At 42.3% G+C, this 57,671-nt stretch carries 49 protein-coding genes and 2 pseudogenes (1 of these 51 running past the window's edge); 24 read left to right on the top strand and 27 right to left on the bottom strand.

The features are described 5' to 3' along the window. The 5 genes from V7K45_RS06135 to V7K45_RS06115 all read right to left on the bottom strand — a co-directional run. On the bottom strand, positions 1–62 hold the beginning of the coding sequence (locus V7K45_RS06135; RefSeq protein ID WP_335001402.1) for a PP2C family protein-serine/threonine phosphatase. 1,075 nt of this gene lie to the left of the window's left edge; the window shows 62 of its 1,137 coding nt (coding positions 1–62); its start codon is at positions 60–62; its stop codon lies off the left edge, out of view. 359 nt (positions 63–421) lie between these two features. Then, positions 422–1,189, bottom strand: a complete 768-nt coding sequence (locus V7K45_RS06130; RefSeq protein ID WP_335001400.1) for a DUF1350 family protein — start codon at positions 1,187–1,189, stop codon at positions 422–424. 237 nt (positions 1,190–1,426) lie between these two features. Next, positions 1,427–2,146 (bottom strand): hypothetical protein, encoded by a 720-nt coding sequence (locus V7K45_RS06125; protein ID WP_335001398.1) that lies wholly within the window; start codon positions 2,144–2,146, stop codon positions 1,427–1,429. 397 nt (positions 2,147–2,543) lie between these two features. Further along, positions 2,544–3,896: a pentapeptide repeat-containing protein gene (locus tag V7K45_RS06120; RefSeq protein WP_335001396.1), complete on the bottom strand. Its 1,353-nt coding sequence runs from the start codon at positions 3,894–3,896 to the stop codon at positions 2,544–2,546. A 415-nt stretch (positions 3,897–4,311) separates the two neighbouring features. Beyond that, the gene (locus V7K45_RS06115; protein ID WP_335001394.1) at positions 4,312–5,673 is read right to left on the bottom strand and encodes a DUF3370 domain-containing protein; all 1,362 of its coding nucleotides are present in this window, start codon (positions 5,671–5,673) and stop codon (positions 4,312–4,314) included. A gap of 167 nt (positions 5,674–5,840) precedes the next feature. Here V7K45_RS06115 and V7K45_RS06110 point away from each other — a divergent pair, with 167 nt between their 5' ends. Beyond that, entirely contained in the window at positions 5,841–7,853 is a 2,013-nt protein-coding gene (locus V7K45_RS06110) for a S9 family peptidase (protein WP_335001391.1), read from the top strand. A gap of 331 nt (positions 7,854–8,184) precedes the next feature. On the opposite strand, the gene chlP is transcribed toward V7K45_RS06110, so the two are convergent. Next, positions 8,185–9,405: a geranylgeranyl reductase gene (gene chlP / locus V7K45_RS06105; protein ID WP_335001389.1), complete on the bottom strand. Its 1,221-nt coding sequence runs from the start codon at positions 9,403–9,405 to the stop codon at positions 8,185–8,187. Positions 9,406–9,752: 347 nt separating this feature from the next. Between chlP and yidD the strand changes: the two genes are divergently transcribed. Then, positions 9,753–10,256, top strand: coding sequence for a membrane protein insertion efficiency factor YidD (yidD, locus tag V7K45_RS06100; RefSeq protein WP_335001387.1), 504 nt, complete (start codon positions 9,753–9,755; stop codon positions 10,254–10,256). A 95-nt stretch (positions 10,257–10,351) separates the two neighbouring features. Continuing rightward, positions 10,352–11,368, top strand: a complete 1,017-nt coding sequence (locus V7K45_RS06095; RefSeq protein WP_335001385.1) for a sulfate/molybdate ABC transporter ATP-binding protein — start codon at positions 10,352–10,354, stop codon at positions 11,366–11,368. A gap of 193 nt (positions 11,369–11,561) precedes the next feature. On the opposite strand, the gene V7K45_RS06090 is transcribed toward V7K45_RS06095, so the two are convergent. Continuing rightward, the gene (locus V7K45_RS06090) at positions 11,562–14,393 is read right to left on the bottom strand and encodes a pitrilysin family protein (protein WP_335001383.1); all 2,832 of its coding nucleotides are present in this window, start codon (positions 14,391–14,393) and stop codon (positions 11,562–11,564) included. A 401-nt stretch (positions 14,394–14,794) separates the two neighbouring features. Between V7K45_RS06090 and V7K45_RS06085 the strand changes: the two genes are divergently transcribed. After that, positions 14,795–15,262, top strand: a complete 468-nt coding sequence (locus tag V7K45_RS06085) for a hypothetical protein (protein ID WP_334927108.1) — start codon at positions 14,795–14,797, stop codon at positions 15,260–15,262. A gap of 391 nt (positions 15,263–15,653) precedes the next feature. Here the strand turns inward: V7K45_RS06085 and V7K45_RS06080 are convergent, their stop codons facing one another. Next, positions 15,654–16,130 (bottom strand): Uma2 family endonuclease, encoded by a 477-nt coding sequence (locus tag V7K45_RS06080; protein WP_335001381.1) that lies wholly within the window; start codon positions 16,128–16,130, stop codon positions 15,654–15,656. Between the two features lie 26 nt (positions 16,131–16,156). Here V7K45_RS06080 and V7K45_RS06075 point away from each other — a divergent pair, with 26 nt between their 5' ends. After that, complete coding sequence (locus tag V7K45_RS06075; protein WP_335001379.1) at positions 16,157–18,739, top strand: YlcI/YnfO family protein; 2,583 nt, start codon at positions 16,157–16,159, stop codon at positions 18,737–18,739. 28 nt (positions 18,740–18,767) lie between these two features. Here the strand turns inward: V7K45_RS06075 and V7K45_RS06070 are convergent, their stop codons facing one another. The 3 genes and pseudogenes from V7K45_RS06070 to V7K45_RS06060 all read right to left on the bottom strand — a co-directional run bounded on the left by V7K45_RS06070 (position 18,768) and on the right by V7K45_RS06060 (position 22,422). After that, positions 18,768–20,834, bottom strand: a complete 2,067-nt coding sequence (locus V7K45_RS06070; RefSeq protein ID WP_335001378.1) for a prolyl oligopeptidase family serine peptidase — start codon at positions 20,832–20,834, stop codon at positions 18,768–18,770. 248 nt (positions 20,835–21,082) lie between these two features. Then, positions 21,083–21,565: pseudogene (locus tag V7K45_RS06065) on the bottom strand (IS630 transposase-related protein); the annotation flags it as partial. Positions 21,566–21,753: 188 nt separating this feature from the next. Next, a complete protein-coding gene (locus tag V7K45_RS06060) occupies positions 21,754–22,422 on the bottom strand; it encodes a class I SAM-dependent methyltransferase (RefSeq protein WP_335001376.1) in 669 nt (222 codons plus the stop codon). A gap of 128 nt (positions 22,423–22,550) precedes the next feature. Here V7K45_RS06060 and V7K45_RS06055 point away from each other — a divergent pair, with 128 nt between their 5' ends. Further along, positions 22,551–24,209: an ArnT family glycosyltransferase gene (locus tag V7K45_RS06055; RefSeq protein ID WP_335001374.1), complete on the top strand. Its 1,659-nt coding sequence runs from the start codon at positions 22,551–22,553 to the stop codon at positions 24,207–24,209. Positions 24,210–24,393: 184 nt separating this feature from the next. Here V7K45_RS06055 and V7K45_RS06050 read toward each other — a convergent pair whose 3' ends face one another. After that, entirely contained in the window at positions 24,394–26,052 is a 1,659-nt protein-coding gene (locus V7K45_RS06050; RefSeq protein WP_335001372.1) for a hypothetical protein, read from the bottom strand. A 649-nt stretch (positions 26,053–26,701) separates the two neighbouring features. On the opposite strand from V7K45_RS06050, the gene V7K45_RS06045 reads away from it, so the two are divergent. The 6 genes and pseudogenes from V7K45_RS06045 to V7K45_RS06020 all read left to right on the top strand — a co-directional run bounded on the left by V7K45_RS06045 (position 26,702) and on the right by V7K45_RS06020 (position 33,764). Beyond that, positions 26,702–27,169, top strand: coding sequence for a MarR family winged helix-turn-helix transcriptional regulator (locus tag V7K45_RS06045; protein ID WP_094348154.1), 468 nt, complete (start codon positions 26,702–26,704; stop codon positions 27,167–27,169). A gap of 162 nt (positions 27,170–27,331) precedes the next feature. Continuing rightward, positions 27,332–28,798 (top strand): HlyD family secretion protein, encoded by a 1,467-nt coding sequence (locus tag V7K45_RS06040; protein WP_335001370.1) that lies wholly within the window; start codon positions 27,332–27,334, stop codon positions 28,796–28,798. A 130-nt stretch (positions 28,799–28,928) separates the two neighbouring features. Then, a complete protein-coding gene (locus V7K45_RS06035; protein WP_335001368.1) occupies positions 28,929–30,188 on the top strand; it encodes an MFS transporter in 1,260 nt (419 codons plus the stop codon). Between the two features lie 170 nt (positions 30,189–30,358). Beyond that, complete coding sequence (locus V7K45_RS06030) at positions 30,359–31,954, top strand: DHA2 family efflux MFS transporter permease subunit (RefSeq protein ID WP_335001365.1); 1,596 nt, start codon at positions 30,359–30,361, stop codon at positions 31,952–31,954. A gap of 50 nt (positions 31,955–32,004) precedes the next feature. Then, positions 32,005–32,322: pseudogene (locus V7K45_RS06025) on the top strand (Uma2 family endonuclease); the annotation flags it as partial. Positions 32,323–32,729: 407 nt separating this feature from the next. After that, positions 32,730–33,764, top strand: a complete 1,035-nt coding sequence (locus tag V7K45_RS06020; RefSeq protein WP_335001363.1) for a transposase — start codon at positions 32,730–32,732, stop codon at positions 33,762–33,764. Here V7K45_RS06020 and V7K45_RS06015 read toward each other — a convergent pair. The 3 genes from V7K45_RS06015 to acs all read right to left on the bottom strand — a co-directional run bounded on the left by V7K45_RS06015 (position 33,735) and on the right by acs (position 37,004). Further along, the gene (locus tag V7K45_RS06015; RefSeq protein ID WP_335001361.1) at positions 33,735–34,034 is read right to left on the bottom strand and encodes a hypothetical protein; all 300 of its coding nucleotides are present in this window, start codon (positions 34,032–34,034) and stop codon (positions 33,735–33,737) included. The genes V7K45_RS06020 and V7K45_RS06015 overlap by 30 nt on opposite strands. Positions 34,035–34,220: 186 nt before the next feature. Next, positions 34,221–34,901 carry a tetratricopeptide repeat protein gene (locus V7K45_RS06010; protein WP_335001359.1) on the bottom strand — a complete coding sequence of 227 codons (681 nt, stop codon included), beginning with the start codon at positions 34,899–34,901 and terminating at the stop codon, positions 34,221–34,223. 129 nt (positions 34,902–35,030) lie between these two features. Next, positions 35,031–37,004 carry an acetate--CoA ligase gene (acs, locus tag V7K45_RS06005; RefSeq protein ID WP_335001357.1) on the bottom strand — a complete coding sequence of 658 codons (1,974 nt, stop codon included), beginning with the start codon at positions 37,002–37,004 and terminating at the stop codon, positions 35,031–35,033. Positions 37,005–37,236: 232 nt separating this feature from the next. On the opposite strand from acs, the gene V7K45_RS06000 reads away from it, so the two are divergent. The 6 genes from V7K45_RS06000 to V7K45_RS05975 all read left to right on the top strand — a co-directional run bounded on the left by V7K45_RS06000 (position 37,237) and on the right by V7K45_RS05975 (position 41,624). After that, the gene (locus V7K45_RS06000) at positions 37,237–37,881 is read left to right on the top strand and encodes a restriction endonuclease subunit R (protein ID WP_335001355.1); all 645 of its coding nucleotides are present in this window, start codon (positions 37,237–37,239) and stop codon (positions 37,879–37,881) included. Between the two features lie 30 nt (positions 37,882–37,911). Next, the gene (locus V7K45_RS05995) at positions 37,912–38,640 is read left to right on the top strand and encodes a Uma2 family endonuclease (RefSeq protein WP_335001353.1); all 729 of its coding nucleotides are present in this window, start codon (positions 37,912–37,914) and stop codon (positions 38,638–38,640) included. A 92-nt stretch (positions 38,641–38,732) separates the two neighbouring features. Then, positions 38,733–39,422 (top strand): hypothetical protein, encoded by a 690-nt coding sequence (locus V7K45_RS05990; RefSeq protein WP_335001351.1) that lies wholly within the window; start codon positions 38,733–38,735, stop codon positions 39,420–39,422. Positions 39,423–39,489: 67 nt separating this feature from the next. Further along, on the top strand, positions 39,490–39,930 hold the full coding sequence (locus tag V7K45_RS05985; RefSeq protein ID WP_335001349.1) for a hypothetical protein: 441 nt from the start codon (positions 39,490–39,492) through the stop codon (positions 39,928–39,930). A 391-nt stretch (positions 39,931–40,321) separates the two neighbouring features. Beyond that, entirely contained in the window at positions 40,322–40,453 is a 132-nt protein-coding gene (locus V7K45_RS05980) for a hypothetical protein (RefSeq protein ID WP_335001347.1), read from the top strand. Positions 40,454–40,901: 448 nt separating this feature from the next. Further along, positions 40,902–41,624: a TerC family protein gene (locus V7K45_RS05975; protein ID WP_335001344.1), complete on the top strand. Its 723-nt coding sequence runs from the start codon at positions 40,902–40,904 to the stop codon at positions 41,622–41,624. 116 nt (positions 41,625–41,740) lie between these two features. Here V7K45_RS05975 and ndk read toward each other — a convergent pair whose 3' ends face one another. Beyond that, positions 41,741–42,190, bottom strand: a complete 450-nt coding sequence (gene ndk / locus V7K45_RS05970) for a nucleoside-diphosphate kinase (protein ID WP_335001342.1) — start codon at positions 42,188–42,190, stop codon at positions 41,741–41,743. Positions 42,191–42,438: 248 nt separating this feature from the next. Here ndk and speA point away from each other — a divergent pair, with 248 nt between their 5' ends. After that, the gene (gene speA / locus V7K45_RS05965) at positions 42,439–44,457 is read left to right on the top strand and encodes a biosynthetic arginine decarboxylase (RefSeq protein ID WP_335001340.1); all 2,019 of its coding nucleotides are present in this window, start codon (positions 42,439–42,441) and stop codon (positions 44,455–44,457) included. A 120-nt stretch (positions 44,458–44,577) separates the two neighbouring features. Here speA and V7K45_RS05960 read toward each other — a convergent pair whose 3' ends face one another. The 3 genes from V7K45_RS05960 to V7K45_RS05950 form a co-directional block, all read right to left on the bottom strand. Then, positions 44,578–45,747 carry an NDP-sugar synthase gene (locus V7K45_RS05960; protein WP_322677670.1) on the bottom strand — a complete coding sequence of 390 codons (1,170 nt, stop codon included), beginning with the start codon at positions 45,745–45,747 and terminating at the stop codon, positions 44,578–44,580. Between the two features lie 447 nt (positions 45,748–46,194). Then, positions 46,195–47,025, bottom strand: a complete 831-nt coding sequence (locus V7K45_RS05955) for a ScpA family protein (protein WP_335001336.1) — start codon at positions 47,023–47,025, stop codon at positions 46,195–46,197. 365 nt (positions 47,026–47,390) lie between these two features. Then, positions 47,391–48,476 (bottom strand): AI-2E family transporter, encoded by a 1,086-nt coding sequence (locus tag V7K45_RS05950; protein WP_335001334.1) that lies wholly within the window; start codon positions 48,474–48,476, stop codon positions 47,391–47,393. A 127-nt stretch (positions 48,477–48,603) separates the two neighbouring features. Between V7K45_RS05950 and pdxH the strand changes: the two genes are divergently transcribed. Continuing rightward, entirely contained in the window at positions 48,604–49,248 is a 645-nt protein-coding gene (gene pdxH / locus V7K45_RS05945) for a pyridoxamine 5'-phosphate oxidase (RefSeq protein ID WP_335001332.1), read from the top strand. Between the two features lie 145 nt (positions 49,249–49,393). Here pdxH and V7K45_RS05940 read toward each other — a convergent pair whose 3' ends face one another. Both V7K45_RS05940 and V7K45_RS05935 read right to left on the bottom strand, forming a co-directional pair. Beyond that, positions 49,394–50,011: an FMN-dependent NADH-azoreductase gene (locus tag V7K45_RS05940; RefSeq protein WP_335001330.1), complete on the bottom strand. Its 618-nt coding sequence runs from the start codon at positions 50,009–50,011 to the stop codon at positions 49,394–49,396. A gap of 75 nt (positions 50,012–50,086) precedes the next feature. After that, a complete protein-coding gene (locus V7K45_RS05935) occupies positions 50,087–50,239 on the bottom strand; it encodes a hypothetical protein (RefSeq protein WP_335001327.1) in 153 nt (50 codons plus the stop codon). On the opposite strand from V7K45_RS05935, the gene V7K45_RS05930 reads away from it, so the two are divergent. Continuing rightward, entirely contained in the window at positions 50,232–50,513 is a 282-nt protein-coding gene (locus V7K45_RS05930) for a winged helix-turn-helix transcriptional regulator (RefSeq protein WP_335001326.1), read from the top strand. The genes V7K45_RS05935 and V7K45_RS05930 overlap by 8 nt on opposite strands. Before the next feature lie 220 nt (positions 50,514–50,733). On the opposite strand, the gene V7K45_RS05925 is transcribed toward V7K45_RS05930, so the two are convergent. Together V7K45_RS05925 and V7K45_RS05920 are read right to left on the bottom strand one after the other, a co-directional pair. Next, entirely contained in the window at positions 50,734–50,862 is a 129-nt protein-coding gene (locus V7K45_RS05925) for a hypothetical protein (RefSeq protein ID WP_335001324.1), read from the bottom strand. A 21-nt stretch (positions 50,863–50,883) separates the two neighbouring features. Further along, positions 50,884–52,311 (bottom strand): hypothetical protein, encoded by a 1,428-nt coding sequence (locus V7K45_RS05920; protein WP_335001322.1) that lies wholly within the window; start codon positions 52,309–52,311, stop codon positions 50,884–50,886. A gap of 19 nt (positions 52,312–52,330) precedes the next feature. Here V7K45_RS05920 and V7K45_RS05915 point away from each other — a divergent pair, with 19 nt between their 5' ends. After that, the gene (locus tag V7K45_RS05915) at positions 52,331–52,474 is read left to right on the top strand and encodes a hypothetical protein (RefSeq protein WP_335001320.1); all 144 of its coding nucleotides are present in this window, start codon (positions 52,331–52,333) and stop codon (positions 52,472–52,474) included. A gap of 227 nt (positions 52,475–52,701) precedes the next feature. On the opposite strand, the gene V7K45_RS05910 is transcribed toward V7K45_RS05915, so the two are convergent. Together V7K45_RS05910 and V7K45_RS05905 are read right to left on the bottom strand one after the other, a co-directional pair. Continuing rightward, complete coding sequence (locus V7K45_RS05910) at positions 52,702–53,604, bottom strand: DUF3153 domain-containing protein (RefSeq protein WP_335001318.1); 903 nt, start codon at positions 53,602–53,604, stop codon at positions 52,702–52,704. Between the two features lie 231 nt (positions 53,605–53,835). Continuing rightward, complete coding sequence (locus V7K45_RS05905) at positions 53,836–54,378, bottom strand: tetratricopeptide repeat protein (protein WP_335001316.1); 543 nt, start codon at positions 54,376–54,378, stop codon at positions 53,836–53,838. Between the two features lie 170 nt (positions 54,379–54,548). On the opposite strand from V7K45_RS05905, the gene V7K45_RS05900 reads away from it, so the two are divergent. Beyond that, on the top strand, positions 54,549–55,001 hold the full coding sequence (locus V7K45_RS05900; protein WP_335001314.1) for a hypothetical protein: 453 nt from the start codon (positions 54,549–54,551) through the stop codon (positions 54,999–55,001). Between the two features lie 127 nt (positions 55,002–55,128). Here V7K45_RS05900 and argB read toward each other — a convergent pair whose 3' ends face one another. Beyond that, positions 55,129–56,025 carry an acetylglutamate kinase gene (gene argB, locus V7K45_RS05895; protein ID WP_335001312.1) on the bottom strand — a complete coding sequence of 299 codons (897 nt, stop codon included), beginning with the start codon at positions 56,023–56,025 and terminating at the stop codon, positions 55,129–55,131. Positions 56,026–56,266: 241 nt separating this feature from the next. Here argB and V7K45_RS05890 point away from each other — a divergent pair, with 241 nt between their 5' ends. Continuing rightward, positions 56,267–57,091, top strand: a complete 825-nt coding sequence (locus V7K45_RS05890; protein WP_335001310.1) for a pentapeptide repeat-containing protein — start codon at positions 56,267–56,269, stop codon at positions 57,089–57,091. Between the two features lie 8 nt (positions 57,092–57,099). Here the strand turns inward: V7K45_RS05890 and V7K45_RS05885 are convergent, their stop codons facing one another. Next, positions 57,100–57,597 (bottom strand): ISAzo13-like element transposase-related protein, encoded by a 498-nt coding sequence (locus tag V7K45_RS05885; protein ID WP_335001471.1) that lies wholly within the window; start codon positions 57,595–57,597, stop codon positions 57,100–57,102. Positions 57,598–57,671 lie beyond the last annotated feature (74 nt).

Here is a 57,671-nt window from a genome sequence, read left to right as displayed (position 1 = left end):
AACATCCTTTTCAGGAGTATTTTGATTGAATGGTCATCATCAATTATTAATATTTGAAACATATAAATTTCTTGAAAACACTCATTAATAATTTTTTTTCAAAATAAAATATGATGTAAGCTAATAAGCTAGTAGTATCAATATAGAGATGCTGCTATAACGCTGATCGTACCTTGCGGATACTGTTTCTCTCAAGGGGGAGACGCTAGTGCGAACGGAGAACTCTTAAAGTAGTCGCTACATGTCTATGTATGCAATATACTTTGATTCCTCTCTCTTAAAAAGAAAGAGAGAGTACCCTTCGTTGTAGCAACAGGCTTAAGGATTTGAGGATTTGGTCTTGATTAAACTCAAATTAAAAGCACTATAACTCATTTCTATTTACTCATCGAATTTACGACTATTTAACAGTCATAAAATATTATGGCGTTCCCAAAGGATTTAGCCATAAAAGAATGTTGCTTTTTAACTGGTTTAAGTCGCGGTATGCTTCTTGTTTAAACCATTGCCCTAAAGCGTCAAAGGGGGTAAAAGATGTTCCCGTTTGCCATTTTATATCTTGACCTAAAGGTGTTGTATGATTTCCTGGTAACGTTTGTGCTGTCACCATATCATCAAAACGTTCTTGTAAGATTTTGGTTAAAGCTGCCGATTGATCGATGGTATCATTACTAAATTTTATTAATAAATTGCGCCGGATATTGTAATTTTCTTGGACAAGTTTGTTAGTTTCCAACGGTGAGGGGGTAAATTCGATCGCAAAAGTAGAATTGAACTGCTCTACTAGAGGGATAGCTTCTTTAGCGGCGTAGTTGTTGAAGGATATTAAAATATTCCCTGCACGTTCTACTTTAAACAAGCTACCAATCAGCAAGTGGAGTTTACAGCCCATACTGTGTCCAACACCGTAGATAGGGAAGTAAAGCTTGCGTAATGCCCCAGAATCATGCAATCGTTCGAGGGTGCGGTCAAAGTTTAACAGCACGGATTTTGCGATCGCAGTATGATCCAATGTATTGACGAAAGGTGTAGCAATTATAACGTAGCCTTTACTTGCCAGTTGTTCGAGTAACCAGCGATAAGTGATGTGCGGTGCAGTGGCGACAAATGCACCTCCTAAAAAATGAACGATACCTATGGGATTTCGGGGAATGATTACCCAGTTCCCTCTAATTTCTTTCCAGTCCATACGGATAAGCGATCGCTTGACGATTATTCTTTATGTTAGACCGGGGATTGCAACCGTGGGAAAGATTATGGAAAAAAGCCATTGAGAATATTTTACTAGCAGATTGGAAGCCAACTCACCCAACAACCTCTATGGATTTATCAGTAGCATCTACGCTTTCTCTAACTCTGACTCAGTACCGAGTGAATTTACGAGTACTTTCTAAATTCCTATTACAAAACTTAATTACAAATTATCTTAACGTTGAGTCTGTAATCTTTTCATTTCGTATTGCACATCTAATGCAATTTGTAAGGCTTCATTGAGTAACCTTCCATGTTCAGTAGCTTCTTCTGTTACTTGCATAGCTGTTAAAGTTGCCAAATTGTTGACAAATAGTTCTGTATTACTGAGGATAAAATTCTTATTTTCTCTCAAAATCCTTTCTGTTTTCAAAGCGCGAACTAAATCAGCTTTGGTGAGTTGAAGTGCTTCGATTACATCCTCCCTTCCCTTTATAATCACTTCTGGATTACCAGCTTCTTCTATTTGGTCATTGATATCTATAACTCTAATAACAGTATTATATCTATTCACCTCGTTTAACAGGATTTGCAGAGATTTTGTCATATTAGCTTTAACAAGCTTACTTTTACTTTTCCAGATAAAATATAAGATACTTTGCGTCAGACCACCAACCCAAAGTCCTAAGAACATTAATAATATCCATGAGGGAATTGTTATCCACGTTACAAAAATTTTAATAAATATATCGAATAAAATATAGATAAAAATAAATGTAGAAAATCCAATGAAAACCACAGTCGCTCCTTCAGAGCTTTGAAGTTTTTGTATATATACATTTACTAATCTCTTGAGAGGATTTGTAATGATTAGAAGTTTCTCATTGACAGGTAAATTAGTCAGCTTTTGCAGATCGTTCTGACTAATTTCCAATCCCTGTAAATCATCCCGCACAGCTTTTAAACCCTTGCCAGAATAGTTATTTAATCTAATATAGCAATCTAATTTCTAGAATGCTGACATTTTGTCTAAACTTTTTCAAGCAAATTAATACTTGTAGGCAATGTAAATAATGTTTGTACAATATGATACTCTTTAGTCAGGATAACTATCTACTCCTAAATTCAGAATTTAAGAATAAAACATGCTTTATACGTGGGTAACAGACTTAGCTTGTGTACCTCATAAAGCACCCAACATTGAATCATCGAATTTACTACAAAAAGAGGTAAGGGAGAGGTTGCATTGGTAGCCTCACTCATCATGATTATCATTAATATTGTTTGTATATTTTATTTTCTGGAAGTCCCTAATAGGTAGTTTTACTCCTGAATTCTAAATTCTGCTGTGACTATCTTCCCAACTTATTAGTAATACCTTCACAACCACCAGGAATAGTACCTCTAGTTTTTTCGCCACCCCAAGTGCAACAGTAGTTACGTGTAGACTCAGACATCCGTTGTACGTTGCTGAAATCGGCATTTTCTACCACAGCGCCGGTTTGTTCGCCGGTTTCATAATTTGGTGGTTCAGTGCGACTGCGGGGTGAGGCGTTATCTACGACACCATAGAATAGGCGAATCCCGTTGATGTCAGCATCATTGAGATTCGCACCATATAAAATTGTACGGGAGAGGTTGGCTTTTACTAAATCGCAACCGCTCAGATTGGCGCGGACAAGATTAGCTTCGCTGAGGTCAGTCCAACGTAAATCAGTACCAGAAAGGTCGGCCGCAGCTAGCATTACGCCTAAATCGATGACGCGCACACCTTCGAGGCGGTCTTCTGCATATCCGCCAGTACCGTCGAGAATGGCTCGACCTAATAAGCGATCGCGTTTTAGGGGTGACAGTAACTTGGAACGTGACAAAAAACGGAGAATTTTCGCTTTCCCACTACCATCGACACTACTTAAAATTGCCGCAGTGCGTCCTTCAGCGATCGCTCTTTCTTGGGGCCAATCTTCTAATAATCCTTCTTCATCTAATACCAAGTCTGAAACGCCTTGGAAGTATGAATCAATTGTCTGTTGCTGGGTGATGATATTTTGCTGAACTGTTAGCAGGTTTTGCTGAATTGTCAAGTCTTTGGAAATAACATATTGTCGCCATGCTACGTAAACGGCGATGATAGCGATGAGAATTTGCCCCAAAGCGCCAAACCAATCAGCGAGGGTTCCAGCAATGTCCCAGTTAATTTGGCGTCCTAAAAGCAGCAAGCGATCGCCTACACCTGTGAACCTGATCGTGCCGATAATGGCTACTAGTAATCCCAAAAAAGCCACAAACAGAGTGCGTTCTTGAGGTGAAAACCATTCGTCTAAAACTTCTTGCAACCAAGGCAATAATATTGCAAGGGATAGCAGCAAAGCCATCAGCGTTCCGATAATGCCGACGATCCAGTTATTAAGGATAATTCCAATGAAGGTGGTGGCGATCGCGATTAGAGTAATCAGCAATGCCCTGGGCTTAACTGTGAATTGTTTGGTAGTGTGGTGCTTGACTTCCGAACGAGCTTGTTGTAATGCAGTTGTATATTGCGGAGATTTTAAAGACGCGATCGCCGCTAGAGCTTGTGGTGTTGCTAGTACTTCTGAGTTTAGGTTCTTCTGGGCTGCACCACCATCAAAGTCATTTGGTTGCGAATCGTTTTCGGGTTCTGGTTCTGGGGTTGGTAGATTAGAGGAATTGGATTCAATCGTCATGTTTTCTATTTTGCCCCAGTAGATTAAGAACAACATCTGTTTTATCAGAAATTGCACTCAACTCAAGACTTGTATTCCATACAATACTTCTTGGGTTTTGGGGAAAAGGAAAAAGGTTAAAGGGGAAGGGGAAAATACAAAACCTTTACCCTTTCCCCACCCCTTATCCCCAGAGGGAACCCCACCTTCCCCTTTTCCCGACTTCTGCAAGAAGTCTAATGTCTTTCATGCAAGAATTTTGTTAACGCAGCACTAGCGAGTCTATATATAGCAGGAGGCAGGAGGCAGGAGGCAGAAGGCAGGAGGTAAAAACCTTGCTATTCCTGAGATTTACGCTTGGCAACTGCTATATTCCTACGTCGAGACAAGCTACGCTGGGCGTCTCTTAGACACGATCGTTTTTAATTTTAAATTGTTAATTTTGGTCTACAGTTTGAATTGTCAACATTTGAGGGGGCGTAGCATCAGGTGGGTAGAGAAAATCCACTTCTAACAGTCGGTGCTGGCCAGGGGATATTTTTAATTGAGCAAGTGGTTCTCCCATCTGTCCTCCTTGTTGAACTAAATGCCAGTATTGAGTTCTGGATAAGCCACGATCGTCATTGTAGCGAATACGAACTGTGCCTCGGAAAAAGACAGATGGCTCAGGTGGTGAAAAAAAGCGAAGCCCTGGTTTACTTAACTCATCTTCTTTGATAGGCGTTTGGAAAAGTACATTTATAGTTTGCGGCTTATCAGTATTGTTAAATAATGGTAGAGAGATGTTGTATTCAATACCGTAGTTGCCGTGAGCTTCGTAAGCAGTACCAGGATAACGCGCTACGAGTTTAGCAGTTTGGTTTTGTCCAGTACCCATTTTGCCAGCCAAGAGAGTACTTAAACCGTAAGAAAAAGCTTGTCCTGATTCGGGAATTGTCAGGTATGAACTATTAGAGTCGGTAACTTGTGCTTGCCAACGAGAGCCAACAGCTACTCCCGCTACCCGTCCGTAAATTTCTGTTGCCCCTGCAAGCTTATCTGGAGGACTGGGAGCCGGTTCGCGGGGCCCTGCAAAATCGCCATTTTCTAATAAATTCTCCCATTCTTCTAAAGTAGGCGCTCGTTCGCTACCATCGGGATTGGGTTTGGCAAACATGGCCAGGTTCGCCAGATAAACAGGACGATCGCTATACAAACGTAACAAAGTAGAACGTCCATTCAATGGCGGCGTTAAAGTCCGCACGGGAATTGGATGATTCATTAACATCCGGCTTTGTTTGGGTGGAATTACCAACTGGGCTGGCCATCCTTGTCGTTTGGCTCGCAGCACATCATTCATTACGCGATCGCCAGGCCCAGCATAAATGTTTCCCGAATTATTTGACAGCATGGGAGGCAGCTTGACAAAAGGTGCATCAGGTTGACTCACATAACTAGCTGCTTGCAAAATGTTGACAGTTGCAGGGCGATCGCTGGGATTGTAAACAATCACTCCCAAATAAAGAGTCCGCAAATCATTTGGTGTCTCAATCGCTCTAGCAATATGGTGAGAAAATAAATCAAACCTTCCCTGAAATGGAAAGTTTAGGTGGGCGCTGGGCACTCTTTTGCCTTGAGGAGGAAATGTAGACAGCAGAATTCCTTCACTCTTAACTACTTCTGGATTATTACTGTTAAATACTGGTACTTCGTCAAGATGTCCTGTTAAAGGTCTTGTTTGTTGGGGAATGAAAATTTCCTGTGGTGCTGGAGAAGGCGATGCTTGAGCCAAAAACAAATAGGAAATAAAATTAAGCATTTATTCAAAAAGCAATTTATCGCTGAAGTTAAGAATACAGCATACTTAACCTCCCCCCAAGCGTGACAAATTAGAAGAGGCTGTTTGTAAAATAAAGTTGCAAGTAACATCCAGCAAAGTGACTAACAGATGTAAGATAAGCGTCCTTGCTAATTTTGACAACAAACATGAAAAAGTTTAGGGAACTGGCATTAGCTTGTAGTGCGATCGCTGCTTTGATAGGTACGAGTCTCAAGGTTCAAGCAACGTCCAAGCGGCTGATTACCCTAGACGATATGTCTGCTATCCACCAAGTCAGCGAACCGCAAATTTCTAGCGATGGAGCCTGGATAGCCTATACGGTCAAGAGTACTGATATCAATAATGATTCTGTTAACAAGCATATTTATATGACTTCGTGGGATGGCTCCCGCACCCTAAAATTAACTAACAGCAAAGATAGCGAAAGTTCTCCTCGTTTCAGTCCTGATGGAAAGTATCTGACCTTTCTCTCCAGTCGTCAGTCCGACAGTGAAGACAATCAAATTTGGCTGCTGAACCTTGCCGGTGGAGAAGCAGAAAAGATTTCAGATTTTCCAGGAGGCGTTTCTGATTTTGTTTGGTCGCCCGATGGCAAACAACTGGCTGTAATCGCCGACGATCCACCCCAAAAAACTTTCAACGAACAAAAGACGGCACAGCCAATTGTCATTGATCGCTTTCAATTTCAGGAAGACGGCGTTGGATATCTTGGAAAAAGTCGCGAACACCTCTACCTGTTTGACTTAGCAACCCACAAAGCAGATATTCTAACGCCAGGTGAGTTTAATGAGTATTTGCCCAGTTGGTCTCCAGATGGAAAAAAGATTGCTTTTGTCAGCAAGCGCGGTGCTGATTTCGATCGGCATAACAATTGGGATGTCTACACAATCAACGCCCAACCAGGAGCAAAAGTACATCAAATAACTACCAATGAAGTCCCCGATTGCGATCCCTCCTGGGGTAGCCGACCTGTTTGGAGTCCAGATGGGAAGTTAATAGCCTATCTACAAGGAGGCCCTCAAAAGCTAATTGAGTACGCTGTTTACCATCTTGCCGTTATTCCAGCAGCAGGAGGTACTCCACGTCTGTTAACAGCAAAACTCGATCGCAATGTTGTTAAGCCACGCTTTACATCTGATGGCAAATCAATTCTGTTTTTGCTGGAAGACGATGGCAATGTTCACCTAGCAAAAGTACCAGTAGCAGGCGGTAAAATAGAGCGATTGCTAGCTGGACGCAGAAATATCAGCGCTTTTGACTTAGGGAGTGACGACAAGATTGCCTTGTTATCCTCAATGCCGCAGCAGCCAAGTGAGGTTTTTGCCTTCAAAGGCACTGAACTGCGTTCAATATCGCACCAAAACCAGGAATTGCTTGTCCAACTTCGATTAGGAACGACGGAAGAAATTAGTTTCAAGAGTAAAGATGGCACCCAAATCCACGGTTTCTTAGTCAAACCACCGAATTTTCAACCAGGAAAGAAATACCCAACACTCCTTCAACTTCACGGTGGCCCAGTTGGGCAGTACACAAACCAGTTTATGTATGACTGGCAGCTGTTTGCAGCAAAAGGTTATGTTGTCATTGCAGTTAATCCACGGGGTAGTTCGGGACGGGGTGAAGCGTTCTCGAAGGCTATTTACGCTGACTGGGGAAATAAAGATGTTCAAGATGTCCTTGCTGCTGTTGACTACGTTGAAGCACAAGGAATAGCCGATCCATCTCGGTTGGGAATAGGTGGATGGAGTTACGGTGGTATGTTAACAAACTATACGATTGCCCAAGATACCCGTTTCAAAGCTGCGGTAAGTGGAGCTAGTATTTCTAATATTTTGGCAGGATACGGTACTGACGAGTATGTTTATGACTACGAACAGGAATTGGGCGTGCCGTGGAAAAACCTCAATACTTGGCTAAGAGTTTCTTTTCCATTTCTGCACGCCGACCGAATTGTGACACCAACACTATTTCTGGGTGGCGATCGCGATGCTGAGGTTCCGTTGCACAACTCCGAACAGATGTATGAAGCACTCAAAAGTTTAGGGGTTGATACTCAATTGATTATTTATCCCGATCAATCCCACGATATTAGCAAGCCAACTTACCTGCGCGATCGCCTACAACGCTATCTTAATTGGTATAGCAAGCATGGATTGTAAGTATAAATAGATACATTTGACGAACTTCACAAATTATACCATTTTGAAAAATGATTGCGACAGATGGATTCACACCAAGTCAGACGCACCAAGGCAATTCCCAATCCAAAATCGTTCGACTGAGCGCAGCCGAAGTCTAAAATCCAAAATCTAAAATGGTATTAGCAAGTGGTATGTCTCATTAAATATGGTGAGTTTGTAGTAAGCACTTCAGTGCTTAAAAATCTAGGACTAAAGTCCTTACTACGAACTTGTTTACCCATCAATTTCAATTTGACATTCTTTCCAACCGACAAAATCGGGTAATTGATTTGTTGGAAGTGCCACTCAATTAAGGCGCAAGGGCATTACCCCGAATTAGACTACCAATGGTTTTGGCAGTAATCTTCAGTTGAGTGATGGGATTAGCTGGGACAACCGTTTTATACAGATAGCTATCGAATGTTAGCCGTTGTACATCGAGGTCATCGCACATTTCCACAAACGCCTCACGGGTAGCATCGGAACGATAGAACACGGTTTGCAGAATGTCCAGCACCTTGTAAGTGAGTCCGTATCTTTTATCCCAACGCTTCAGGTAAACCTTCAGGTCGCCTTCTGTAGGAATCCGGCTACCACTGTTAGATGCTTCAACAATGGTTTCGGCACACATCCGCCCAGATTTAGCGGCAAAATAAATACCTTCACCAGAGGATTTGGTAACATAACCAGCAGCATCTCCCACCAAAGCGATGCGACCGACAACACGACGGGGACGGGGATGTTCGGGAATTGGGTGGGCTTCAACTTTAATGATTTTACCGCCTGCCAACTTCTCGGAAGCACGGGCGCGGATACCAGCTTGTAACTGTTTGATGCTGGCTTTATTGATGTGCATTGTGCCTGTACCGACAGCTACGTGGTCATATTTGGGGAAAACCCAAGCGTAGAAATCGGTAGAAACGTCATCACCGACATACATTTCGGCGAGATCGTTATAGTAGGCCATTTTGTCTTCGGGTAAGCGAATTCGCTCTTGGAAAGCGATCGCATAATTGTAATCCCCAGCGTCCATTTCTTTGGCAACGCGGGAATTAGCCCCATCTGCCCCAATAATTAGATCCACTTTCAGAGTTTTGGCAATACCCTGTGATATCCCATCTGTGTGGTCAACGTAATGAATCGTATAGGGATCGGTATTGTTTCCTGGTATATCGAGTTTATGAACAGTGGCATTAATTAAATTTGCGCCTAGTTTGGCCGCGCGATCGCGCAAAAAGCCATCTAGCACTTCCCGGCGGCACATTCCTATATATTCATCTTCATTTATCAGATTGATATCAACCTCGCGATTGGAAGGCGAAATCATTTTCATCTTCCGTACCCGGCGATCGATAATCTCTGGCGGTAAGTCAAATTCACTCACCATACATAGGGGAATTGCACCCCCGCAAGGCTTCGCATTGTCTAGCTTCCGCTCAAACAGGTAGGTTTCAATCCCAGAGGCTGCCAGTGTTTCTGCGGCAGATGAACCAGCAGGGCCTGACCCAATAACAGCAACCCGTAGTGTCAAAGGTCTTTCTCCCAATCTTCACATTTACCGAGAGCATACTACCACGGTCTTTCTGGTGATTTGGCGGTTTACCGTCAGGTTTCTGCACAAATGCAATATTCCTTAATGTTTCGATACGAAGTGAACCTGGGGCATTGGGCATTGGGCATGGGGTATTGAGTATTTGGTATTGAGTATTGGGAAGAATAAAGAACAGGACTTACGCAAAATCATGAAAAACGAACCGCATAGATGCAAAGCGGCTTCTTGCAGGGTAGAAAGCAAGGAAATAAGAGTTTCAGAGAGCTTTTGCGTAAGTACTAAAGAATATTGGTTAGTGCCAATGCCCAATGCCCCAGTTATAAAATATGCAAATTTCCTTATTCGATTCTTTTACTAGACAAGTTAGTACTGCTGCGATTACTGGATATCAAAAACATATTTCTCCACACAAAGGTTTTACTTGTGCCCACAGAATATTATATGGCGGCGAATCTTGCTCTCAATACATTAAGCAGGTAGTCGCCAAGGAAGGGTTAAAAGCAGCTTTTGTTAAATCCCGCAAACGATTTCAAGCTTGTAAGCAAGCCAACCAAATTTTGCGAATGCAGAGCGAGAACTCAGAAGAATCCACACAGGATGAAGCGGACATGCAGCAACGACAAGCACGTGGTATTGCTCAAAAATCCTCATTTATTAGTAGCGACAATACTAACTGTTTTGATTGTGGCGATTTGGGCTGCAATTGTGTCGAGATCCTTAGCATAACTCCCGATTGTGGTTCCCTAGATTGTGGTGCTGCTGATTGCAGTTCCCTAGATTGCAGTGGTGTTGATTGTAGCTTCCTCGATTGCGGTAGTTGCGGTAGCTAAATCTTGTTCATCCATAAATAACGATATATGGTATATGTAGGACACAGTAATCCTACCAAGGATCTGTAGATTTAGTTGCAGAGGTTATAGTAGCAGTGGGTATAGTAGTTGAGAACGTCTCCAAACAATTTGGGAGTTTCAAGGCAGTTGATGAGGTTAGCCTAGAAATTAAGAGTGGTTCGCTAGTTGCGTTGCTTGGGCCATCGGGATCGGGTAAATCTACGCTACTACGGTTAATTTCAGGTTTAGAAATGCCTGATAGTGGCAAAATCCTGCTTACCGGTAAGGACGCTACATACCAAAGTGTGCAACAGCGAAATATTGGGTTTGTATTTCAGCACTATGCCCTATTCAAGCATCTGACTGTCAAGCAAAATATTGCCTTTGGCTTAGAAATTCGTAAGGCACAGCCAAAGAAAATTAAGGGGCGGGTAGAACAGTTACTCGAATTGGTGCAATTGAGTGGATTAGGCGATCGCTATCCATCACAACTTTCTGGCGGTCAAAGACAACGGGTAGCTTTAGCCAGGGCTTTGGCAGTAGAACCGGAAGTTTTATTGCTAGATGAACCCTTTGGCGCACTTGATGCTAAAGTCCGCAAAGATTTACGGGCATGGTTACGCCGCCTCCATGATGAGGTTCATGTTACCACAGTTTTCGTCACCCACGACCAAGAGGAAGCAATGGAAGTCTCCGATGAGGTTGTGGTGATGAATAAAGGACGTGTGGAACAGGTGGGCACACCATCTGAAATTTACGATAATCCTGCCACCGCATTTGTAATGAGCTTCATTGGCCCGGTGAATGTGTTACCCAGCACCTCGAAGATTTTTCAAAGTAGCGGGTTTGATACGCCACACCCACAAGTATTTTTGCGTCCGCAAGATGTGATTTTAGAAAAGGTTGCTAACGGTACAACTACGGCTGCGACAGTAAGCCGATTGATACATTTGGGTTGGGAAATTCAGGTGGAATTAACTTTCGATGACGGGCAAGTAGTGATGGCGCATTTAACACGCGATCGCTTTAATGACTTAGAGTTAGAACCCCTACAGCGAGTGTATGTAAAGCCAAAGGACGCAAAGTCTTTTCCAGTGTCTTATTCAATTTGAAGGAGGTAGTGTTTCGACTACGCGGCAGTTGAGCGTAGTCGAAACTCAACAACCAGGCAGAAGGTACGAGGTGATATTAGCCATCCTACTAAATCATTCGTAAACAATGAAATCCCCGACTTCTTTAAGAAGTCAGGGATTTTGTTATTGCGCTTTTTATCAATCAGATAAGATTGTTATGTATCTGAAATAATTAGCTACCTTTGGTTACACTATCTCCAGGCCCGGCGGTGACAATCACCAGATTTTCTGGCTTAATTAAATCTTCAATTGCCTGTTGCATATTAGCCATAGTGACTGCTTGTATTCTCTGAGGAAAGTCTCGGATTTCTGAGCGCGAAAGTCCCAAGACAGAATTATCCAAAATGATGCTTGATACATCACTAGGATTAGCTAAATCCACAGGGTAGCTATTGGTAATTGAGCGTTTTGCTGCGTTGAATTCAGCCTGAGTCACTCCTTGTTCTCGCAACTGTTTGAGTAAAGCTAGAGTACTGGCGATCGCTTTTTGGGCATCTCCAGGAGCAGTTTGCATTTGAATCAAGAACGGCCCAGGATTGATCCCAGCAGCAAAACCACTATATATACCGTAGGTTAGACCTTGGCGATCGCGCACTTCTGTACCCAGGCGGCTGGCTAAGGTATCACCACCCAAAATTTGATTTAGCACTAGTGCCGCATAATAACGGGGATCTTTCCGAGAGATGCCGTTATAGCCGATGTATGTGACAGCCTCAGCTTTACCGGGAATTACTTTATTTAGTTGTGTCAAAGTTTTCGGAAATGGTACGGTTGGTATTTTGAGAACAGGTGGCTTACCTGTGGCTTGCCATTTACCAAACACCTCATTTAGCAAAGCTTTTACCTTAGCTGGATCGAAGTCTCCCACTAAGGCGATCGTCGTGACATCCGGTCGGTAGTGTGTCTGGTAGAAACCAAGCAAATCATCACGAGTAATAGTCTTTAAACTCTCGGCTGTAGGAAAGCTGTGGAATGGATGATTTTCAGGGTAAATTGCCTGTTGGAATACTTGCCTTCCCAAACCTCTAGGGTCATCCAGTTGGACTTTCAGACTTGTCAATGCCCTTTGGCGACTTAGTTCTAACTGATCGGCCGGGAAAGTGGCGTTTTCTAACACATCTGCCAGAGTTTGAATCAATATTGGCAAATTTGCTGAAAGTCCCTCACCGCTGACGTTAACTCCCTCACGGCTAGCACTGAAGCTCAAACCGGCTCCCAGGTCTTCTAAGGTTTTTGCTAGGGTGAGAGCATTTTTAGTCTGCGTCCCATTCATTAAGTTGCTTGCAGTTAGATTCGCTAATCCAGCTTTTTGATTGCCATCAAATTCAGCACCAGCGTCAATTTGTCCGCTTAAGTTAATAGTGGGAAGATTGCGATCGCTCAACAGCAGAACCTTCAAACCATTCTTTAAGGTAAACTCTTCTGGTAGTGATTGTTTATTAGAATCTGTCTCTGATGTAGCAGGTGGCAAATATTTTGCTAGTTCTGCTGGATCTACAGGCTTACCAGGGCTGAAATTTTCCACCGTGCGTCCAGAACCAGCGCTAGAAGTTCCTGGTTTACCATCTGGTTGAGTTGGCTCAAAGAAACCGATGGTTTGTTGAGCCGGATTGAGATAAGTTTTCGCTGCTTTTTGGACTTGAGCAGGAGTCACTTTTGCGATCGCAGCCAGATACCTTTCGATAAAATGATAATCCCCTGCGATCGTTTGGTTATATCCCAGTTGATTAGCCTGACTAGTAATATCTTGATTACCCAAAATATACGAGGCTTGCAATTGCGTCTTTGCCCGCTTCAACTCTTCTGAGGTGACAGGCTGCTCTTGCAATTTTACTAAAGATTCCTGGAGTACCTGGGCAATTTTCCCTAGTTCTTGACCGGGAGCCGCCGTAGCATCAATTTCATACCAACCCGGTTCGATGAGTTCGGCGGCACCACCACTCACTGAACTTGCAAGTCCAGATTCTACCAAAGCCTGATAAAGTCGAGAACTACGTCCACCTGTAAGAATGGCATCCATCAAATCAATTGCTGGAACATCAGGATGTTTGATATCTGGCAGAGGATACACCGCTTGCAATAGTGCTGCACTTCCAGGTTGCTTGAGGACAATTGGTGCTTTTTTAGCAATAGGGGTAGACGAGGAAGGGTCAGCGATGGAATAAGATGCTAAGAAACGATCGAGTGCTCTGGTTGCATTATCAACTGCCTCATTCTGTAACCTCTGGTTTTTTGCTCGTTGCGATAACTTCCCAAAAGTTTTTTGGACAACTTTGAGTGCGGGTTTTGTGGCAAAATCTCCGGTAATCACCAACGTGGCATTTTCTGGGCTGTAGTACGTTTGGTAATAATTCCGTACCTGCTCCACCGTGAATTTCTCGACATCGGCTTTTGTGCCTCCCACCGATAAGCCATAAGCTCGATTGGGGAAAGCAGCCCGCATCACTGCCCGCTCCAGGCGATAGCCTGGTGAATTTTCGTATCCCTGTAACTCGGAGATCACCACCCGTTTTTCACTGGTGAGTTGTTCAGGCCCAATTAAGGAATTTTCCATGCGATCGGCTTCTAGTGTCAGCAGTGCTTCTAATTTGTCTCGCTGCACTGTCCCAAAGTAAGCTGTTTCGTCATAACTAGTAAAAGCATTGAACTGGCTACCCAAAGCACTAAACAACCGTCCAAACTGTACTGGACGGTCATTTGTACCTTTGAACATCAAATGTTCTAGCTGGTGAGAAATACCATTCTCTCCCTTAACCTCGTTGCGTGAGCCAACTTTATACCAAACTTGTACGCTCACCACAGGAGCAGTATGAACTTCTTTGGTTAGTACCGTTAAACCGTTGTCTAATACCGTTTTTTGCACTCCTTGGGTGAATGATAGGGCTGAGACAGGTGTGACTGCTGTTGGTGTTGCAGCATTAGTGAAATTGCCAGACATTGGCACGATAGTTAAAATAAGGCTGAGGAAAAATCCTAAAAGCATCATGTACGATCGCCGTTTCATAAGCAATACAAAATTTCCAATTTTAAAATAAAACCCCAAAGGGTATTTCAAAATTTAAATCTAACTCAAGTTGCTAGTTATTGAGAGAATAAGACAAAAATGAAATCAAAATTCGCTTAAAAGAAATGTGACAGAGGAAAATGATGTATAAACTTATTGCTGTACTACTTTTTTGCCCATAGCATATCTAGGTGCATTTGTTAAAACTACCCAAGGGTTATCAGGTTCGCAGATCGAACTTTTACAGAATATTAGAAATTATTGCAAATATATTAACAAGCATTGCAATGTGTTCCATTTTACACGATTGTAGTAATATTTACTTTTAAAATTGATTTGATACCTATTGTCATCCCATTTGGGTAAGTATCTCGGTCAAACTAGCAAAAACTTTTTTAGATATGCAAACAAGAAACTTAATTGGATCGTTTACATTAGGTATGCTGTTAACAGCAATACCTGTATTATCAGCTAATGCCTCAGAAGTAGTACCAAACTTATACCAGTTTCAAGGTAAGAACGTCAGCATTAGTTACTCAACGACAAGCTTTATTGGCAAGCCCCTTTTTACCTATAAAGATAAGCAACAGACATTAAACTTTCAAGGTACTGAGCAGATCCGTAGTGTAGAAACAGAAATTGGCACACTAGTAACTGTAACTATCCGTAAGACAGTAGATACTGGCAATACCGTGTTTACTTTGATCTTACCCCGTGTAAACCTTGGAAAAAGCAACTCTGCCGCAGTAGAAACTAAGGGAATCACAACAACAAACCTCTTTTCTGTGATTCCTAAATTCAACCAGGGGCAAAGACAAACTTATACGACAATCCATTTGACTGGTACAGCCCAAGCTGTCGCGTTTTAACTGCACAAGAAGGATAAAAATATTAAACTTCTTGCTCAGATCGAGAAAAGCGGTAATACTGTTCGGTTAAGGCAAGACGCGATGAATCGCCGTCTCTACAATAATCATTCTTTCGTAGAGACGGTGATTTATTGCATCTTTAATAATTTAGAATTTCGATCGAAAACCTTAACCGAACCGTATTGAGGGTGAAGGTAAATAATTGCTTGCTTTTACCATTATACTAAACTTTTTGTCAACGTTAATATTGTGTTATCTCTAAAATAGATGAGAATTTAAATTAAGAAAAGTTTATTTTTATGCAATTTTTAATTAAACATTATCAAAACTTTTAATATGCATTTTAAAAATAAGTAATTTAGGCGATCGCTCTCCCCCTTCTTCTCTACAATTACCGTTTAATTTGCTTAGAGAACTTAGGTACTAACAAAGATTGTCCTAATTCACCTTGCTCATTATAGAATTTAATTTGACCTTGTTCATTACATAACCATACTTCAATAGCTTGAGCTTCTAAATATAAATTTCTTTTAAATTCCATTTTTTCCAAAATGTTACCACTTGATTTGACTTCTACACAAATTTCTGGTGCAATAGAAGCTGATACTTCATCTTCAATTTGAGAAAATCTTTCTTCTGAACACCAGACAACATCAGCAACTTTCACACCGTCTGATGTGTTAATGGCACATTCTGGCATAACTTCTCCTGTATTCAAGAAAGATTCCAATAAACGTTGGATTCTTCCTTGATAAAAAGAATGTTTAATTTTGACTGGACTCATGACGATTTGACCCCATTTATTTAATTCGATTTTGAAGGGTAAATCTTGTAATTGTTTGTGTTCGCAAACTTCTTCCCATTTCATAATTAATATTTGCCTAGAGTGAGTGATTGAATTTTAACTCATCTATCAATATTAAAACTCACCCTCTGATTGCAGATAAAGAGAGTGGAAGCAAACTCAGTCTTACTATTTTATGGGCAGAATACAATAAATGGTATCCATATCTGGTTACACTCATTGCTATGGAACGCGAAGCCTTAACAATCTGTTTTCCGCCTGACTTGCTTGCAAAAGCCAGGAAACTCAAGGAAGGTAGCGAATCATTTAATGATTTAATAGTTAAGGCTTTAGAACGGGAAATGCGACACCGCCAGAGATGGGCTGCCGATCGCACCAAGGCTGAAAACCCCTTTGTTGGTGGCGGCAAGATAGGTGCATTGTTGAGATCGCACGATTGGTCGCAAACGCCTCTAGGGGCTGTCAACACCTGGTCGGACAGCCTAAAAACAGCTGTGCAGATCCTATTCACAGAACTAGATCGAGTCCAGCAGCTAGAATCCGACCGGCTAGCGGAGCGCATATCAACAGATACCTTGCGTCAAGCTGCTCAAGCTGATGCGTTTCGAGTCAAGCTCACTAATGCGCTACGCCCACTGACTGACGCTAATGAGATTCAGGCGATCGCTGCCCGCATTCTGGGCGAGTCTCTAGGCGCAAGCCGCGTTATTTACATTGAAGTGTTACCGGACGGCAAGGAGGTCATCGTTCATAAAAACTACACGAACGGCGTTGCTGAACTGAGCGGGCTGTACCATCTAGAAGACTTTGGGCGCAACCTGACAGATGACCATCGAGCGGGGCGAACGGCGATCGTTCCCGATGTGGCCAACTACTCTAAATACACAGCCAGCCAAAAGGCAATATATCAAACGATTGATATTGCTGCGCATATTGATGTGCCGCTGATCAAGAACGATCAATTTGTCGCGTTGCTGGCGGTGCATCAGGCAAACCCTCGTGCGTGGACAGAAGACGAGGTGTCCTTGACGGAAGAAGTAGCCGAGCGCACTTGGGCAGCAGTCGAACGCGCCCGCGCTGAAGCAGCCTTACGCGACAGTGAAAACCGCTTCCGCATGGCGATCGAAGCTGCTCAATTAGGCACTTGGGACTGGAATCTGATTACCAATCAATTGATTTGGGATGAGGGTTGCAAAGCCATGTTTGGCTTACCAGCAGAAGCCGAGAGCAGCATTGAGGTCTTTTTTGCCGGACTGCACCCTGACGATCGCGAACGACTAGAACAGGTGGTGCAATGGACTTTGAACCCAAAAAGCAGCGGCAAGTATGACGTAGAATATCGCACGATCGGGATTCAGGATGGGGTTGAACGGTGGATTGCGGCCAGAGGACAGGCTTACTTTGATGCTGCCGACAATCCACAGCGCTTTGTCGGCACTGTACTCAATATCACTGAGCAAAAACGCATTCAGGCAGAACGAGAACAACTCTTTGCCCGCGAACAAGCTGCAAGAGAGACAGCCGATCGCGCCAACCGGATCAAAGATGAGTTTTTAGCGGTGCTGTCCCATGAATTGCGATCGCCTCTCAACCCGATCTTAGGTTGGACGCAGTTACTACAAAACGGCAAACTGAGCGAAGCCCGTAGAACCGAAGCCTTGAAAATTATTGAGCGCAATGCCAATTTACAGACGCGACTAATCGAAGACTTGCTCGACATCTCGCGGATCATGCAGGGCAAACTCAGCTTAACAGCGGCTCCAGTCAGGTTGACCTTTGTGATTTCTGCCGCCGTTGAAACAGTGCGTTTGGTAGCAGAAGCAAAAAATATTGCGATCGCTCTCGATCTTGACTTTGAGATCGCTCCGATTTTTGGGGATGCAGCCCGTTTGCAGCAAGTGGTGTGGAATTTGCTTACCAATGCGGTTAAGTTCACACCCAACGGCGGACAAGTGACCATTGAACTGCGCCAACTTGATGGGCTAGCTCAGATTCAGGTAATCGATACTGGCAAGGGTATCAATCGACAGTTTTTGCCCCATGTCTTTGAGTATTTTCGGCAAGAAGACGGCTCAACGACACGCAAATTTGGCGGGTTGGGATTGGGGCTAGCGATCGTGCGACAAATTGTAGAAATGCATGGAGGCAGGATTACAGCAGAAAGTCAGGGTGAAAATCAAGGCGCAACCTTCATCATCCAATTGCCCCTCATGCAGCAGGCAACATCAATGCCTGCGGCAAGAGCAAAGCTCAACGCATCCGAGCCAATCCACACACAGACAAAAACAGAAGTGCTTTTAGACAGCGTTCAAATTTTGCTGGTGGATGATGAACCAGATACCCGCGAGTTTCAGGCATTTGTGCTATCACAAAGCGGGGCAAATGTGACAGCCGTCGCTTCTGCCTTAGAAGCTTTGCAAGCTTTAGAGCAGTTCGCTTTTGACGTGCTAGTGAGTGATATAGGTATGGCACAGATGGACGGCTATATGCTGATGCAGCAGATTCGATCTCGCCCACCGAATCAAGGAGGAAACATTCGAGCGATCGCACTGACCGCTTATGCCGCAGAAATTGACCAACAAAGAGCACTTCAGGTAGGATTTCAAACTCACATTACAAAACCTGTAGAGCCAGAGAAGTTAGTGAGGGCGATAGTTAGTTTAGTCGCATAGGGTAGGCAATGCCCACCCGACAAAGTTGCTAAAATTTCACATCTAAAGCACGTACCAAAAAAGCCCATTTATCTGCGGCTTCTTCGATAATTTTAGCCGTGGGTTTACCCGCACCATGTCCGGCTTTAGTCTCAATTCTAATTAGGGTTGGCGCATCACCTGTGTGAGCCTCTTGCAAAGCGGCGGCAAATTTGAAACTATGAGCAGGAACAACGCGATCGTCATGATCGGCTGTGGTAATTAAGGTTGCTGGGTAAGCTGTATTTGGTTTGATGTTATGTAATGGCGAATAAGCATACAGCGCCGGAAACTCTTCTGGATTATCCGCAGAACCATATTCGGAAGTCCAAGCCCAACCGATGGTAAATTTGTGGAAGCGCAACATATCCATGACACCGACTGCTGGTAAAGCTGCACCAAACAAATCGGGACGTTGCGTCATACAAGCACCGACTAATAAACCGCCGTTACTACCACCTGCGATCGCTAGCTTCTCAGTTTTAGTATACTTGTTAGCAATCAACCACTCAGCAGCGCCAATAAAGTCATCAAAGACATTCTGCTTTTTATCCTTTATTCCTGCTTGGTGCCATTCTTCGCCGTATTCTCCACCGCCGCGAATATTAGGCATAGCATAGACACCACCCATCTCCATCCACACCAACAGACTCACAGAAAAGCTAGGTGTCATTGAAGCATTAAAACCACCATAAGCATAGAGATAAGTAGGGTTATTTCCATCTAATTTAATACCCTTTTTGTGCGTAATAAACATTGGTACTCTAGTACCATCTTTGCTGTGATAAAAGACTTGTTTTGTCTCGTAATCATCAGGATTAAAATCGACCACTGGTTGACGGAAAATCTCACTTTTTCCTGTCACCATATCGTAGCGATAAATAGTGCCTGGTATGGTAAAGCTGGTAAAGCTATAAAAAGTTTCAGTATCATAACGCTTGCCCCCAAAGCCTCCAGCTGAACCGAGTCCGGGTAGTTCTACCTCTCGAATAAATGCACCTTTGAGGTCAAAAATTTTGATTTGACTGTGAGCATCTTTGAGGTAATCTGCAACGAACTGATTATTAAGTATACCGACACTTTCCAGAGTCTCCGCAGATTGAGGAATTATTTCTTGCCAATTTTCTAGTGTAGGGTTTTTGGTATCAATCGCAATAACTCTTCCCCGCGGTGCATTTAAATCTGTGCGAAAATAAAAGACGCTATCATCATTGTCTATAAAACTATAATCTGCCTCAAATTGGTTAATTAGTTCTACAACTTCCGCATTAGGGTTAGTTAAATCTTTGGAAAAAACTAAATTTTTAGAGTCAGTCCCTAGCCAAATCGAAATTATTAGATAGCGCCCATCTTCAGTAACACCACCGCTAAAACCCCATTCCTTTTGGTCAGGACGATGATAAATTAGTACGTCTTCTGATTGGGGTTTACCTAGCTGATGATAGTATAGCTTTTGATAATAGTTGACATCTTCTAATCGAGTTTTTTCATTTGGTTCATCGTAGCGACTATAGAAAAAACCTTGACGATCGTGTGTCCAAGATGCGCCAGAGAATTTAATCCACTTCAGATGATCTTGAAGGTCTTCACCAGTTTCAACATTGCGTACTTTCCACTCTTGCCAATCAGAACCGAAGGAAGATAGACCATAAGCTAAAAGCTTACCATCCTCGCTAATCGATAATCCCGAAAGAGCAACAGTGCCATCTTCTGAGAGTTTATTGGGATCGAGTAAAACTTGGGGTTGGTCGTCGAGGGTTTTCAAGGTGTAAAGGACACTTTGATTTTGCAGTCCGTCATTTTTGAAATAAAAGTAGCGATCGCCTTCTTTAAAAGGAATACCATATTTTTCATAATCCCAAAGTTTGGTAAGGCGCTGTTTAATTTTTTCCCTAGCAGGAATTTCACTCAGGTAGCCAAAAGTAACTTGATTTTGTGCCTCAATCCAAGTTCTTGTTTCTTCGGAATCAGGATCTTCTAACCAACGGTAAGGATCTGCGACTAAAGTACCGTGGTAATTATCAGCTTGATTGCTCTTATGGCTGGTTGGATAAGTGAGATTTTCAGAAGAAGGCATAGTCTTAGGTCAAAGTGCTTCTTTACATACTACAAAGATAGACCCAAGACTTGGGGCAATACTACTCGGGTTTTGGATTTTGAACTTAGAATTGGGTTTGGGGAAAAGGTTAAAGGTTAAAGGTTTTTTCTTTGCCTTTTTCCCTTGCCCTTTTCCCCAAAACCCGACAAGTATTGAGACTTGGGGTATATAGCAACCGCCAGATTGGTTAGGACGATAAACTGAGGACATGCTCTATGGCTTCTCGTATAGTCGTCTCGATGATTCATACCTGACTCATCCGCGTAAACAATCTGTTCATTTTTAAGGGTGGCTAGCTGTTCGACAAAGGCTTGGCGTAATTGTTCATCTCTTTCACGGTAGCCGTAGGTCTTTTTTTTCGCGTAAACCCAATCTTCTTCAACCCACGTGATATTGTGCGTTAGCGTAGCTCGCCGAAGGCATCGCTGATCTCTTCATCCCACAACTCAGCCATTTCTAGCTGGGTTTTATCGCCATAGGTTTCGGCAAAGGCTCGAAACTTCTCCCAGTCAGCGATCTTGTTATTCTTGCCCCAATGCTCACTTACTTTGGCTTGGAAGTCCCCCGTCTGAGCTTTACGTCGCAACCATAAATTAGTGGTGTTGCGGAAGACAGTTAAAATGTTCGCTGGCTTCACAGCGCTTCATGCCATTGAGTTCGCTCGCCTCAATAACTTTTTGGCGCAGGTCGTAGCTGTAGGGTTTGGGCATGACAGAAATAGGACGGAAAAGTGGAAGGGCTTTTCTATTCTATGTCCTAACCATGATGGCGGCTGCTATATATACAAAAGTATTTTAATTTTGAGAAGGTAAGTAAGTTCGTAGTAAGGACTTTAATCCTTATTTTTTAAGCACTTTAGTGCTTACTACAAACCCTTTTGTACTAGTGAATATTTGACTTAACTGCGGTAAGCTATAACGGCATAAAACGGATCTCCTCCAGCTGCACCCAACCACTGTAAGATATTCGGTAATGTTGATTTATGAGCTATAACTTCTGCGGTTGTAAAACCTGGGACTGAGGCGAAATAAGCTTTGACTAATTCTACTCGCTGCGCCTCTGAAGCTTCCCGCCACGCTTGAATCGCTTTTTCAAAAAACATTCGGTTAGAAAAGCTGATAATTGCAACACCACCGGGTTTCAAGATGCGGTAAATCTCGGAAAATACTGCTTCTGGATATTGCATATATTGCACAGATACGCAATTGAGAACAGCATCAAAATCTTCGTCTGGTAAAGGTAGCTGCGGATTTTCGTTAAGATTTTGCACAAAGTAATGATTTAAGCGGGCATTACGTGCTAGTTCCTCAGCGTTGAGTCCGTGTCCCTCCACATGGTCAAACTGCATCTCTTCTGGTAGATGAGACACCCAACTGCTCATCATATCAAAAATGCGGGTGTCTTGTACTGAGCGTAGCCGAAGTATGGGTTTGAGGCGATCGCGATATAAATCCGTTAGCTGTTGAATAAATCCTTCATCGACATGGGTGACGAAGCGAGGATAGGCGTAGAATAGTTTATCGTCTGTGTCATCTAATTTCAGGCGCTGATTCGGTCTTAACTGCATAAATCTCTGTTTTGGAGTACTGTTTGCGAAATTTGCGGCAATTTCAGATATTTTTTCACAAACACTATGTAACATATTTTAATAACAGCAGGATACCTAAATAGCAGTATTCAATTTTTATCAATTCAATGTTATATAAACTACACTTCTTGCAGCATATTTGGCGACAAATCCGCCTAATCGCATCATTACCCTATTTGAGTTTATTAGTTTGGATACTGCCCTTATTACTATTTACTTCTGGACATAATAGCCTGATGGCACATGATGAAGCGCTTTACGCATCACGTGCCCGTCTGATGTTTGATTCTGGTAATTGGATAGCTCCTTGGGAAACAGCACATCATAAAACTCCTGGGCCTTATTGGATAATTGCCAGTTTCTACAAGCTGTTTGGTATCAGTGATACTAGTGCCCGTCTTCCTAGTATGATTGCTGCCATTTTTAGCTTGTGGCTTGTGTATGAAATTGGCAAAATTATGCTAGGCAAAAAATTAGGTTGGCTAGCTGCTGCAATTTTAAGTGTGGAATTTCTCTGGCTGCAATACTCTCGCTTAAGTACACCTGATGTACCGATGGTTCTCTTGGTGCTTTTAGCTATTTTGTCTTTAATCAAAACGGAATTACATCCCAAATATCGCTACTGGTGGAGTTTTCTAGCTGGTTTCAGTTTAGGTTTAGGCTTCTTAGTTAGAAGCTTTATGATTTTTTTGCCAATCATAGCTTTATTACCTTATTTAATTTGGGAAAATCGCCGTCATCGTCATCTTACTAACCCAATTTTATATTTAGGTTTTTTCGTAGGTTTAATACCTACCTGTGTTTGGCTGTGGTTAAGCTGGCTGCACTACGGAAATAGTAGTTTTGAGGAGTTACTCAAGTTTGTTGTACAACTAAGTTCTGAAGAGCGGGAGTATAATGGACTACTATTCTATGTCTGGAGTATTCCTGCCAATGCATTTCCTTGGGCTTTTTTCGGACTTGTAGGTTTATTTTTAACTCTCCGTCATCCCATTCCTCGTTATCAGTTAATATTAGTTGGCTTTCCACTTGTTTTATTTATAGAAATTAGTATTTTTAGCACTCGTTTATCTCACTATAGTCTTTGCCTTTATCCGTTCATCGCTTTGTTTGCATCTGTAGGTTTAAGTTGGTTAGGCAATATTTACCAGACAGGAATTCCCCCACAGTTCCCCCTTCAAAAAAGTAAAAAAAACATATTGAACATTTTTGCAAGAAATAATCTTCCCCGAAACCTCAGTTATGCCTTGGGTGGATTAGGTGTTTTACTTGTTATAGCAAGTATTGGCATTTTTAGTTGGGGTAGTTCTGATATCCGCAAGTATGCAAGTATTGGTTTGGCTATGGGCTTGGGTTGGTTAATTTTACCTGTGGTGTGGATTGCTCGTTACCACTTTGACAAAAAGTTTCTCACAGCGCGTTATTGGATTGCAGGTTGGTTAATTCCCTGTTGGCTGGCTTTGGCGGCGATAGGTAGCATCGGTCTGTTAAGTGATTATAACTCTGGGTTAAAAACTTTTTTACAACAAAGTGCGATCGCTTCAATTCTCCAATCTCATCCTACGTACTATGTGGAGATGGACGCTAAAACAAAAGTATTGCTTAATTTCTATCTTCCTACTCGCCCTCAACCAGTAGTCTCTATTTCGCAAGTACCTACTTTGAGCTATGCTTGGATCTATGCTAACCAGTCCTCTCAATTATCTCGACCTCACCGCATTATCGGCGCTGTCAAAGAGTACCAGTTAATTCAAGTTCTTCCCTAAGACATTAGACCTCTTGCAAAAATGTATTTTTGCAAGAGAGGGAAGAGGGAAAAGGGAAAAGGTTAAAGGTTAAAGGTTAAAGGGAAAGGATTTTGAGTTTATTTACCCTTTACCCCCGCCCCTTATCCCCAGAGGGGGCCCCACCTTCCCCTTTTCCCCCACTTTTGCAAGAAGTATATTATATTCAAGTCTTCCCTAATGCTTTGATACATTCTGTTTTGAGAAGAACTAAATTATCAGTCTCAAAAACTGCACAAGAGTTAATTAATGTTGCTAAAACAGGTAAAGCCTTTTGTAAATTTACGTTCGCTTGTTGTGCCGCTGGCTGATATTGTTGTAGCCAAGTGTTGTTAGTTATATATTCTGGAAAGAATGCAGAACGTTCTAATAACCAAAAAGTTACGTGGTATTTTTGAATAAAGTCTTTAATCTGATTAATATCATCAGTATATTGGGCATTAATCAGGTCAATCATCCGCTGGCGAAATTGAGCGTAATATTTTGTATGGATCGGTAATGCATATTCTTTACCCGCCAAAATTGTTCTTTGAGCAAAGATGGGTATGTTATCTGCTTCTTGGGAAGTAGAGGCTATGACAATATTTTGTGGTTGCTTTTGCAAAAAATTATATAATGTTGGGGCTTGACCTGCTAAATAAGGGGTTTTAGGAAAAACTTTTAAGCTACTAGGGTACAAAACAAGTCCTGCACCAAGGATCGTAATAGTCCCCAAGATTAAAATTTGTCTGCCATTTTGTCTCGACCATCGAAATGTAGCATCTAAAATTAAGGTAATAGAGATTGCTGCTGCAATAGCAAGTACTATCTTAAAAGTATGATGGGTGTAGCGGCTAGGCCAGTGCAGTTTAAAAGCTAAGGCATGGGCAGTAAAAAACATGATTAAACTAGCTATTACTACCTGTAGTAATAGTTTGACTTCATCTTTTACTTGTTTGGTTAGAAGAAAGTGAGACTGGAATTTCAGGATAATTGGTAATAATAAACCAAATAATAGTTGAGGAGGTGCAATTAAAGCAAAAAAACCGCTATCTCTACCATCAAACCAAAAACTAATAATATTATGAGTAAAATACCTGAATCTTCCTCCATCCCAGTACTCTGGCATCGTTCTCGCAACAGCAGCAGTAATTGTCGGGCCAAATTGTGATGATTGAATAGTATAAGGTAAAATTAGGATGCCAGCAGTTATAGTGGCTGCTACAAATAAAATAAAATCTTTTCGGTTATGATAAATAGTTATTCGCCCATTCTGCCAACGAAATAATCTCAAAAACAAAATTAATAAAGTAATAAAACCTATGATAGGGTATATTAAACATTGAAGCGCAAATACAATTAATATACCAAATATAGAAGACCGGATTAAATAATATATAAAAGCTAAAACCAGGGGATAAATAAAATCTCTAGGAGTAGCAGAAAATAGGTCATCATGAAGGCAAAGGCTTTGATTTAAAAGTAAAGAGGCGATAAACCCTGCCATTGGTACTGGCAATATCTCCATACAAACTACAAAACAATAGCTAGTTGTAATTACTCCCAGTACTAATGGAAAAATTTTGCTAAATAAAATTGGATCTATATTTAAAGCTGCAATTATTTTATAAACAAGACCATACCCAATTGGTGTCACAGACTGAAAATAATCAGCAATTAAATCCCCAGGAAATAAATCTGGGTTAAAGTAACGATAGATCCAAGAAATATATTCCCGTGCATCGTCGCTCACTATATATTTGCTGGTGAAAGCTTGTCGCAGCCCCATAAAAATATAACTAACAGCAAAAGTTAGACTGAGACTGTACCAAAAAATAACAGTCAATCTCGATTTATTTTGTCTGCTTTTTTGAGTAATAGGTGCTGTTAAAAATTTTTGTAATTGTGAAATTAGCATTGTACGCGTCTATGTCTGAATAAATTATGTTAATTAGGAAAATCAAAAGCTTTTTTCAATTTTTATGATTGTACAATCTTCAAGTACTGAGTGGTCATTTATAAAGCCAATAATTCTAGTAACACTCTGTTTTTTACCCATAACGAAAGGTCATGAAAGCTGTACTGTCTGGATTAAAAGGATGGGGTGTCGCTTACCCATGCAAGATTTCAGCTAAAACTTGTGCAATGTGCTGGGTTTAATGTGACAAATCATCGTAGCCGTTCAGGGGTATACCGAGAGAACGATCGCTCCATTCTCAATATGTGCAAATTGATAAGAAAACCCAAGTAATATTCGATTTATATCTTCCCATTCATGCCCAACAAGTAGCCTCTATTTCGCAAATACCAGTTTTGAGCTATGCTTGGATCTATGCTGACCAGTCCCCTAAATTACCTCGGTCTTACCGCATTCTTGGTACAGTAAAAGAGTACCAGTTCATTCAAGCTCTTCCCTAAGATAGATGTAAAGTAACTATTGCTAAAAAAGATTAGTTTAGTTATGATATTACTACGCACACTAAGTATTTTGCTAAATGGTTTCTACATCTAATCACTCCCCAACCTTAGAGTCGTGGCAGCAAAATCTGGCACCATATAATTTGGGCTATAGAATCAAATTAGTTTCACAACTGCTGAGTCGCAAGTTTACTGAGAGGCTAGAACCCTTTGGACTGACTCCATTTCACTGGTTAGTGTTGTGCTGTCTTTGGCAAGAAGATGGTTTACCTACTTCTAGCATTGGAGACAAACTCAAACAAGTGGGAGGGACTTTAACAGGCGTACTAGATCGGATGGAAGAACGCGGTTTGGTGCGTCGAGAACGCGACACTCAAGATCGGCGCATCTGGCGCATCTGGCTAACGGATGCAGGTAAGGAACTAGAAGCTGTTTTGCCGCCAATCGCCGCAGCCGTGCGTGATGAAGCAATGGACGGTATTTCCTTTGCCGACCGAGAACTGTTTTCCCAAATCTTGAATCGAGCGATCGCTAACCTGTCTTAAAGATGATTTCATAATCACCCGACCGGGGGAGGCAGTGTAAAGATTTATTTTGAGATAATATTACGCATACTAAGGAAATAAGAATTTTTTTCAGGGAATATTACGCATTCTAAATAAACGACTATCAATCAAATATCAGAACGACTAAGCGAGGTAACAATCATGGGTGCTAACACATCTAACGGACGCAACGGACACAAGAGCATAATTTTAGAAAAAGAAGTGATTCCTGATTTAGAGAGTTTAGAAACTGTTACCACAGATAGATCCACAACAATAGAAGCACCTGTTGTAACTCCTGAGATCGAGAAAGAAGTTCCACCGAAACGGAAAAGACCGACTGGTTTAATTTTGGCAGGATTAGGTGTGGGTGCGATCGCCGCAGGTACTTTTGGTTTTCACTACTGGCAATACGCCTCCACCCACCAGGAAACAGACAACGCCACCGTAGCGGGAAATATTCACCAAGTTAGTAGTCGCATTCCCGGAACAGTAAGTGAAGTGCTGGTGAATGACAACCAACTGGTGCAACCAGGACAATTGTTGGTGAAATTAGATCCACGAGACTATGAAAGTAAGGTGCAACAAGCACAAGCCGCCCTCGAAAATGCTCGCGGACAGGCGCAGGCTGCCCAAGCAAATATTGCTTTGAGTTCACAAACCACCACTGGTAAGACAACCCAAGCGCAAGGAGATGTCAGTGGTGCAGTAGCAGCAATTTCTACAGCCCAAGCAGCAGTACAAGAAGCTCAAGCTGGGATACCAGCAGCGCAAGCTGAAGTCAGACTAGCCGAAGCAGGGATTCCTGCCGCTCAAGCGCAGGTAGCGCAAGCAAATGCAAATTTGGAAAATGCCCAAGCAGATTACAATCGTTACAACCAGTTGTATCAATCAGGTGCGATCGCTCGTCAGCAGCTAGACGCATCCAAGGCCGCTTTTAACGTGGCTACAGCACAAAAAAACGCCGCGATTCAGGGAGTACAACAAGCTCAAGCCAAGTTAGCTTCCGCCAAAGTTGGTGTCGCCAAAGCCCAATCTCAATTAGCACAAGCGCAAGAAAATGTTACCAACGCCCAAGCTAAATTGGCAGCATCTAAGGGAGGATTGCAACAAGCTACCGCAGGCGGACAAGATACCACAGTCAAACGTAGTCAATACGAAGCAGCAAAAGCAGCGATCGCCCAATCAGAAGCATCGCTAAAAGACGCGCAATTGCAACTATCCTATGTAAATGTTACCGCCCCCAGTGCCGGACGGGTAGGTAGAAAAAACGTGGAAGTTGGCAACCGCGTCGCAGCAGGAACACCATTAATGGCGATCGTCGATAACAACTATTGGGTAGTTGCGAATTTCAAAGAAACTCAATTAGAAAAAATGCGCCCAGGTGAGCCAGTAGAAATCAAGCTAGATAGTTTCCCTCACCACACCTTTATCGGTCGTGTTGATAGTATTTCGCCAGCTTCCGGCGCTCAGTTTGCCTTATTGCCACCGGATAATGCTACAGGTAACTTTACTAAAGTTGTCCAACGCATTCCCGTAAAAGTAGTTTTCGACCAAAAGAGCATTCAAGGATACGAATCGCGGATTACTCCTGGGATGTCTGCGGAAGTTGCAGTAGAAGTCAAGTAATACCAAATTGGCTTAAAACAGATGAAAAACCTCTTTCTGCTTATGACATTCTCCTACATCTAAAGAGAGGCGTATAGAGATGAGGTGAGATGATATTTATGAAAGCAGATTGGTATAAAGCAAGCCTGAGATGAAAAAACCGCTACTACCTGCATTAAGGTCAAGAAACTACCAGCTGTTTTTTGCCGGACAAGGTATTTCCCTAATTGGGACGTGGATGACGCAACTTGCCACGATTTGGCTAGTTTATGACTTGACAAAATCCCCATTAATGCTAGGAGTTGTGGGATTTTCTAGTCAAATTCCTAACTTTTTTTTAGCTCCCTTTGGCGGAGTATTTGTAGATCGCTTTTCTCGGTATCGTACCTTAATTGGTACGCAAGTCTTGGCGATGATTCAATCGTTAACATTAGCAGCGCTGGCGTTAACTGGAGTGATTGAGGTATGGCAGATCATCGCCTTGAGCTTGTTTCAAGGATTTATTAACGCCTTAGATGCGCCAGCCCGTCAAGCTTTTGTGCCAGAATTGGTCGATCGTAGAGAAGATTTAGCCAATGCGATCGCGATTAATTCTACGATGGTTAACGGTGCTAGATTAATTGGCCCTGCGATTGGGGGTTTATTAATTGCTGGCGTTGGAACTGGCTATTGTTTTTTAATTGATGGTTTAAGCTACGTTGCTGTAATCGCCGCTTTATTGGCAATGAAAGTTAAACCTTGGAAAAATTCGGTAACTGATGGTAATCCCTTACAAAAAGTCAAAGAGGGATTTGTATATGCCTTTAGCTTCCCACCCATTCGATCTATCTTGTTGCTATCAGCTTTAGTCAGCCTGATGGGACTGCAAAACACTATTCTTGTCCCAGTTATTGCCGAACAAGTTCTCAAAGGTGGTGCAGAAAGTTTGGGTTTTTTGATGGCGGCTTCTGGAGTTGGAGCCTTAACTGGTGGTATTTATCTAGCTACCCGCCAAACAATCTTAGGAATTGGTAAATTGATTGCTTTAGCACCAGCAATTTTAGGAATTGGTTTAATTGGCTTTTCATTGTCTCGATTTTTACCACTCTCTTTATTTACCATGTTATTTGTTGGCTTAGGAACAATTCTCCAGATTGCTGCCAGCAACACATTTTTACAAACCATTGTTGAAGACGATAAACGTGGGCGATTGATGAGCTTATACACAATGTCATTTTTGGGAATGATTCCCGTGGGTAATTTATTAGGAGGTTTACTAGCAAGTCATATTGGCGCTCCCAATACTTTAATTATTGATGGAATAACTTGTATTTTAGGGTCAATTATTTTTAGCAGACAGTTACCTGCTTTAAGGAAAATAATGCGTCCAATTTATGAGCAAAAGGGGATTATTACGACTCAAGAAGTTTAAGATAAATAACCGTATTTAAATTTATATTTATGTTAACGAGGCCTTCTATAGTAATTATTTTTTAATTTTTAGCGTTGCTGATTCAAGCTCACGCAGAGGCAGAGAACATATTGGTATAAGATTTAATAATAAAGTTTTTTGCTACTTAACCTTGAAACTGGAACAAAGTTATGGCTAATACAGGTGTAATTCGTCAGCAAGGGCAAAATCCTGCTTTACCACCAGAGCGTGTACCGCTAAAAACTTGGATTGGTGTATTAGCCAGTATGCTTGGTGCATTTATGGCGGTATTGGATATTCAAATAACTAATGCTTCGCTGCAAGATATTCAAGCAAGTTTAGGAGCAACTCTCGAAGAAGGTTCTTGGATTTCTACCGCGTATCTCGTAGCAGAAATTGTGGTAATTCCTCTAACAGGCTGGTTATCACGGGTGTTTTCATTGCAGCGTTATCTGTTAGTGAATACTGCACTATTTATTTTCTTTTCTATATGCTGTGCTTGGGCATGGGATCTTAATTCCATGATTTTCTTTCGCGCCTTGCAAGGTTTTAGCGGAGGAGTTTTAATTCCCACCGCTATGACGGTTGTCTTAACAACTTTACCCCAATCTAAACAATCAGTTGGATTAGCGGCATTTGGGTTTAGTGCAGTTTTTGCACCTTCAATTGGGCCAACTTTGGGAGGTTGGTTAACAGAAAATTTTGGATGGGAATACAACTTTTATATAAATGTAATTCCAGGGGCATTAATGCTGGCTGGTGTTTGGTATGGAATTAAACAAGAAAAACCCCAAATTAATTTACTCAAACAAGGCGACTGGTGGGGAATTATTGCGATGGCTATTGGCTTAGGTTCCCTACAAGTTGTTTTAGAAGAAGGTAGTCGCAAAGATTGGTTTGGTTCAGCATTAATTGTGCGCTTAAGTGTAGTTGCAGTAATTTTTTTGGCGATATTTTTCTTTATAGAATTAACTCGGAAGCAACCATTTATTAATTTACGGCTTTTATCTAGGCGGAACTTTGGTTTAGCCAGTATTGTTAATGTGTCGTTGGGAGTAGGATTGTATGGTTCAATTTATATTTTACCGTTGTATCTCGCTCAAATTCAAAAATACAATGCTCTGCAAATTGGTGAAGTACTAATTTGGGCTGGTATTCCCCAACTGTTTATTATTCCCCTGATACCGAAACTGATGCAACGCATTGACGTGCGTTTCATGGTAGCTTTTGGTGTGACTTTGTTTTCCATCAGTGCATTTATGAACTCTGGAATGACTAATGAAACAGGGTTAGATCAATTACGCTGGTCGCAATTTGTGCGCGCAATGGGACAACCCCTAATTATGGTGCCGCTTAGTTCTATTGCGACTGCTGGTTTGAGTCCGAAAGAAGCAGGTTCGGCAAGTGGTTTATTTAATATGATGCGGAATCTGGGCGGTTCTATTGGAATTGCTTCTTTAGCAACTTTATTAGCAAATAGAGAGCAATTTCACTCGAATAGATTGGGTGATGGAGTATCTTTATATAACCCAGAAACTCAACAGCGAATTGACCAAATGACGCAGTTTTTTGTCAGTAAAGGAGCAGATTTAAGTACAGCCCAAAATCAGGCGATCGCATCTATATCCAACATCGTCCGTCGAGAAGCATTTGTAATGGCTTTTAACGATTGTTTCTACTTTATTGGTATTGCATTATTACTCAGTGGGATTGCTATTTTATTCCTCAAAAAGGTGAAGCCAACGGGTGGCGCTGTCGCTCATTAGATTTGTGTTGTATGGGTTAAAATGTTTGATAAAACTACTAAGGTACTAAAATGGTCATTAGCCAAAATGAGTACTATATCTCCCCAGAAGAATATTTAGAAGGCGAGAAAGTAAGTGAAATCAAACACGAGTACATTGATGGGCAAGTCTACGCAATGGCAGGAGCAAGTGATGCTCATGTAACTGTAGTAGGAAACTTGCTTGTACTGCTGCGAAACCATCTCCGGGGTAGTGGTTGCCGTGTCTATATGTTAGACATGAAAGCACAAATCGAGGCTATAAATCGCTATTTTTATCCCGATATGATGGTGACTTGTGATACACGAGATAAAGAATTTGAATATTTTAAATGCTATCCTTGCTTAATTACTGGACTTTAGACTAAAGATGAGCGATCGATAAGTGAGAGGGTGGGCAAAAAATAAAGGGATGCCTGTAATCACAAGCACCCTAGTAACGGAAGATGAAAAAAGCACAACCAATCTTCATCTATCGTTATGGATGTTTTTGCACAACTGAAGGAATTTCGTCAAGCAGTATACGAATGTTTATGTCGGGCAAAGGATGCAACATTTGAACTGATGGATGCAATATTGCTAACACGCAATGCGTACAGTCTGGGGGATTTATCAATGTGCCCAGTGTTCCGTCGTCAATGGCCAAGTATTTATGAGGCAATACAGGATACCAGACCGCAGCGCCAGAAGCTGATGGGACTATATAGTAAAAAGATACCAAAACAAGAACGTATTGTCCTCGCAGGAGACCATACCACATGGGTCTTGCACCGGATGCGCCAACGCTTAGGGAAAGAACCTATGAGCATTATACTCAAGGTGGAAGAGGAGGTCGTCCCATCACCCCTGGGTACGGATACAGTAGTATTGCCTGGATACCAGAAACTGAAGGGAGTTGGGCATTACCACTAAGACATGAGCGAATTACAAGTTGGGAAAATCCCATAGATAAAGCTGTATGGCAACTAAAGCAGGTGTGTCAGCATTTACCATCACGACCAATCACATTATGGGACAACGAATATGGATGCGCGCCATTTGTGATCAAAACTGCTGACATTAATGCAGATAAACTGATGCGGTTGCGCTCAAACTTGTGTTTATGGGGAGAACCACCACAGTACTCAGGCAGGGGGAAACCACGTGTACACGGAGATAAGTTTAAACTCAACGATGCCAGTACCTGGTCAGAACCGACCCAAACCATTGAACAACTTGATGCCAAACTGGGTAGAGTCAGAATTCGCCTCTGGACAACAAAGCATTTTCGTCTTTCTCCACAGCATCCGATGTCTATTATACTGGTTGAAAGGCTGCAAGAAGACGGCTCCCCACGTGTCAACAAACCCATGTGGTTAGCTTTTGTGGGTGAAGAAATGCCGCCTTTGTCTCAACTGTGGAAACTTTATTTACGACGCTTTGCGGTTGACCATTGGTATCGGTTTATTAAACAACGCTTGCATTGGACACTACCAAAGCTCTCTACTCCCCAACAGTGCGACCGATGGAGTGACCTCATGCCACTCATGACTTGGGAGTTATGGCTGGCTCGTGATCTTGTCAGTGATAATCCCCTGCCGTGGCAGAAACAGATGACTCAATTCACGCCTGGACGGGTTGCACAAGCGATGCCTGGGATTTTGGTCAGAGTTTCTACTCCTGCCAAACCACCAAAACCACGAGGTAAATCCCCTGGTTGGAAGACCGGACAACCCCGACAGCGTAGAATTCGCTATCCAATGGTTAAAAAGCGTACTACTATTTCACGTAAAGCCGCCGAAAAAACTGCTTGATTTCTGATTTTTTAATTTTTTGGCTTTGCTTGTTTTCAACTCAGTTTCCCTGAGTCCTTTTCTGCTTTTTAGTCTAAAGTCCAGTAATAAAAAACGAGAACCTATTCCTCGTAAATCAGATGGTATTACATAAGTTGGTATATCAAAAATCCATCCTATACCTGCCCATACAGTATTTTCAGAACGTTCCCAGACTACTCTTGTGTATCCCCCATTCATGTGAAAAATCACTCTTACAGTTTCTCTGGCTAACAGAAATATTTCATTCATTACAATACAATTATTCTGTTTTGATGCTTTTTAGAGGGTGGGCTAGCCCACCCCACAATAATTACAAACCAAATGCAAAATTCCGCATTAATAGACGCATAATACCCGGTCGCACTCCTGGCAAAACATCCTTAAAGCCGATCGCAGCAACTCTTTTTAACTTTTATCCACTGAATAATATGATGTTTATGAAACACCAGGATCGTCAGCAGTTTTGATCTCTTTTAAAATTCGTTCTACTTGGTTAACTTTTTCACCTCTATTCTGCTCTTTGAAAATATTTAAAGCTTTTTGTAAAGAAGATAGCGCCTCATCTTTTTTATTTGTTTGCCACATTGCTAGTGCAAAATTAGTCAGCGCCTCGCCATAATTAGGATTAATTTCCAGAGCTTTTTTATATTCAGTAATGGCTTCTTCCCAGCGATTTTGACTTGCGTAAACCATACCGCTTGCATTGTAGGCTAGAGCATATTTTGGCTTGAGGCGAATGGCTTCTCGATAGGCGCTAATTGCTTCTTCTGATTTTTTTTGCTGAAAAAGCACGTTTCCTAATTGAAAGTGCCCAAAAGCATCTTCTGGAAATTTTTTAATAAATTGGCGTAAATTTTCTTCTGCACCTTTAAAGTCTCCTTGACTATACAAAGCATTAGCTTGTTGGATTAGCTGCGATCGCTCTGGTGTATCTGTACCTGAAGATTGTGCGATTTTTTGTGGTTGTCTCTGTGCGGACTGTTCTGGCGAATGCAAAGAAACTTTTCCAGGAACCGCTAACACTAATGGTGATATCCCCATGACAGTGAAAATACTCAGCATCATGCAGCTAATAGGTTGAACAGATGCTGATTTGGATTTGTGCTTCACTTTCATCGCCCTGAGTGCCTCAATAATGTTCTAATCTTTATGATAAATTGGGCTGCGTTAGCGCGTAATGCATCACAAGAGAGACGATAAGGGCGCACATATATATGCGCCCTTATTAAGCTAATTTGGAATTATTTACACACCTTCTCGTAACTTATCCAACACACCCCGATCTTCCAATGTGGAAGTATCTCCAGATACCTCTTCTCCGGCGGCTAGATTCCGCAATAAGCGGCGCATAATTTTACCCGATCGCGTTTTGGGCAAAGCGTCTGTAAAGCGAATTTCTCCGGGACGGGCGATCGCACCAATTTCTTTGACAACGTGCAGTTTGAGTTCTTTACTCAGTTCCTCACTTGCCTGATAAGTGCCTTCTAAAGTCACAAAAGCCACTACTTCTTCACCTTTAAGTTCATCTGGCTTACCCACTACCGCCGCTTCTGCAACTGCTGGATGCGAAACTAAGGCTGATTCTACTTCCATTGTACCGAGTCGGTGTCCTGATACGTTCAATACGTCATCCACCCGACCCATTACCCAAAAATAGCCGTCTTCATCTTGCCTTGCGCCATCACCAGCAAAGTAAGTATAGTTACCATCTTTGGGTGGAATGTGTTCCCAGTAGGTGCGGCGGAAGCGTTCTGGATCGCCGTAGACTGTCCGCATCATTCCTGGCCAAGGATGACGCACTGCTAGATAACCGCCTTCGTTATTGGGTACGGTGTTTCCTTCCAAATCTACGACATCTGCAATAATTCCAGGGAAAGGAAGAGTTGCGGAACCTGGTTTGGTGGGAATTGCCCCTGGTAACGGTGTAATCATGATACCGCCGGTTTCCGTTTGCCACCAAGTATCCACAATTGGACAGCGTTCCCCACCAATTACTTTGTGATACCACATCCAAGCTTCTGGGTTAATTGGTTCGCCAACGCTTCCCAGCAAACGCAACGAAGACAAGTTTCGCGCGTTGGGATGTTGTTCGCCCATCTTAATAAATGCGCGAATTGCCGTAGGTGCAGTATAAAAAATATTAACGCCGTATTTTTCAATTACATCCCAGAAACAGCCAGGATTAGAAGCACGGGGCGCACCTTCATACATTACTGTGGTTGCACCGTTGGAAAGAGGCCCGTAGACAATGTAGCTGTGTCCAGTAATCCAACCTACATCGGCGGTACACCAATATACATCTGTGTCTTGGATGTCAAATATCCACTTGGTGGTTATGTGGGTATACAAATTATAACCAGCAGTTGTATGCACAACGCCCTTCGGTTTGCCCGTACTGCCGGAAGTATAGAGGACAAACAGCATATCTTCGCTGTCCATTGGTTCGGCGGGACAATCTGCTGATACTCCTTTTTGCAAATCATGCCACCAATGATCGCGTCCCCCCAACTGCATATAAGTTTCTTGTCCGGTGCGCTTGACAACAAGGACATTTTCAACGCTGGGAACAGCACCATCAGCTAAGGCTTTATCTACCTGTTCTTTGAGAGGAACGATCGCATCTTTGCGCCAACCACCATCAGCCGTAATTACTAACTTAGCTTTAGCATCAATTAAGCGATCGCGTAAAGCTTCAGCACTAAAACCACCAAATACTACGCCGTGGGGTGCGCCAATTCGGGCACAGGCTAACATAGCGATCGCAGCTTCGGGAATCATCGGCATATAAATACCAACGCGATCGCCTTTTTTTACGCCTAGTTGCTTCAATACATTGGCGAACTGGCAAACTTCCCGGTACAGTTGGGTGTAAGTGAGGGTACGCGAATCACCTGGTTCTCCTTCCCAAATTAATGCTGCTTTATTTTTGCGCCAGGTAGTGAGATGTCTGTCAAGGCAATTGTAAGAAATATTTATCTTACCGCCAACGAACCACTTAGCAAAAGGTGGTTGCCAATCTAATACTGTATCCCATTTTTGGAACCATTCTAGTTCTGTTCCCGCCAAATCTGCCCAAAATTGTTGCGGATTGGCTTTGGCTTTGTCGTAGAGACGCTGATAGTCTTCCAGGCTTTTGATATGGGCATTCTGCGAGAATTCCGAGGGAGGATGGAAGAGACGGTTCTCTTGGAGGATTGATTCGATATTTGGTTCAGACATGGTTAGTTATGAGTGCGATCGCTATTGTTACTAAAAACCATTCTTAGCCCAGTTGTGCTAGACAATGTTTAGATTTTCGTTAAGCTGGGTAGAAATTGCCGAGTTATTTAGTTTACATTCATTTTCATCTAGCAAAAACAAGCGATCGAGAAATGTAAAGAGGTTACATTGCAACCTATCTACCAGGAATGTTGCAAAATGTAAGTAGTCTTGACAAACAACGCCTGAAATTATGACGCTCACTGTTGAAGCTAGCAGTCTATCTCTCAACGATGTTCATCGGTTTCTCAAATTAGAAAAGCTTTCAAATGGTTCATTTACAAATTTCTTAAGGCTAGAACCACTCTCTGAGTTTGAACAGCAGGATTTATTACGAATCAGAAACGACTTTGACCGTTATTTAAGCGCAGGGAAAATTTCTGAAGGTTTGGTTAAATTTATAACGATCGCCCCCTTGATGCGATTAGCTGGATTTTACGATGTGCCGATTCGGTTGACAATGGAAGATAGCATTGCGATCGCAGTCGAAGATGAAGACAGAAGAATTACCGGGCGGATGGATATTTTAGCAATCAACAATCCTCAAAGTAATATTGCGCCGCCTTTTTGGGTTGTAGTAATTGAAACGAAAAATAGTGCGATCGAAGTGGGTGAGGGTTTACCTCAATTACTCACTTATGCTTTTAAAAGTTTAGAGCAACAACCTTCTGTTTGGGGACTGGTAACTAATGGACTGCGTTATCAATTTGTTTATTTAAGACATGAACAGCAACCAACTTATCAGTTAATGCCATTATTAAATCTGAATGAATCTCCCGGTGCAATTGAGTTATTGCAAGTTTTCAAAGCCATTTGTAAGTTACCAAATTTTCAGTAAAATGAACGTATAATTGCGGGGCGATCGCTGATGTCTGAACCTGCTACTCTAGAAATCATCTCTAATGGTATTTCAGAAAACGAAGTTATTTTTCCTCCTGGCGATATACTGAGTGACGAACCACCCTTGGAAAGTGACCTACACCGCGACCAAATCGATTTGCTGATTCGCATCCTTAAATTGTGGTGGCGAGAAAGGCAAGATTTTTATGCTTCTGGCAACTTGACCATTTATTACAGTCCTAACCAAAAAAAATCAGAACATTTCCGCGGCCCGGACTTTTTTGTAGTTTTGGGAACCCAAAAAAAAGACCGTAAGAGTTGGGTAGTTTGGCAAGAAGATGGCAAATATCCAAATGTGATTGTGGAAATTTTGTCAAGTTCAACGGCAACAGTTGATAAAGGTTTAAAAAAACAAGTTTACCAAGATACCTTCCGTACACCAGATTATTTCTGGTTTGACCCTGTAACAATGGAACTTCAGGGATTTCATTTAGTTGATGGTAAGTATCAAGAAATCCAAGTAACCACTGATGGCCGTTTGTGGAGTCAGCAGTTAGAACTTTATTTGGGAGTTTATGAAGGTAAATTAAGATTCTTCACTACTGAAAATGAATTGATATTATCATCAGAAGAATTGGCTGAACAAGAACGTTTACGTGCCGAACAGGCAGAAGAACGCGCCGAACGAGCAGAGCAAGAAATTGCTCGACTGCGGGAGGCTTTACGTATACAGGGCATCGACCTAGAGAATATTTGATGACATCAGGAAATTAATTAAAGACATTTTCAAGTTAAAATCTAGTTAAAAGTGTGTAAAAAAAGCGTAATCTTCTGAAAGTAGGGCATCGTTTGCAAGCAACAGAAATTAAGGATCAGCTAAAGTCCCTTATCGAGCAAGCCTCCTCGATAGATCATAATTTAGCGAGAAGATTAGATGAAATCAATCGTTGGGTAAAAGACATCAAGCCAGGTTCTCTGACTGCAAAACCCTTTGTAATTGCCTTTCTGCTAGAGGTAATTACAGATTCTACAATTTGGCTGATGATTAAATCCTTACCTTCAGAAGAGGAACAAAAAGCAAAGTTCGAGATGATGACGCCGATTGAGAGATATTGGTATGGTTATCTCTTTCCTAGATGGTTCAATGCAAGTGACTCCAAGTTTTATATTTGGAAACAAAAATTGATGGCAGGTGAGTTTAATCAGGGTGATAATGATATCATTAGATCAATAGCCCAAGATATTGTTCAGCGAGAAGGTAGTTTTTGGCAGCGTTATATAGCCGACCTTTCTATGGCAACAGATTTAATTGTTAGTCGTAACAATCAACCACTGTGCATTCAAGTTACCAGTGTTAGTGAAGAACTCAATCAAGAAAAGTACCAAGCTTGGCAAAATACACTGCGATCGTGGGAAATAGAGAGAGGATTGTTCTTAAGTTACAATCCCAAGGATGCTAATTTTGTGAACCAGTTAGTCAACGTGGCCCTGTATAACAGTGATTACCTTTCTGGTGGCAAATATTTAAAATTTTCGTGACTTTTCAGGAATTTGATATTTCAGATTTGTGTCTAGCCTATATACTTACGTGCTAATTACAGCTTTTATGCCTAATAAAAGAGAAACTCACTGCAATAATCAAGTAGATACATTTGCTGAAGCTTTAGCAACGGCGCGACAAATGCAGCAAAACTGGCTAACTTATGGGGTTGATTTTGTCAATATTTACGTTGAAGATGTGGAGGGAGACTGGCTAGAAACGTGGGGACATGATGAAATATTAGGTAATTTTCAATTAGATACTATTAAAGAATTTTTGGTAAGTAATGATAGTGTCGCTGTTAGGGTAAGAGAGCATTTAGGAGAGCGATCGCTGTTTGATTTTGCAGTAAACTTAGATGAATGTTGGAGAATTTCTGAACCCAATGACAGGTTATCTGCGGTGAGAAATCTCTTAGCTGGTGAAGGACATAGTATTGATATAGATGATATCAGGTTATTGGATTTAGGAAATACTCTGGTGGTAAAGTTGACAGAGATTTTGTGAAATTTGGAATTAAATTGTAGTAAATTGCTTCCAGACAATATTTACATTTTTTAAATCCTCAACGTAGATTGTGGATAAAAATCTTACACAGAGGCAAGGTAGGATAAGCAAAGGCTGAGGTCGCTCATAATTATAATGAAGCATTTGTTATAAACATTCAAATGTTTCTTATTACTGTTGAAACAATTGTGACTAACATTCAAGCATTGATAAGAAACGTTTAAGCATTTGTTACGAACATTCAAATGTTGCTTATCAATGTTGAAAGTTTTCCCTGACAGCGTACACTCGACTTTCATTAGAGAAACCGGATTAGCCTCTAACTCTCTGGAATGTAAACATCTGTTATTGTATCCATCAGTGAAGATGCCCCTGGATAAGGTAAGATACTTTGGAACCAATTACAGGTAGTGCGATCGCAACCCTTGCTTTTACTAAAGCATTTGAGAAAACTATCAAGAAATTCACTGAAGCGCTACGACCAAGCCGAACCTTTGTTTCTGCAAGCTTTAGAACTTTATAAACGCCTGCACCGTAGCCTTTATAAGGGGAGGGTTAGGGTGGGGTAAAATCTTGGTTAATCAGCTATTTCAGACTTGTGTGTACACCGTAGCCTCAAAGCATCGGGGAGGGGTATACCTTATGTGGTTGCAAAACGCTATATTACTGCTCAAGCTCGGTTGTTAAGGAAATATTCATAAACTATTACCATATTTTTGTTGTCATCTTCTAATTCTAGATGCGAACTAACAGCAGTCCATTGCGATCGCACTAAACTAGATGTTAAAACTTTGGATGTATTGACTTATACGCAAATTACCCCACTTGCACTACGATCGCACACATTTAACCCTCTTCAAAATGCACCATAACCACGTTAAGCTGAATTAGAGTGGCAATTTATTGCGCTTTTTAATATGCAAATCTCTGTTCTTGTCAAATTTTAATTTTTTCTGCTTGAGAAACCCGGAATGCTAGACCAAATTTTTGATTACCTCGACTTTCATTTCAGCCTTGAAGCCCTTATAGTTCTGGCGATCCTGGTGCTTTTAGAGGCGTTGTTATCTGCCGACAATGCGATCGCTCTCGCTGCGATCGCAAAGGGGCTAGAAGATGAAGAACTTGAGCGTAAAGGACTCAACTTTGGTTTAGTCGTTGCTTATGTGCTGCGAATCACCTTGATTCTCACTGCCACTTGGGTACAACAATTCTGGCAATTTGAATTATTGGGCGCTGCTTATCTGCTATGGTTGGTATTCCAACACTTTACCTCAGAAGAATCTAAGGACGAACACCATCACGGGCCGCGTTTTACTTCGTTGTTGCAAGCCATACCCGTGATTGCATTTACAGATTTGGCATTTTCTTTGGATAGCGTGACAACTGCGATCGCAGTTTCTCAAGAAAAATGGCTAGTGCTAACGGGTGCAACAATTGGTATTATTACGCTGCGATTCATGGCGGGATTGTTTATCCGTTGGCTAGACGAATACGAAAACCTAGAGGATGCAGGCTATGTAACTGTCGCTTTGGTGGGTTTGCGCTTGTTGTTGAAAGTAGTCAACGATAGTTTAGTTCCACCAGAATGGATTATGATTGCTGCCATATTCCTGATTTTAGGCTGGGGATTTTCCAAGCGCGTTGGAACTGAGTTACCCCAAGTAGAACCGGAAAAGAGCGAAGCGTCTAAATGAATGAAGAGTTAGGAGTCAGGAGTGAGAAATTTTTAACTCCCAACTTTTGTACAGACGCGATTAATCGCGTCTCTACTCCTAACTTTTGTACAGACGCGATTAATCGCGTCTCCCCCTTACTCGTGCAACCAAGGCGTTAAGTGTGGTTGCCAATTGACTAATTCTTCATCCTTAAACCACAGGGCAATTTCCTGTTGCGCGGTTTCTGGAGCATCAGAACCGTGGATTAAGTTGCGACCAATATTCAGTCCAAAATCGCCGCGAATCGTTCCTGGCTCTGCTGTTAAGGGATTTGTCGCACCAATAATCTTTCTGGCAGATGCAATAACGCCATCACCTTCCCATACCATTGCCACCACTGGGCTAGAAGTGATAAATTCCACTAGACCACCAAAAAAGGGGCGTTCTCGGTGAACACCATAGTGTTGTTCAGCCAATTCCCGACTGACTTTTAGTAACTTTAAACCAACTAGGGTAAAACCTTTAGTTTCAAAGCGACGGATAATTTCCCCCACTAATCCCCGCTGGACGCCATCAGGCTTAATTGCTAAAAATGTGCGCTCCATTGCTATCTCCCAAAGCTTAATAAAGTTTTTATCTAGTCAATTGTCAATTGTCATTTGTCCTTTGTCATCCTCTGTCTTGAGTCTAAGGGTTTTCCACTAATGACTAATGACCAATGACTAATGACTAATGACATACGACTCTTGACCAATCAGAGTTTATCTCAGAAATTATCCTTGGGTGCATATACGTTCCTAAATGAATGCGCTAAATTGTTAACTCATGGGTGAAAAACAGAGGTTAGGAAGAAATGGGTGTTGAGTCAACTGCTACATCTGACGAGGTGGTACAAGTACCGTCCAATGGACAAAAATCTGAAGTGAAAAATCATAAACAAAAAAAACTGTTACCACCGAGTCCTACCACAGGAGATTTACCTCGCTCCTGGAAAATTGAGGATAGCGAAGCCTTGTACCGTATTGAAGGATGGGGACAACCTTATTTTTCCATTAGCGCTGCTGGTCACGTTACCGTGTCACCCAAAGGCGATCGCGGGGGTTCTCTTGACTTGTTTGAATTGGTCAACTCCATGAAACAGCGCAACTTGGGACTTCCCATGTTGATTCGCTTTTCCGATATTTTGGAAGACCGGATTGAGCGGTTGAACGCTTGTTTTAATAAAGCGATCGCTCGCTACAATTACCCTGGCGTCTACCGTGGCGTCTTTCCCGTCAAGTGCAATCAAGAGCGGCATTTGATTGAGGATTTAGTGAAATTTGGCAAACCCCATCAATTTGGTTTAGAAGCCGGTTCCAAGCCAGAATTAATGATTGCTCTAGCTGTATTGGATACACCAGGAGCATTGTTAGTTTGCAACGGTTATAAAGACCGAGAATACATCGAAACGGCAATGTTAGCCCAAAGGCTAGGGCAAACACCAATTATCGTCTTAGAACAGATTGAAGAAGTTGATTTGGTGATTGATGCCAATCGCCAGTTAGGTATTAAACCGATATTAGGTGTTCGTGCTAAACTCAGTACCCAAGGTATGGGACGTTGGGGAACCTCTAGTGGCGATCGGGCTAAATTTGGTTTGACAATGCCTGAAGTAATCGAGGCTGTTGACAAGTTACGCGAAGCTAACCTGCTCGATTCTTTGCAGTTGATGCACTTCCACATCGGCTCACAAATCTCTGCCATTAATGTGATTAAAGATGCCATCCAAGAAGCCAGCCGCATTTATGTGGAATTGTCCATGCTGGGGGCGGATATGAAATACCTGGATGTTGGTGGTGGCTTGGGCGTAGATTATGATGGCTCCCAAACCAACTTCTATGCATCGAAAAATTACAACATGCAGAACTATGCCAACGACATCGTGGCAGAGTTAAAAGATACCTGTGCAGAGCGGCAGATTTCCGTACCAACACTGATTAGTGAAAGTGGACGAGCGATCGCTTCCCATCAGTCGGTGCTAATTTTTGATGTTCTCAGTACTAGTGATGTCCCTCTCGACAACCCAGAACCTCCACAAGAGGGAGAATCCCCGATTATTAATTATCTTTGGGAAACTTACCAATCCATCAACAAAGAGAATTATCAGGAGTTTTACCACGACGCTGCCCAATTTAAAGAAGAAGCCATCAGCCGTTTCAACTTAGGAATTTTACGCCTCAGAGAACGAGCCAAAGCCGAACGCCTCTACTGGGCTTGTTGCCAAAAAATTCTTACCATCACTAGACAGCAAGAATACGTACCCGATGAGCTGGAAGACCTAGAAAAAATTATGGCTTCCATATACTACGTCAATATGTCAGTGTTCCAATCAGCACCAGATTGCTGGGCGATCGATCAGCTATTCCCAATCATGCCAATCCACCGCTTAGATGAAGAACCAACGCGGCGGGGAATTTTGGCAGACCTCACCTGCGACAGTGATGGTAAAATCGACCGCTTTATTGACCTGCGCGATGTCAAGTCGGTTTTAGAACTACACACTCATAAGCCCGGAGAACCCTATTATTTGGGAATGTTCTTGAATGGAGCTTACCAAGAAATCATGGGCAATTTACACAACCTGTTTGGCGACACCAACGCCGTTCACATCCAATTAACCCCCAAAGGCTATCAGATTGAACACGTTGTCAAAGGTGACACCATGAGCGAAGTAGTAAGCTACGTCCAATATGACTCCGAAGATATGGTGGAAAACATTCGCCAGCGATGCGAGAAAGCATTAGAAGAAAAGCGCATCACCCTAGCGGAATCTCAGCGACTACTGCAAACCTACGAGCAGAGTCTTAGAAGATATACGTACTTAAATAGTTAGGATTGGGTATTGGGCATTGGGCATTGGGTACAAGAGGCAGAGGTGCAAAGGGGCGGAGGGGCAGAGGGGAAAGAACTTACTGCAACTTCTCCCCTGCCCCCATTCCCTATTCCCCATTCCCTAATTTACATTTGTGCCCAACAATTCCTCTATCGCTTGTCGCTCAACAGGCGTATGTGATGGCGGTGTCTGACGGGCATCAGTAATCAGCCAGTCTAAAGCAGCGGCTTGAACATCGATCGCAGCGCCAGTTTTATCTACGCAATAACGTCCAAATACCAGCTTATCGACTAATCGGACTCCGGGCCCCAGGCGCGACCATTCAAAAATCACGCTGTTTTCCACTGTTGCGCCACTACATATCCAACAATTAGGCCCAATCATCGCTGGCCCGACGATTTTAGCTCCGTCTTCGATTCTCGTCATCCCGCCAATGTAAACGGGGCCTGTGATATCCACTTTGTCCCAATTTACGGCGACATTTAAGCCAGTGTAAATACCAGGGGCAACTTCATGACCAGGAATTTGCACATTTTTGATTTCACCTAGCAGCACACCACGAATCGCCCGCCAATAGTCTGGGACTTTACCAATATCTACCCATTCAAAGTCCATAGGAATGGCGTAAAAGGGGGCTTTGATTTCTACCAACTTGGGAAACAATTGGCTACCAATGTCATATTCGACATCAGAGGGAATATAGTTAAAAACCTCTGGCTCAAAGATGTAAATACCTGTATTGATGTTAGTGCTGAGGGCTTCTTCAGTTGAAGGTTTTTCTTGGAAAGCTTTGACACGTCCCTCTTCGTCAGTCACAACCACACCATAGCTAGAAACTTCTTCCTTGGGGACAGATTTAGTAATAATGGTAGCGATCGACCCTTTAGCTCTATGCCATTTAACTGCCGCGGTTAAATCTAAGTCAATTAAAGCATCACCACATAAAACCACAAAGGTATCATCAAAAAACGGTGAGAAGTCTTGGATGCGCCGCATCCCTCCAGCCGAACCTATCGCTTCGCCCACCAGTTTACCGTCATCATCAATTTTCCCTTCAAAGGAATAGGCAATTTGCACCCCAAACCGCTGACCATCACGAAAATAGTTTTCTATTTCCTCAGCCAAATGACTAACATTGACTAGAATCTGGTCAAATCCATGATGGCGTAACAGTTCCAGCAAGAACTCCATCACTGGCTTTTGCAGGATGGGCATCATCGGCTTGGGCATAGTGTACGTAATCGGACGCACGCGAGTACCCTTGCCAGCCGCGAGAATCATCGCTTTCATAAAAATTTATTCCTCAACCACAAGCCAGTTTACTTTCATCGAGTGATACTTAATCATCAGTTTTTATTTTTGCTCTAAGTCATCCCCCAGAATAGGGATAACAGGAATTTAGTGGTTATTACAACCATCGGTATACTTAGATGACAAGCGATCGCTTATCTTTTCAATTTACTCGGATTTTGGGGCTGAATCAAAAATCTATGACAATGTAGGAAGCGGTTATGCTGGAGCCAGGAGGAAAACCCATAAATAAATTCCTATTTTTCTCACAAGTCAGCCTGAAATCTTGATGCCAAGGACTCACGCATCACATATCAACAGTTTTTACCTCTGCCTCCTGCCTTTCTTAGTACAGCTTTTCTTAAGTTCGGAGCGAATGGACTCAAACAAACTCTGCGCCTCTGTGCGTTTAAACTTAAACCCTCAATTCGCTACGAATTTACGAACTTAGTTCATCGGATTTTCAAAAGGTTTGGCGATATTAGCTGAATCTCTAATTAAACGAATTTTAATTTCATGATAAAAGTCCTCTTGAAATAGCTCTACTTTCGATTGAGCCGAGAGTAGTAATAATGCCCAGAAAACGCTAACTAGGTTACTGTGTTTAGACTCATGTCCAGACCCATTTTGGTTAAGAAACTTTGTTTTAGTCCATAATTCTACAAGTTGTTCTAAATTCAACCAATTTTGTTCTAAACTTAGCTCTCTTGTCGACAATTTCAACACCTGCTCTAGTTCCCCAGCGACTTCTGTCAGATTTTCTTGGTGAGCTAACTCCAGCGCCTCTCGCATACTTTGAACGCTAGGTTGACGCCTGGGACGAATAGGTTTGCTGACTTTTTCTACCAGTTTCAGTTGGTTAGCCATAATCTGCAATTGCTCAATTAACTCTTGCAGAGTCACCCGGCGCTTTGGTGGTGGCATTGCCGCTGGACGACGACGTAATTGCCGTTCTAAAGGTAGGCGATGACCCTGATGTAATACACCGTCTTCACCTTCCAATAGGGCATCATCTTCTACACCATCTTGTGCATCTCCGACTGTTGACAATTGCATCAAGGTATTTGCCTTGAATAATACCAGCATTGATGCTGATAAAAATGCTTGTCCAGATTGAGACAAGTCCGCTTCATAGCCTCTTGTTATTGCCCCCGGTGCCATCAGTTCTAAATAGCGGTCAATCACCTCGATCACTTGGACATCCCAAGGATCAATTTCCCCCTGCTCGGCTTGGTAAATCAAAAATGTGATTGTTTCTAACAGCTCGGAAGCTTCCATCAACAGGTTCTAAGTTAATTAATGAGAATCAAAAGATTGTAAATTCAAGACTAAACTAATTGACTATTGGCAAAGCGTATACTCTATACATTGGCTTGCGCTTCTTTTTTTCAGAAATCGCCTGCTGGCAATATCCTCTAAAATTTGTAATCGATCACCATTGTGAATTGTGAGATTAGATTGTGCAACTTTTGAGTTGGGCATTGAGCATGGGGCATGGAGCATTGGGAATTGGGCATTGGGTACAAGAGGCAGAGGTGCAAAGGGGCAGAGGGGCAGAGAGGAAAGAACTTACTGCAACTGCTCCCCCGCTCCCCTTGTCCCCTTGTCCCCTTGTCTCCTCTGCCCCTCTCCCCTCTGCCACCTTAATCAGGCGGTGGGTCATGGGCAATAGTGACAGTTGAGACAAAATCACTCGGCTTGCCGCTCTTAATAGCATCGAAAGTGCCCTTAATGGTACCAGCAATTGGAACAGCAACAATTGTCCCTAACAAGCCAGCAATCTCAAATCCCATCAAAATAGCTACAAAAATCCAAATGGGATTGAGTCCGATAAAATTGCCGAGTATCCTGGGAGCTAACAAGTTATCTTTAAGCTGCTGCATGAGAATTGCCGCGATCGCAACTTGAACTGCTAACCACCAATTTTGCAGTAGTACTAAAATTGTCACCAGACCAATACCCAGAGACGCCCCAATAAAGGGAATGAGTTCTGAGATCCCGATTAAAATGGCAAACAACAGGGCAAAAGGTACCTTGATTGCTAAGAAAATTGGTGTCAGGGTTACCACCATGAACAATCCTAGTAACAGCTGGCCAAGGAAGAAGTTCTGAAAGTTTAAGCGCAAGGATGTCGTGAGGGGATCTCCAATGTTAGAGGGCAAAAGATTGATCAGACCATGCCAGACGCGATCGCCATATAAAAGCATATAAAATGCGAGCACAATGACTAACACTAAGTCAAGTAATCCTGACAACAGTGTTCCAGCAAATCCCACTGCACCAGAAGCTAGCTGTTGTAATAAATTCTGAATGTTGGCATTGATTTGACTGCTCACAACACTCAAATCAATTCGTAAATGTCGTTTCTCTGCCAGCATCTCAAATTGCCTTAGGTTTGTTTGACTGGCTGCTAACCAATCAGGGATCTTATTTAACAGTTGGATTGTTTGGTCAACGATCAACGGTACTAGGGTCACGCCCAGAATACCAAGCAGGGTTAATGTTGCAATTAAAACTATAATCACCGCCTGAGTGCGGGTGATCTGGGCACGTTCAAAGAACTTAACCGGGTAATTTAAAAGAAAAGCCAGAATCGCCGCAATGCTCAAGACGGTAATGGGATGCTGGAAATAGCGAAAAAGCACAGACAGCAGCCAGACATTGAGAGCGATAATCGGACCGCTCAGACCATAAATTAACAGGCGTTGAAGGGAGGCCGAACGGCGCATCTTATGCAACCTATTTTAGTTATTCCTGGAAAGAATTTGTAAAATTCTTGATGGCGCTGATCATCATCATAGATATTTTTTACAAAGACATCTATAAGCGTATCTGATAGCAAGGAAACAAATCACAATGGACAAAACAATAGCCGATCTTCGTAAAGACTACACCTTGGAAGGTTTGAGCGAACTTGAAGTTGACCTCAATCCTTTTATCCAATTTAAAAAATGGTTCGATCAGGCTCTAGCAGCACAACTCCCCGAACCCAATGCGATGACCATTGCTACCGCCACACCAGACGGTAAGCCCTCAGCCAGAATGGTATTACTCAAGAATTTTGATGAACGAGGCTTTGCCTTCTTTACCAACTACAACAGTCACAAAGGACAAGAACTCGCAGAAAATCCCCAGGGGGCTTTAGTATTCTGGTGGGCAGAACTAGAACGTCAAGTCCGAATTTCGGGCTATGTGGAGAAAGTTTCCGAAACTGAGTCTGACCAATATTTTCACAGTCGCCCTGCTAACAGTCGCCTGGGTGCGTGGGTATCTAATCAAAGCGAGGTCATAGAAAGTCGAGAAGTCTTAGAGCGACGCTTGCAGGAGTATCAAAGCAAATATGAAAATCAGGAGATTCTTCGACCACCTCATTGGGGAGGCTTACGAGTTATCCCTACAGAAATTGAGTTTTGGCAAGGACGCCCTAGCCGTCTGCACGATCGCTTACTCTATAGGCGGTTAGATAATGGCACTTGGAAGATTGAGCGGTTGTCACCTTGAGGAAGAGGCAGGGGAGCAGGGGGGCAGGGGAGACAAGGGGACAAGGGGACAAGGGGAGCAGGGGAGAAGTTGCAGTAAGTTTTTTCTCCTCTACCCCTCTGCCCCTTTGCACCTCTGCCTCTTGTACCCAATGCCCCGCATCACATTACCATTGGGCGATCGCATCTTGAATTGCTGCCCTTGCTTCTGATAGAGATTGGGTACGGGCATCACCTTCATTCAGGCTGTTGGCGTTAATAAATTGAATGTCTGTAAGCCCAATAAAGCCGAAAATCGTCCGCAGGTAGGGTTCTTGGAAGTCGTATGCAGCAGCAGGAGATGTCGGGCTAAAGTCACCGCCGCGAGCTGTGATGATAACTGCCTTTTTACCCTCGACTAACCCTTTAAAACCTTGAGCTTCTATTGCAACAGTCCGGTTAATGCGAACAATTTGGTCAATGTAAGCCTTAAAAGTGGAAGGTATATTGAAGTTATACATTGGCACTCCAAAGACGTAGCGATCGGCTGCCAAAAACTCATCAACCAGTTCGTCAGAAATCCTAAGTGCCTCAGTTAATTCTGGGGTATGGGTTTCTGGTGGTGAAAATGCCGCCGCAATCCAAGCTTCATCAACGTGAGGAACTGGGTGATGCCCTAAATCTCGATAGGCGATCGCATCTTCAGGATGCGCTGCTTTCCAAGCACTGACGAATTCCTTAGATAATTCTCTGGAGTGCGATCGTTCACCACGGGGGCTGGAATCAATATGTAGAATATTTACCACCAAATATCTCCTGATTAACTAAGATTTCTGCTTTTACTTTTTTTGAATCTTTATTTCAAAGCATTACATCAGATACTAAAAGTAACTAGTTACTAAAGTAAAGTAGTTACCATAAAGTAACTGCCGCACAATCTTAGCTAACTTATCGATGTCTGCTTCTAAAAATCCTGATGCTTGCCCAATAAGTATTTTGATGTCCTTATTATCGGGGCCCTGGACAATGTACATACTATGGGTGTTGTGTAATCGCGGGCCTATTCGCTTTGGTGCATTGAAACGCCAAGTAGAAGGCATATCAACCAAAATGCTGACAGAAAGACTCAGGATGCTTGAGGCAGCAGAAATTATTTATCGCCAGTATGAACCAACTATCCCACCTCAAGTCACTTACGGTCTTACAGAACGCGGACAGGAACTCATTGAAATCCTTCATCAACTCAATGGACTTGCTGAACGTTGGTATGGCAGCGAACAACGAGAACATAGCAATAGTAATGTTTGATATGATGTGCAAATTGCCCATAGTTCTCGCGTTATCCCTCTCCAACCCTCACGGCACTTGCTTTATGCGGGAAAGCCATCCACCGCAGTGCCTCACTTTGGCAAAGTGAAGTACTGCGGCAGGGTGGGTAAGGTAGTTATTATAGGTGTAATTGAGCAGACTTGATATGATTGTAGGAACTTTGACGCAAAACTCCTTTTTGAAGGGATCAGAAACCTCTTTAAAAAGGCGGTACTTGTCGTTCTGGTCCCTCAGTTTTGGGAGGTTTTCCGATGATTGATGGTGGTTGTGGTTTTTTTGGTTTTGATTTTTTTTCAGAGTCATCCTTTGGTTTTTGGTTATCACTCATTTTGATTCATCTCCTTTTTAATTACAACGACTGAACTGTTTTGATGACTTCTTGTATATGCTTGGCAAATTCCTTGCCTCTCAATTCGGGAAGTTCAGGAACTTCATTTAATTTCTTCAACAGTGGGAATGTTAATTCCGCAACAACTTTACCAATACCTTGTAACTCTGGATCTTTACCTGCCCAATCCCAGAATCGGCGATCGCGGTCTCTGACGAGGGAATAAACCAAGTAGTGACAGGCTTTTTGATCTGCGTTTTCTACACTGAGGTTTTGACGGTGAGCGATCGCATACCAACATGCCAGGTAATATAAAACATGGTAATTTAGCTCTGATGTGTCATCCCATTCCGACAAAATATGCTCAATTTTCTGTTTTGCTGCTCGAATCTCAATTTCATCACCTGTTAGTAGCTCAGCAATGCTTTTGCGAACTGTAATCCGACGTTCAACAGATACATCCTGACATTTTTTTAGGGCCTCATTGTATTGTAGAATCGCCTGACGTTGCCAATCAATACCTTTTTTACCTTCAGATTCACCTTCCTTACCTTCAGATTCTTGTCCTAAGATACTATATGTTTCAGCCAAATTTTCGTAGGGTTGATACCAGTGTGGGTACAAATATATCGCTTGTTTAAAATCCTCAATCGCTAACTGGTAAAAGAAGTTGCCATGAACGGGGGCGCTAGCTTGGTTGAGAGTGCCAAAAAAGTTATGTATCTGTCCTTGATAACGCTGGCGTCGGCGACCAAAGTAGCTCCAAGGTACCGCCACTACCATTTCCCGCCTACACAGTTCTAGTGCTAGCCAACGGGCAGATGGTTTTAGAAGCCTCCTGTAGCGGTCTTTAAGTGTCTGTGTTGACGACTGATTTTGAGTTTCTGCTAGCTTGTCATCATCTAACTCCCAGATGGTGTAGAGCTTAGAGGATAGGCGGCCTTCTATATTTGTAATTTCAAAGGTAATCCCTAACTTGCTATATTCTTTTCCTTGACTTTGAAGGATAGTAGTAACTTTAGTGCCAAAGGGTGGGAATATTACCTTAAGTAGTTGCACTACTGGATCTATTTGGTCAGGCGTGAACTCGTTGAGTGAAGCCACTAATTCAGCGAGACGTTGTTCTGGAGTTGCTTGTGGTAGTGGCAACATATCACGAGGACGATAGTTTTCTGGCCCAACACTTTTAATATGCTCCTTCATTCGCTGCCGGACATTTTTCATCTCTTGCACCAGCATTTCTCGCGCTAGTTGGCTCAAACCTGGTAATACTTTGTCCAGTTCTTCATCAGCGCCAGAATAATTGCTGAAGTTATCGATAATCAGTTGGGATGAACGGTAGGCAATTAGTAAGACGAGCCGATAAAGTACGATAATACTTAGTACAGCAACTACTCCTTTTGCCAAGGAAAAAGTGATCGTAGTTAAGCTTTTATCAAATGCTTCCAAATCCTCTGCAAATGTCCTTATGGGAACTGTCTTCTTGGACTTGCTAGGTATTGCTATTGCAGTAGGTTTTGGGGTAGCAGTGAACTGTGGCCTAGATATGTCCGTTTGGGTAAAAGCTGGGGTAGAGGTGAGAGGCAACAAAGCCAACAATAAGAAAATGTAAGCATTCACAGGTTCAATATTTTCAGCTTCTGGTAAGTGGTAAATGTTACTTGCTCATCATAAACTACCAAGAGGTTCCCAAAATGTATGGTGAAAATATTTAACAACTATCGACGAACAATTTTTTTGGCTAATTCGCTATGACTGATTTTTACAAAAAGCTGGAAAGTTTAAAAAGCCGATGGAGAATGCATCGGCTTAACTGACAATATTCAACAGATGAATAGTCTACTGTTCCTGAATCGCTGCTGCTTTAGGAGGAAATTGAATTCTGGGATCTGGCATGAAATTATATCTCAAGTACAATCCTCCTGAAACAAATAGGATAATTAACAACCCACCGATACCAAGGGGACTAGGAAGCCAGAAAACAGCTTCTATGTGGTTTAGCTCACCAGGCTGGAGTTTCCACACTAATTGATTGCCATTTTTTTCTGGCTCAATTGCAGTTTCAGTTAGTTGAATATTTTTGGCTCCCCAAGGAGTCTTCAAGCTAAATTCCAAGTCGAGAATTGAACCAGCATTCGCCAGAACATGACCTTTGCTGGCAATTAGAGAGAGCGATCGCAAATCCAAATCATAAATCAACCGATTTCGGACTAAAAGTAAAAAATTATTCTGCTCCAAGAGGACGTTTGATTCAATTTTCGGCAGTTCTGAGTTAGATTGGCTCTCTACAGACTCAGAGGGTTGATTTGCACGGGAGTTAAAGAATTCGTTGAACTTCTCTTGCAATTCCGTACCACTGCTAAAAGGAATTGTGACGATGATTTCTTCTTGGGAAACTCGCTGTGCTTTACCATCAAGTTGACGGGCGCGGCGTTCTATGCTCTTTAACCATTCGTACACCGAATCACCGCTAAAACTGGTTAGCCGTTCTCCCAACTTAATATGCTGTACTAGTTCGCCACTATTTGAGTTGTCAAAGTTTAGCCCGACATCGTACTTCACACAGCCAGTCAGTAGCAGAGATGTTAACAGCACGAGCCACAGAATAGGATTTCGGATGGGAAAGACTCGGTTCATTCGATTTCGACCATTTAGTGGTGAGAGAAATTTCATCTTTGCCAACACAAAACTAAATGGTCTGACTAACCACAAGAAAATCTTTCCGAAAATTGAAGAATTCATAACTATAAATCTCCCCAAAGTCAACAGATTTTGGATTTTAAATTTTGGATTTTGGATTAACCCCACCGATAAACGGATAAAGCTCAAAAATTTTAAATTTTGGATTTTGTTTCATGCCTCAACCCTTTTGGGTGAAGCATAAACCAAAAAAATCTAAAATCCAAAATCGTTCGACTGAGCGTTCGCGTAGCGTCTCGGAGAGAAGCCGAAGTCCAAAATCCAAAATTGTTATCAGCCAGGAGTTCCTGAAAAATTCAACCAAACCAAGTACGAGATGGTTAAACCAATGGCAATTAGTGCCACCCAGATAAAGCGATTATCTCTGGTATTGACCTGACTGAGGTCAACGAATTCTGGCTCGGCAGGTTTAGGCTTTTGCTGGACAGAAGATTTTGGAGACTTAGCAGGTACAGAAATTTTGAGATCGTTATCGGCTAATGCGCCCAAATCGGGGATTTCGGTCATCCATTCGCTGGGTCTTTTCAGCTTTGGTGCTTTTAAGATATAAAGCATCCGCCGCGCTTGTTTGCTGATTTCAAAATGGGCATGGCGTTTGAGTCTTTCGCAAAGAGCGATCGCATCATCCGTGCGTCCAGCCGCTTCATAAGCTGTCACTAGATGAATTTCTACTTCGCCCCCAAGACGAGAATTACGAGCTAATAGAGCGCTGGCCTTTTCTAAATTTTCTACGGCTTCACGGTATTGGCCATTCTCAAAGGCAACTTTCCCAGCCTGGTAGCGGGTTTTAGCAATTTCTAAACTTTCTGTACTCACGTCTTATACAAAAATTAGCACTATTTTCATTTTGCCAATGCCAGCAATCTTTTTGGAATCTTTTCAAAAGCTGGCAATCTGAAAGTGGATAAACTTCTAAAATTTTAAGTAAGTAGCTGCAACTATTTTCTGATTAAAAATTCCGGTATCAAATGCAGGTGAGCAAAATTATGTTGAAAATCAAGCATTCGCAACTGAATTGGCTCTTAGCAGGTATAACTTTAGCTGTGATGGGTGTAACCATTGCTCCAGCTTCCGCCCAGCGCGCGTTCGTGATTGATAGTGGTTATGGAATCAGGCGATCGCATTCCGCCCAGCGCGCATTCGTGAATGATGGTGGTTATGGAGTCAGGCAATCGTCGCCTTCTGTGGGTTCCTTTATTTATGGTAGTCCGATTCCTACACCTATGCCTGTAGACCCAACAACAGGACTAATACCACAACGCAATCATTACCGCGATTATTCCTATCCCCAATTCAGGCAAAATATTAGAAATTCCACCCTGATTAATCCGACAATTCGAGATTCAACCCTAGTTAATCCGGTAATTATCAATAATTCATGGCGTCGTACACCATTTAGTGGTGGGCGATCGCGGGTTATTATTACCTATCCCCGCTAGGAAGCAGGGGGGCAGGGGAGTAGGGGAGCAGGGGAGGTGAATATCAAAGACTCGTCCACAAGTAAAAAACGAGTTTTAATTTATCCAAAATTACAGTTACAAATTATTTTCCCAGTTTCCCCTGCCTCTACAACGTAAACTGCGAACCCAAAATCATTGTCCCAATCCCAACGTCAGTAAAGATTTCTAGTAATAGGGCGTGGGGAATGCGACCATCAATGATGTGTGCTGCACGAACTCCTTGAGCAAGCGATCGCACACAACAACTCACCTTGGGAATCATCCCACCGCTGACTATACCATTGGCAATCAACTCGCGTGCTTCGCGGATATCTACTTTCGGAATCAAAGTAGATTGGTCTTTGTAATCTTTTAAAATTCCACTGGTGTCGGTCAGTAAAATTAACTTTTCTGCACCTAATGCAGCAGCGATTTCCCCGGCTACAGTATCGGCGTTAATGTTATAAGCTTGCCCCGTCTCGTCTGCGGCGACGCTAGATACTACCGGAATATAGCCATTGCTAGCAAGGGTTTCCAAAATCTTGATATTCACATTGCTGACTTCCCCCACAAAGCCGATGCCTTCTTGACCTTGGGAACGAGCTGTAAATAGATTACCGTCTTTACCGCAAAGTCCGACAGCCAATCCACCAGCTTGGTTAATCAGGGAGACAATTTCTTTATTAACTCGACCAACTAAAACCATTTCCACCACATCCATTGTGGCGGCATCAGTGACTCGCAGACCATTCTTAAATTGTGGTTCGATGCCCAGCTTATCTAACCAACTGTTAATTTCTGGGCCACCTCCGTGGACTACAATCGGACGCAAGCCGACGCAGGATAAGAATACAATATCGCGGATAACTTTGTCTTTGAGTGCGCTATCTTTCATCGCTGCGCCACCATACTTGACAACAACAGTGCGACCGGCAAATTGTTGAATATAAGGTAGTGCTTCGCTTAGTACACGTACACGAGTGGCTTCAGCTTGCCTGATGTATTCAGAATCGTTGACCGTCATGAGGAGCCTAACAGAGAGAGTTAAAACCTATTTCAGTAAGTGTAGAAGACTTTGTAACTCCTCACAATCTCTGATGCCCAAATTTAGTACATTTGCACTATAATAACTCTAGCAATCTGGCTGGATTTGTAAAAATATGGTTGCTTGTTGTGTAGATAACACAGCAATAACAGTAATAGTGGCAGTATCTCTTTTGTAAGGAGATACTTTTAGTGGTCTTAATAAGCGCTTTATTGGAGTCATGGATATTAAAGAATTACTCAAACAGTATGCCTCTGGGGAAAGAAATTTTATTGGCATTAGTTTAAGGGATGCCAATTTACTAGGTATTAACTTGAGCGAGGCTAATTTAAGTAACTCTAATTTAAGAAATGCCGAGTTGCATGGAGCTAATCTTCAACGGACTATTCTTAAAGGAGTTGATTTACAGGGAGCAAATCTACGTTATGTAATGCTAGATGAAGCAGACTTGAGTAATGCCGATTTAACTGAGTGCAATTTTCAATATGCCAGTTTAAAAAGGGCAAAACTAACAAACTGTAAAATCTTGGAAAGCAGTTTAGAAGGTGCAAATCTAGAAGGCGCAAATCTAGAATGTGCAGAAATAGTCGATACAAGTTTCGAGGATACAAATCTCACAAATGCTAATTTAAGTAATGCTGAGATTGGAGAATCAAGTGGTTCGCCAGAATTAAGGTTGGCTATTTTGTGCAACACGATTATGCCAAGCGGCCATATTTGCAACGATAATTGTAATCCTGCTGCGATTAAAGATATTTTGTTGCAACGTTACGCATTAGGGGAACGAGATTTTACAAACAATTTCAGTTGTGTTGAATTAAGGCTTTCTGATTTGCGAGGAGCCGATTTAAGTGGTGTACAGCTTCCTGGTATAAAACTGTGGAATGGTGTTTTACAAGGCGTAAATCTAAGTAATGCAAATTTGAGTAGTGCTTGGTTAATTGAAATTTTTTTCCAAAATGCCAACTTAGAAGGTATTAATCTTGAAGAAAGCAACTTGAGTAGCTCATCTTTTAAATCAACTAAGGGACTTGCAAGAAAATAAGATACCAGTCAAACAGGGACAATGGTGATATCCCATTTGGGTAATGTTTCAGAACGCTGCCAGAAAGGTTGGTACTGTTCTAACTCTTGTGACACAACCTTAATTCCTTTTTCATAGGTGGTTTCGATCCGATGTACAATCGGTGCAATCCCTTTCCAAGTCATATTGGCACTCCAGTGTAGAGCAGCTTCAACGGAGTCTAGAATTGCGCCGTTCCAATAGTTTTCTAGCGCAGCCCAACACCGTTCTATCGGGTTGTACTTGCTATGGTACGGGGGGTAATAAATTAGTCGGATTTTTAAACCAATGGCTTGAGACAATTCAACCATACGTTTGATAAATTGCGTGCGATCGCTACGGGTTGCGGCACCGCCATCAAGGTCAATCAGCAATTCATCGAGATCGTGGTAATCGTGTTGATTCTCGTTCCACCAAGCAGTTAAACAATCGACGATAAAATCACTAGTCTCAGCTGAGTGACCAAACCCGGATTTCTCACAAGCAATAAAAAATCAATTTACATGACCTCATGTAAGACAATTATTTAATACATTATCAATTCAAATTTAGGTAGGGAGAG

Source organism: Nostoc sp., from assembly GCF_036917375.1.
In the GTDB taxonomy this organism is placed as follows: domain Bacteria; phylum Cyanobacteriota; class Cyanobacteriia; order Cyanobacteriales; family Nostocaceae; genus Nostoc.
The sequence above is the reverse complement of the archived record's forward strand: the minus strand, read 5'-3'. Positions and strand labels throughout refer to the sequence as shown.

Coding starts and splice junctions, on each gene's coding strand:
- V7K45_RS06130 (WP_335001400.1), bottom strand. CDS start 1,189: ATGGACTGGAAAGAAATTAGAGGGAACTGGGTAATCATTCCCCGAAAT.
- V7K45_RS06120 (WP_335001396.1), bottom strand. CDS start 3,896: ATGACGATTGAATCCAATTCCTCTAATCTACCAACCCCAGAACCAGAA.
- V7K45_RS06115 (WP_335001394.1), bottom strand. CDS start 5,673: ATGCTTAATTTTATTTCCTATTTGTTTTTGGCTCAAGCATCGCCTTCT.
- V7K45_RS06110 (WP_335001391.1), top strand. CDS start 5,841: ATGAAAAAGTTTAGGGAACTGGCATTAGCTTGTAGTGCGATCGCTGCT.
- yidD (WP_335001387.1), top strand. CDS start 9,753: ATGCAAATTTCCTTATTCGATTCTTTTACTAGACAAGTTAGTACTGCT.
- V7K45_RS06090 (WP_335001383.1), bottom strand. CDS start 14,393: ATGAAACGGCGATCGTACATGATGCTTTTAGGATTTTTCCTCAGCCTT.
- V7K45_RS06085 (WP_334927108.1), top strand. CDS start 14,795: ATGCAAACAAGAAACTTAATTGGATCGTTTACATTAGGTATGCTGTTA.
- V7K45_RS06080 (WP_335001381.1), bottom strand. CDS start 16,130: ATGAAATGGGAAGAAGTTTGCGAACACAAACAATTACAAGATTTACCC.
- V7K45_RS06070 (WP_335001378.1), bottom strand. CDS start 20,834: ATGCCTTCTTCTGAAAATCTCACTTATCCAACCAGCCATAAGAGCAAT.
- V7K45_RS06060 (WP_335001376.1), bottom strand. CDS start 22,422: ATGCAGTTAAGACCGAATCAGCGCCTGAAATTAGATGACACAGACGAT.
- V7K45_RS06055 (WP_335001374.1), top strand. CDS start 22,551: ATGTTATATAAACTACACTTCTTGCAGCATATTTGGCGACAAATCCGC.
- V7K45_RS06045 (WP_094348154.1), top strand. CDS start 26,702: ATGGTTTCTACATCTAATCACTCCCCAACCTTAGAGTCGTGGCAGCAA.
- V7K45_RS06040 (WP_335001370.1), top strand. CDS start 27,332: ATGGGTGCTAACACATCTAACGGACGCAACGGACACAAGAGCATAATT.
- V7K45_RS06035 (WP_335001368.1), top strand. CDS start 28,929: ATGAAAAAACCGCTACTACCTGCATTAAGGTCAAGAAACTACCAGCTG.
- V7K45_RS06030 (WP_335001365.1), top strand. CDS start 30,359: ATGGCTAATACAGGTGTAATTCGTCAGCAAGGGCAAAATCCTGCTTTA.
- V7K45_RS06020 (WP_335001363.1), top strand. CDS start 32,730: ATGGGTCTTGCACCGGATGCGCCAACGCTTAGGGAAAGAACCTATGAG.
- V7K45_RS06015 (WP_335001361.1), bottom strand. CDS start 34,034: ATGAATGAAATATTTCTGTTAGCCAGAGAAACTGTAAGAGTGATTTTT.
- V7K45_RS06010 (WP_335001359.1), bottom strand. CDS start 34,901: ATGAAAGTGAAGCACAAATCCAAATCAGCATCTGTTCAACCTATTAGC.
- acs (WP_335001357.1), bottom strand. CDS start 37,004: ATGTCTGAACCAAATATCGAATCAATCCTCCAAGAGAACCGTCTCTTC.
- V7K45_RS06000 (WP_335001355.1), top strand. CDS start 37,237: ATGACGCTCACTGTTGAAGCTAGCAGTCTATCTCTCAACGATGTTCAT.
- V7K45_RS05995 (WP_335001353.1), top strand. CDS start 37,912: ATGTCTGAACCTGCTACTCTAGAAATCATCTCTAATGGTATTTCAGAA.
- V7K45_RS05985 (WP_335001349.1), top strand. CDS start 39,490: ATGCCTAATAAAAGAGAAACTCACTGCAATAATCAAGTAGATACATTT.
- V7K45_RS05975 (WP_335001344.1), top strand. CDS start 40,902: ATGCTAGACCAAATTTTTGATTACCTCGACTTTCATTTCAGCCTTGAA.
- ndk (WP_335001342.1), bottom strand. CDS start 42,190: ATGGAGCGCACATTTTTAGCAATTAAGCCTGATGGCGTCCAGCGGGGA.
- speA (WP_335001340.1), top strand. CDS start 42,439: ATGGGTGTTGAGTCAACTGCTACATCTGACGAGGTGGTACAAGTACCG.
- V7K45_RS05960 (WP_322677670.1), bottom strand. CDS start 45,747: ATGAAAGCGATGATTCTCGCGGCTGGCAAGGGTACTCGCGTGCGTCCG.
- V7K45_RS05955 (WP_335001336.1), bottom strand. CDS start 47,025: ATGGAAGCTTCCGAGCTGTTAGAAACAATCACATTTTTGATTTACCAA.
- V7K45_RS05950 (WP_335001334.1), bottom strand. CDS start 48,476: ATGCGCCGTTCGGCCTCCCTTCAACGCCTGTTAATTTATGGTCTGAGC.
- pdxH (WP_335001332.1), top strand. CDS start 48,604: ATGGACAAAACAATAGCCGATCTTCGTAAAGACTACACCTTGGAAGGT.
- V7K45_RS05930 (WP_335001326.1), top strand. CDS start 50,232: ATGTACATACTATGGGTGTTGTGTAATCGCGGGCCTATTCGCTTTGGT.
- V7K45_RS05935 (WP_335001327.1), bottom strand. CDS start 50,239: ATGTACATTGTCCAGGGCCCCGATAATAAGGACATCAAAATACTTATT.
- V7K45_RS05925 (WP_335001324.1), bottom strand. CDS start 50,862: ATGAGTGATAACCAAAAACCAAAGGATGACTCTGAAAAAAAATCAAAA.
- V7K45_RS05915 (WP_335001320.1), top strand. CDS start 52,331: ATGGGAACTGTCTTCTTGGACTTGCTAGGTATTGCTATTGCAGTAGGT.
- V7K45_RS05910 (WP_335001318.1), bottom strand. CDS start 53,604: ATGAATTCTTCAATTTTCGGAAAGATTTTCTTGTGGTTAGTCAGACCA.
- V7K45_RS05900 (WP_335001314.1), top strand. CDS start 54,549: ATGTTGAAAATCAAGCATTCGCAACTGAATTGGCTCTTAGCAGGTATA.
- argB (WP_335001312.1), bottom strand. CDS start 56,025: ATGACGGTCAACGATTCTGAATACATCAGGCAAGCTGAAGCCACTCGT.
- V7K45_RS05890 (WP_335001310.1), top strand. CDS start 56,267: ATGGATATTAAAGAATTACTCAAACAGTATGCCTCTGGGGAAAGAAAT.